A 42,556-nucleotide genomic window follows, 5' to 3' on the forward strand; every position below is an offset into this window, starting at 1 on the left:
TCGCGCCGCCTCCCGCGCCGCTGAAGGCATGCGCTCGAGCTTCAATGCCGGCGGCCGCGCGGTTCTTGGAGCCACGGGCGGCTCCACGACCGGTGGACCGAGCGCCGGCGGACCGGGGTCCGAAGATGCGGCTGCTACGGCAGGCGGCGGAGGCCCACCCGCCTGGGCGCAGCGCATGCGCCGCCGCCAGCAAATGTCCCATGCCGTCCAGGCGACGGCCCATGCCGTCCGCTCGGGTGATGCCCATGGCGGCGGCTCCTCCGTCAACCTGTCCGAAGGCGACCGCTGATGTTCAAACGACCCGCCACCCACTACGGCAAAACAGCCGAGCCCGAGACGCCCTACCAGCGCGCCGGCCAGATCTGGGACGACCGCATCGGCTCGGCCCGCGTCCAGGCGCGAAACTGGCGTCTTATGGCATTCGGCTCGCTCTTCCTCTCGGCCGGTTTCGCCGCGGCCCTGGTCTGGCAGTCCGCCCGGGGAACGGTCGTGCCCTGGGTGGTGCAGACCGATCGGCTCGGACAGGCGCAGGCGGTGGCGCCGGCCATGGCCGATTATCGCCCGACCGATCCGCAGATCGCTTTCCATCTGGCGCGCTTTATCGAGGAGGTCCGTTCAATCCCGGCCGACGCCATCATCGTCCGCCAGAACTGGCTGCGGGCCTACGACTTTACGACCGATCGAGGCGCTGCCGCCCTCAACGACTATGCACGCGCCAACGACCCGTTCACCAATGTCGGACGCCAGCAGGTCGCGGTCGAGGTCTCCAGCGTCATCCGCGCATCTCCCGACAGCTTTCGCGTCGCCTGGGTCGAGCGCCGCTACGAGAACGGCCAGCTCGCCACGACCGAACGATGGACCGCGATCCTGACGATCGTGATCCAGACACCACGCAATGCCGATGTCCTGCGGAAGAACCCGCTCGGCATCTACGTCAACGCCATCAACTGGTCACGGGAGCTTGGGCAATGAGGCCGTCGTTCCGTAAAGCCGGAATGCCGGCTTCACGCATCCAAGCATGTGCGCATCCACGGATCGGCACGCTGCCGGTCATTCTGCTCGCCACGACGGCGCTCGCTGGATGCGCGACCACGCACAAGCCGCCGGAGATCTCCTACGACAATGCCGCCCCCGCCGTGCAGACGGTCGATCCGCCGGCGCCCGTCACCGTCGTGGAGCTACCCCGGCCGCTTCCGCTTCCCGGCCAGATGAAGCCGGTCGAGCGCTCCCGGCAAGCGCCGGAACCCGCCGATCCGGCTGCACGGGTGAACCAGGCCAATGCCGCGGCGCGCGTGCAGCCCGTGCGCGACGGCTTCATCAATTCGATGCAGGTCTATCCGTTCACCCAGGGCGCGCTCTATCAGGTGTATACCGCGGTCGGGCAGATCACCGATATCGCGCTTCAGCCCGGTGAGCAGCTCGTCGGGTCCGGCCCGGTCGCCGCCGGAGACACCGTCCGCTGGATTATCGGCGACACGCTAAGCGGCTCGGGCGCGACGCAACAGGTCCATATCCTGGTCAAGCCGACGCGGCCGGAGCTGATGACGAACCTCATCATCAACACCACTCTGCGAACCTACCACATGGAGCTACGCTCGACCGAGCGCACCTACATGGCGTCGGTTTCCTGGCAATATCCCCAAGACCAGCTCATAGCGCTGCGTCGCCAGAATGCGCAGGCCGAGGCGACCCGTCCCGTCGCCACCGGCGTCGATCTGACCAACGTCAATTTCCGCTACGCGATCGAAGGCGATCGCGCGCCATGGCGGCCGCTTCGGGCCTTTGATGACGGACGGCAGGTGTTCATCGAATTCCCGCGCGGCATTGGCCAGGGTGAGATGCCGCCGCTGTTCGTCGTCGGTGCCGAAGGCAACACGTCCGAACTCGTCAACTACCGGGTCCGCTCGAACTACATGATCGTCGACCGCCTCTTCGCCGCCGCCGAGCTGCGCTTCGGTGCCGGCCGCGAGCAGAAGCGCGTCCGCATCGTCCGGACCGACGGGAGGCCGACCTCGTGAGCGACACCGATCCCCGCAGCGAGGAAAGTCCAGAGGAGGAGGCGCGGCCGCTGACCGGTGAGCCGCCGAGCCCGGCTGCGATGCGCCTGCGCGCCGAGCCGCCGCGCGTGACACGGCTCTCGCGCAAGGTTCTCGCCGGACTCGCTCTGGTCGCGAGCGTCGGCATCGGCGGCGCGCTCGTCTACGCGCTGCAAACCCGGGACGGCAGCCGACCGAATGAAGAACTCTACTCGACCGAGAACCGTCCGACCGCCGACGGGATTTCCGGCCTGCCGCGCGACTATAGCGGCGTGCCGCAGCTCGGCCCACCGCTGCCCGGCGACCTCGGCCGTCCGATGCTCGGCGCGCAGAACCGGGGTCAGCCCGTGCCTGCGCCCGGTGTCGCCGCGCCCAATCCTGGTCCAAACCCCGCGGAGCAGCGCCGTCTTCAGGAGCTGGAGGCCGCGAGGACCGCGCGCTTGTTTGCCTCGACAGAGACGAGATCCGCTGGTCCTGTAGCCGCTCCAGCGGCGCCGGACGCTGTTTCGCCGCCACCAACCCTGACAAATCTCGGCCTCGCCCCGCCGCCGGCGACGCCGACCGCCCAGGATCGGCAGAACGCCTTCCTCAACGCCGCCGCCGATCGCCGAACCGTGGCACCGGATCGCGTCGTGGCGCCGGCATCCCCCTATGTCCTCCAGGCCGGCGCCGTGATCTCGGCCGCTCTTCTCACCGGCATCCGCTCCGACCTTCCCGGGCAGATCACCGCCCAGGTGACGGAGAACATCTATGACAGCCCAACCGGCCGAGTCCTTCTCGTACCCCAGGGCACGCGCGTTGTCGGCCAGTACGACAACAACGTGCAGTTCGGGCAGAGCCGCGTGCTGCTGGTATGGAATCGGCTGATCTTTCCGAATGGTCGCTCGATCGTGCTCGAGCGACAGCCCGGCGCCGATTCCGAGGGATTTGCGGGTCTTCAGGACGGCGTTGATTACCACTGGTTTGAACTTGCCAAGGCCGCGGGACTGTCCACGCTGCTCAGCATCGGCTCCGAGCTCGCCATCGACGATGATGACCGCCTTCTGCGCGCTATCCGCAACGGCGGCCAGGACACCTTCAATCAGGCGGGCCAGGAGATCGTCCGCCGACAGCTCAACATCGCCCCGACGCTGACGATCCGGCCGGGCTTCCCGGTCCGCGTGATCGTCACGCGCGATCTCGTTCTCGAACCGTATGGAGGCTGAGCGTGGCCAAGCTGAAACTCGGAGCGATCACTGAAGACAAGCCGGTCAAGGTCTCCCTTGAACTGCCTGGAGCGCTGTTCCGCGACCTCCAGGAATATAGCGAGATCCTCGCGCAACAGGAGGGCGTGCCAGCGACGGAGCCGAGCAGGCTGATTGTCGCGATGGTGCAGCGCTTCATACAGACCGATAGGGGATTTGCCCGAGCCCGCAAGAACAAGATGCGCAATCCCTTGGAGGCTGATCGCGAGCGCTAGGCCCTCACGGCGCCATTCAAGCCGCGCCGCCCGGCCGCCACATCCCTGATGAGCCGCAGCATGCAACCCAGAGCGGGATTGGAGTTGGACGGCGACCAGACTGCGGAATATCGAAGCTGCTCGGGATCGCCGCCGATAGGGCGGAACGCGACACCCTCCGCCATGCCGTCCACGATGGAACCGCTCGTGAGCGTGATCCCGTATCCCATTGCGACGACGCTAAGGAGGCTTTGCCTGCTCACATCGTGAACATCGATCTTTGGGCTGAAGCCAGGCATTGAAAGCTTCCGGACCAGATAGTTGCGGATCTCCGGGCCGGCGCCACGTTGAGTGACGACAAAAACTTCGTCGCGAATATCCCGCCAGTGCAGCTCCTCGCGCTTCGCCAACCTATGGCTCGAGGGCAGTGCGACATAGATGCTCTCTGTCCAGAGCAACTGCACATCTTGCCCACTCGTTTTCGGCGTTCCGGCTAGGAATGAGATGTCGAGCTCGCCGGTCATCACGCGGGCGAGATCCTGCTCCGAAGATCCTTCGTGGAGGCAGACACGGATACGCGGGTAACGCCGGTGAAATTCCTTGAGCGCGAGGTGAAGGCGGCCTGCCGCCAAAGGGACGACCACTCCCACCTGCAACTCGCCCCGTTCCCCTTTGTGAACGGAAGCAGCGAGCAGGATGGCTTGACCGAGTTGATGCATGCCCGTGGACGCCTCTTCAAGGAAGAGCTGTCCAGCATTGGTGAGCTGAACCCCGCTCGGACTTCGATCGAAAATGCGAAAGCCGATGCGATGCTCCAAGAGCTGAACCCGCCGCGTCAGCGTTGATTGCGAGATATTCAGAGCGGCTGCGGCACGCCTGAAGCTTCGGTGCTGCGCGGCTGCGATCGCATATCGCAGATTCCGAAGGTCGAGCGACAGGTCCGGCATTTCCCCTCCTTAAGTTTGTTTATCGGCCGGACGCCGGAGAGGACATCAGTCGCGGCCTTCTCCTTTCAATGGTCTTTCTGCGGATCGCCTCGTTTCGGCCGAACGCCATAGCCGTTGAGGAACAGGTCGACTGCATCGACCACTTCTCTCTCAATCTCAACTTCAGAGGCGCCTGGCTGCCAGCTACACATGTGCCGCATGACCAAGCCGCATATACATAAGCTGTGAAGCTGCTCCGCCGCTCGCAGGCTATCCGACGCGCGAAGCCGGCCTGCGCGGATTTCGTCCTCAAGGAGACCGGCCAGCACGCTGTGCTGGCGGCGCGGGACGCACTTGTAGAACTCGCGGCCAAGCTCCGGAAAGCGCCGACCTTCGGCCGCCATGAGACGAAACAGCGTAGCCGCCGTTGGCGAAAGCATCGCCCGCATGAACTCGGCGCAATAGCAGATTAGTACGCTTCTCGGATCACCCGACCAGTCTGGCCTGCGAACCGGCGTGCTCTCTTCGATCCAAGCGGTGAGCGCTGCCGCGAACAAGTCCTTCTTCGAGGGGAAATAGGCCCAGAGCGTAGCCTTAGACCCACCCATCCGCGCGGCGATGGCCGACATTGACGTGCCGCCAAATCCCTGCTCGCTGAACGCCTGCTGTGCGATCGCCACAATCGCCGAGCGGCGCTCTCCGCGCTTGTCGTGACGCCGATTGACCCTTCCAGACCTCGGCGAACTTCCTTGGCGCACCATTACACTCGTCCGATGGCACTTGCCCGATCCGCAGGCCGGTCCGAGCCGGCCCGTCTGTCTCCAGCGATGATGCGCGACACGAGACCGCCTCAGTGGCTCACCTGCTTCAGCGGTCCTTTGGGCCGCTTCGCGAGCCAGACCACGGCAGCGAAGACCAGGATCAGGATCGTCGCCATCGCATAGAAGTCGTTGGTGGCGAGCATCACAGCCTGCATATCGACCATTCTCGAGAAGGCGGCGAGCCCTGAACCGGACTGCAACCCAGGCAGAGCCGCGGGAGCCGTCGAGGGGTCGATGATCGCAACCAGCTCGGCGCGGTTTCCTTTCGTCGCATTCTCCCAATAAGTCGAGGTCAACGACGCGCCGACGGCCATCGCCATGATGCGAATGAAGTTCTGCAACCCAGATCCGTTCGCAATCTTTTCGGGTGGAAGTTCCGACACCCCAAGCGACGTGAGCGTGACAAGGCAAGCCGGGACGCCGGCGCCGAGCACGAACATGGGAATTGCGACCGACATGAAATCGGCCTGCGCGTTCAGATGAGCGCGCATGAAGAAGGAGATGGCCAGAACCACCATGCCGTAGGTGACGATCAGGCGCGGGTCGATCTTCGACATCAACCGACCGACAATAGGCGCGGTCAAAACGGCCAGAATTCCCATCGGAGCGGTGGCAAAGCCCGCCCATGTCGCGGTGTAGCCCATCATCTGTTGGAGCCAAAGTGGGGTCAGCACGATATTTCCGAAGAACAGCCCGAACATTAGTCCCAGCGAAAGGGTCGAAACGAGCCAGGTGCGGTTTCGGAAAACCGATAGATCGATCACCGGGTCATCGTCGGTCAGCTCCCACAGGATCAGCGCGCCGAGCGCGATGCCAGCAACGATCGCCATCCAGACGATGAACGAAGACGAGAACCAGTCCAGTTCGCGCCCCTTGTCGATCATTGTCTGGAAGGCGCTGACGAACACGACGAGGAGGAGAAGGCCGACAATGTCAATCCGGCTGCGCGTGATGGCCGTCTCCCGATTGTGCATGAGCCACCAGGCAACACTGCCGACAGCGATCCCGAAGAAGATGTTGATATAAAAGATCCAACCCCAATGATAATTGTCGGAGATATAGCCGCCGAGGATCGGGCCGAAGATGGGCGCAACCACCGTCGTCATGCCCCAGATCGCCAAAGCTATGTTGGCCTTGTCCTTGGGAAATATAGAAATCAGTAGCGTGGAGGAAAGCGGGATAATCGGACCGCCCGCGAAGCCCTGGAGGATGCGGAACAGCACGAGGAAGCCCAGCGAACCCGACAGCCCGCACAGGATCGAGCAGATCACGAAGGCTACGACGCAGGCCGTGAACAGCCGCACTTCTCCGAACCTGCGCGAGAGCCAGCCCGTGATCGGAACCGTGATGGCCTCGGCGACCGCATAGGCCGTAATGATCCACGTCCCTTCGGTCGTCGAAACGCCCAGGTCGCCCGAAATCGTCGGCATCGCGACATTGGCGATCGTCGTGTCGAGCACGACCATGAAGTTGCCGAAGGACAAAGCGGCCGCCGCCATGACGAGCTTTGCGCCCGTCAACGGCGGATAACCGCTCCCTTCGTGCTCTCCACCCTTCGCGGACATCTCAATGCGCCCCCGACAAGTCGATCGTCGCGTGCATGGAGAGCCCCACGCGCAGCGGGTGTTCCTGCAACTCTCTCGGGTCGAGCCGAATGCGGACGGGGAGCCGCTGTACAACCTTGATCCAGTTGCCGGTCGCATTCTGTGCCGGGATCGCCGCGAAAGCCGACCCCGAGCCACCCGCGAACCCTTCCACGCGACCGTGATACACAACATCCGAGCCGTAGAGGTCCGACGTCAGCGTCACGGGGAGTCCCGGTCGAACCTGACTGAGTTGCCCCTCCTTAAAGTTGGCATCCACGTACATGTTCTGCACGGGAACAACGACCATGATCGGCACGCCCGGCTGGACGCGTTGCCCGACCGCGACATGGCGCTGATCCACTACCCCATCGACGGGCGCCCGGATCACCGCTCGCGAGAGGTCGACACGCGCCTGGTCAAGCCGCGCCGTAGCCGCAAGGACCTCCGGATTTGTCTCGACGGTCGTGTCCTCAAATAGGACCTGATTGGCGCGACGAGCGCCAGAGGCCGCATTCCGGGCCGCTTCCGCGGCTGCAATGCGCGCCCTTGCTTGCTCCACGGCCGCCTGCGCGACCCGGACCGCAGTCTGTGCATCGCTCAATTCCTGCTGCGAAATCGCGCCAGGGCCCGCGAGCCGGCGCCGCCGGCGTTCGTCAAGCTGGGCCTTGTCGAGATCGGCCTGTGCGCGAACCAAATCGGCGCGTGCAGTCGCTTCGTCGGCAGCTCGCACGGCTACCTGCCCAGCCAGATTGGCGTCGGTCTCCTGGACCTGCCGGACCTGCCGACGCGCCCGCCCTAAGGCTGCCTCAGCTTGTGCGACGGCAAGGCGCAAATCCGTATCATCCAGTTCAGCCAAGACGTCGCCAGCGCGAACAGCTTGCGTGTTGACGACCAGCACCCGCTTGACCGGGCCGCCGACGAGAGGCGTGACCTGCGCCACCTCGACATTCGTGTAGGCGTTCTCCGTCGACTCGGTGTCACCCGCGATGAAGGTCGCCCAGATCCACCAAGATAGGGCGATAAGAACGAGGCCCCCTCCGAAAAAGAGGAAAAGCCGCTTTCGCTTCTGGCTCTTGGGCGATGGGGGGTTTTCGGGAGTATTGTGATCTTGATCGAGGGTGACGTCCGTCATCGGCTTTTCCCAGTCATGAATTGGTGTCACGGGCTGGAACAGCCGCTCTGAAGCCGCCGCCCAGGGCTTTCGCCAAGGCAATGTCGAGGATGAAGCCCCGTAGACGCAGGGCGGCCGCTTGCTCACGAGCACTCAGAAGAGCGTCCTCGCTGATGAGCACTCTCTGGTAGTCGGACAGCCCGCCCTCGTAGCGCATTTTCGCGAGGCGATACGCCGCCTCCTGACGCGCGACGGAGGCGTTGGTCCGATCCACTCGTTCGCGCAGCGCGCGCAGGGACGTCGCGGCGTCAGCCGCATGATGCAAGGCTTGAAGAAGCGTCTCGTTATAGGTGGCGACGGCAGTATCGTACTCACCGCGAGCGCCGCGATATCGTGCGCTCAACCGGCCACCGTCAAAGATAGGCAGGCTGATCGCCGGCCCGACCGAACCGATCACCGATTCGGACCTGAACAAATTGTCGAGTCCGAACGACGCAAGGCCTATCAAGCCGCTGATGTTGACGTTCGGATAGAAACCCGCGCGTGCTACACCGATTCGCTCAGCCGCAGCCTCAACACGCCACCTTGCAGATACGACCTCGGGATTCCGGCCGACAAGTTCGATAGGAATGTTCGCGGGTAGAGCGTCGGGACGCCGCGTCGTCAGCGACGGCGGCTCAATCGCCAGTCCGCGATCCGGTCCTGCGCCAACCAAGGCCGCAAGGGCGTTTCGGCCGAGTCCGATCGCCTCGTTGATCGCCGCGAGCTGAGCTTCAGCAGCATCGACACCGCCTTCGGCCTGCTCCACAGATGTGCGCGGCTCGAGACCAGCATCGAACCGCCGCACGACTAAGTCCCGTGTCTCACGACGTATTCGGACCGCATCTGCGGCGACGTCGCGACGGACCAGCAGTTGAGCAAAGTCAACGTAAGCCGTGGACACCGCTGAAGCTAGGGCCAATCGCGCCGCCGCCTCATCCGCCTCGGCCGCCGTTCTCGCCGACACGGCTGCGCGTAATGCCGAACTGTTCTTTCCCCAAAGATCAAGCTCCCAACTCATGTTCACCAGGCCCGCTAGCAGCCAGTGCCAATCGCCATCAGTAGGGAGTCCGATACTTTGCGTGAGACGAGAGTCGCGCGCGGTCGCGGTGGCGCCGACGCTTGGCAAGAGCGCGGCTCGCGCAAGATCTGCTTGAGAAACAGCTATCCGGATGCGTGCGGCTGCTTGCGCGACTGTGGGTGAACCCTGCAAGGCCTCCCCCACCAGTGTATCAAGCTGCGTGTCTCCAAACGTCCGCCACCAATCGTCCTGGGGCCAGGCCTGGGACGTACCGGCAAGTGAGCGCGTCGCTGCAAAGGCGCCGGGCTGGGCTGGATCAGGCCGAGGTCCCAAGTCCGGGACAGTCGCGCATCCGCCTAACCCACCCACAAGCACAAGAATCGCTATTCGCCGCATCGTCCACCGCCGGTAATGCTCGTTACCGGCTTGACTGGTAAGGTAACGTACATTACCAGTCAAGAGGGAAAAGCGAACGGAGTTGCCAATGGTTGCCGATAGCCGCGCGAAGCGCCCGTCCCAGGATAGCCGGCGAACCGCCATCCTCGAAGCAGCCGCGCAGGTCTTCTTTGAGCAGGGCTATGCGGCGACGAGCATCGACGCGATCATCGAGCGCATCGGGGGCTCAAAGCGCAACATCTACAATGAGTTCGGGAACAAAGAGGGCCTCTTTACTGCGCTCGTTTCTGAAAGCGCCGACACCGCGCTTTCTGCGCTGTCCGTCGGCGGATTCGAGGGCCGCAGCCTGAACGAGGTTCTGCTCGAATTCGGCCGGCGTTTGCTTGAAATCTACATGTCACCGGGCCTGATCGGGGTCTATCGCTCGATCATGCCTGAGGCGTTGCGCTTCCCTGAACTCGCCAAGGATTTCTTCGACAAGGGACCTGGCCGAGCTTCAGACCGCCTTGCGGAAGTCTTGGCAGAGGCAAGGGATCGCGGCGAAATCGATCTCGATGATTGTCACGCAGCGGCGGACCATTTCGTCGGCATGTTCCGTGACAATCTCCACCTGCGCGTGGTGCTCGGTCTGCGGCCTCCGCCGTCGCCGGCAGAGGCCGAAGCAGCGGTGACATCCGCCGTCGGGATCTTCCTGCACGGCATCTATGGCATTGATCGCGCCGGCCGGCCCAAAGGACGGTGAGCAATGGCTGCGGACTCGGAACAGCCGCCGGGCGATCATGTCGGTGCTCCATCCGACTCGGCCTCCGACCGCCATCGGCGTTGCTACCTTTGGTGTCGCAGTCCGGTCGCGAACGACAATGAGATCGCCGCACGCAATTCCTCTGAGAGTTTCGCAGCAGGCGATGAAGAGGAAGTCGAACGGGAAGAGACGTCTGTAAGGTCCAGCGAGCTGTCATCACTCGAATGGACAGTCTTAAAGCTCGCCCTGACCGACAACTTGGCAAGCATATTGGACGAATCCAGGCTGCGCAGGTGTCTTCGAATCCTCTTTGGGACCCGACAAGCCAATCGTCTGGCGGATCCGCGTCTTGAGGCTCTTCGTCGCTTCGTCGTCCTAAGGCACCTGCGAACACCCGATGATGCTGATGAATATGACCTGATCAGACGAGCAGGATTTGAAGCCGCCCAGATCGGCGAGATAGCGCGGCACGTCACGCCGCGCGCCACAAGGCGACACGGCATCTTCTCAAGACTGTCGGCGGCGCGCCCCTCTCTATACCGGAAGGAGCATGGCATGAACGGCGAAAGGACCGAGGACTCCCCAGGCGGAAGCGGACAGCAGGATGACATGCTGCATACGCTCAGCGCGAAGCTCGACGACTCGAGCGAGACGCTCAACGGCATCGACCCCGTCCTCAAACGTGGAGGGTATTCCAAGCAGGAAATCCTCTCGGCCTTCGGTAGCATCGACGATCTCCTCGTCACGATCGCGGAGCGCAAGGCAGCCTTGCTCTCCGATCCTCTCGTCAACTGCGGGCAGATCATCGACGTGGAATTTGCGCGTCGTGTCCTGACGAACTTTGGCATTTTGGCATGGAAAGAATATTCCACATCCATCATCGCTCTCGTGCGCTTGATGGTCGCTGAAGGGGCGCACAGCCCCGACCTGAGAAAGCGCGTCTACGAGGCCGGTCCGTCCTCAGTCGCTTTCGAACTCTGCCAGTTCTTCGCCAAGGCGCATAGAGCAGGCGTCCTCAACGTTCCGCAGGCCGGTCTGGCCGCCGAGCAATTGCTCGGCATGCTCAGAGAGCCGCTTTATGAGGCGCTTGTGCTGAATCCCGCCGCCGCCTCTGCATGCGACGGTTCCGGAGCGGTCGCAGCGAGCGTGGACCTCATTCTAGACGGCTGCAAGCGGAGGCGGGCGCCGTGATCCCAAGCGACGAAACCGCGCAGGTACGAGCCGCCCGATTTCGGCGCCGGGACCATCCTACCCTCCATCAGAAGGCGGTACCAGGCGTCCCCCGCGACCTTGCCAACAGCATCGACGAGAACGGCTCCCTCGTTACCGTTCCGCCCGTAGACTGGATCGTCTGCTTCGTTCCCGGGCTTCAGTCGCAGTGGTGGCACCGCTTCGTGCTCAGCAAACACAAGCACGTCTATGCAATGCGACCAACAAGCACCGGAAGCTGGCTCCTCGTTGAGCCGTGGTGGACGCGCATGATGGTGACAATTCTGCCGCCCGCAGACGCCGTCAAGTTCCTGCGCTGGGGCGGCACCGGCGACATTCTCAGGGTTCGTGAAGCGGTGCCCGGACACGCCAGCCAACTCCGCGGCTGGTCGAATTGCGCCGTTCTCACTGCATTCGTCCTCGGCCGCCGGAGCTGGACCTGGACACCCCACGGGCTCTTCCGCCGCCTGCTTAGAGAGACGTCAACCCGTCGCGAGAATGTCGAAGATCTCCTCGTCGAGCAATTCACGAGAGTCATCAGCCAGCATTCCGCCGACGCGCTCGCCGTGAGCGCGGATCAGCTATCGCTTCCTTTAGAGGAGCTTCTGACGATCATCGGGCGCAACCTGCTCGAGGCGATGATGACTCCCTCGCTTATCGAGGTCTGCTACACTGCCATCCTTGAGGCGGAGCGTTATCCCGCCGCTACACGAGTCTACGCGGAACACGGCCCCAAACGCGCAATCGCTGTCGTATCCAGGATTTTGGACAGGGCCGTCTGCGACGGCCACATTGATCTCGTCGACTGCGAAGCCGGCGCCCGGCGGTTCCTCGCGATGCTCCGTGGAGACGTCCATTTGCAAGCTGTCCTTCAGATCGGCCGGATTCCGACGCCTGCTGAACTCGATCTGAGGGCGCGCACGACTGTAAAGAGATTCGTCCGCGGCGCGCGCGATGATCGCGCGACAAGTCGTGACACGGACGGCAGAGAGCGAGGTGCAATGTCATGCAGGTCGGAACAAGATCGAGCGTGACCAAACTCATGAAGAGGCGCACACCTAATCCAACGCATCCATCAGCGCGCGGACGACCTCAGAACCATTCTGAAGGCGCGATCTATCTCGAGCATGACCGCTCTCCCGGCGAAGGCGGCGCAATCGACGGCCGGTTAAATGGAAGAATGGAAGCGGGCTCGTATAGCGATTTAAGCCAGCAGGGTTGCTCTACAAATCCGGCGCACAAATTGTTCGATAGCGTCCGCATTCTCCGACTTCGTCGGATCGAGGCCGGTCATACGCTGCAGCATCTCAGGTGCCGTACGGAACATCCGCACCTGGCTGAGGATTGTAAAGGCCTTTAGGCGAATTTCGGTGCTGCTCCATAGCCCCCGGCCGAGCTGCGCCATTACGTCAATCAGCCGGTCGCCCACACGCTCCAATACGGCGGAGTAGAGAATATCGAACGCATCCGTCGGCTCCAGTTGTTCGCGCAAAATGAATCTCGCCCACGGCGCACTTTGGTCATCCAGCATCAGATGAAGGAGATCGACGACGAGTTCATCGATCTTCTCGATAGCTGCCTCTCCGTCCAGTTCGCCGTCCAGGCTTGCCCTCTCTAGGGTTGGAGCAAGCACACGCTCACAGCGCTCTGCAATGTGATAGGCCGCAGCGAGGTAGATGCCTTCCTTTCCGCCATAGTGATAGGTAATCGACGACATCGCAGTTCCGGCAGCCGCCGCGATCGCTCGCGTACTAGCACCGCAAATCCCGTGCCGTCCGAACTGATCAATTGCTGCATCCAGCACGCGATCACCACATGAAGGCGTCAACCCACGCTTCGGCATAGCCAGTCCAATAAACCTGGAAACCGATAAGCTCAATCTCGCGCGCGCCCCCGTCGCGCGGGAAATTTCGACGTGCGCCCGCCAGCACGGCAAGCTGGCACGAAACGAAATGTGCATCCCGCCGCTCGCTTCATATTGACCGAGTGTTCCGCTATGGAACCCACTACGCTGTCAACCGAACCGTTCGGTATGACACGAATCCCAGAGCCAGTGGCTTGGAGCGGAGCTATGTCGGGCAGAGAAAACGCAGGAATGACGATGGCGAGCCAGCAATCCAGCGATAAACGCACGCACATTCTCAATGTCGCGGGAAGATTGTTTCTCGAGAACGGTTTCGCTGGTACATCGATGGGCGATATCGCGAAAGCAGGGGCCGGCTCGAAAGGCACGCTCTACACCTACTTCGATAGCAAGGAGCAGATGTTCGACGAGTTCATGCACTCGGAAATCGAGGCGCGGGCGAACCTCGTCTTTGAGCTGCCAGAACATACCGAAAATCCGGCCGCGGCTCTACGCGAGCTAGGTGTCAGATATTTGAAGCTGACCACTCATCCGACCGTCTCGGCGATCCTGCGCCTAGTCATCGCAGAGGCAAGCCGGTTCCCGAAGATTGGAAAGCTATTCTACGATGGCGGCCCGAAGGCCGCACACGATAAGCTCACAGCTTTCCTGCATCGTTGCGTCGAGCAAGGTCACTTCGCGATTCCAGATGTCTCACTCGCAGCGTCTCAGTTCGTTCGCCTTTGCCAGGCGGATATCTGGCTCGAGTTTCTGCTCTGTGTCCGCGAGGCCCCGGATAGCGGCGAAATCAACTACTTGGTCGACTCAGCAGTTGAGGCGTTCGCGGCCGCTTACGGCCGGAGATCAGGAGCATCCGCGCCGCAGTCGCATCAATAGGCATCACCTAGCAGCGCGGTGACGAAGTCGGTTTTCAGCCGGGTCTGTCAGCGCCCTCAGGGGTAAAAACGATGAGGAGCATGGCCCTTTCTCCGTCGAACTCGGCGACGAGGGCGATGACGAGCGCAACATCGGTCTGAACTACGAACAAGAATGCCTTGGATGCGCCCCTGGCGCCCCTCGGAGTGCCGCAACCGAACAGGGCGCGCATGAGAATGCCAAGATTGAACCCGGCGACGTGGATCAAATAACGCTTGTGAACATTCTCGCGCCCGCGCAGCCACGCGCGGCGCATGCCGCCGCGATCCAGGACGTGGGCAAAGCTACGCTCGACCATCTCACCACGCTTGCGCATCGCCTTGCGTCCGACGGCGGATTTCAGGCGAGACCGATTGGCGTAGACGGCCTTCTGGGCAGCCTCGTCGCCGTGCCAGCGCAGATATCCATTCGGCGGTGCCGGCTCGGCGATGCGCGTCTTCCAGATGTCGCCGTCGAGACCCTTGAGGAGCTCGCGCGAATGATAGCCTTTATCGGTCACAAGATCGCAGGGATCCCCGGACGTCGGCGCCAGGCCAATGTCGGCGAGGTTGCGTGCTGCCGTCTCCAGCGTGGCGTCGAGCGTTGTCGTGTCGCCCTTGTCGGCCGGGTGGATCGGCGCTGCCACGATAACACCCGTGTCGAGATCGACCGCGTGTTCGGGCTTGTAGGCCAGACGCGTCGAGCCGTTCTTCATCCGCGCGACCTTCGCGTCGGGATCGGTCTTGCTCGCCCAGTCCGCATTCGACAGCTTCTTGCCCTTGCGTTTGCGATCGAGCCGGACAAGGTCGTCGATCGTCGGCGTGTCGATGCCGCTCTCTTGCGCCATGCGCACCAGCATCTCGCGGTAGGTCTCGCCATTGTCACGCCGCACGATGGTACGCAGCGCGGCGTTCGCCTCCATGGTCGAGCCATCGACGCCGATCCGCTCGCCTTTCACCAGATCGTGCCCGGCGACGAGGGCCAGTACCCAGCCGAAGATCTGGTCATGTACCTCGTGCGGCAGGCGGCTCCGCGTCTTCGACAACCAGCTATGATCAGGGACCTTGTCGCGGCTCGACAGTCGCAGGAACTCCCGCAGCGACAGCGAATCCGAACAGCGCCAGACAATCCCGCGTTCGCTGTCGATGCCCTCGAAATAGCCGATCAGCAGCATGCGGAAATAGCGGCCCGGCGGCAGCGACGGGGCTCCCATCCGCGGCGCATAATAGGGCTTGCACGTCTTCTCGACAAAGCCATCGAAGCCCGCCTCGGCCAGCAGCTTCTGGAGCTTGTCGTAGAAAACATGCCCCGGTGAACGCGGTATCTCCGCCCACGTCACGATCAAATCGGACTGGACCTCGCTATCACGCCCCATCGCCATCGCCGCTAACCCGCCAGACAATCCCACTGCCGCACTGAATCAGCCACCGCCGACTTCGTCAACGGCCTGTTAGCGGTGATCTCGGATACTGGAGATGGCAGCCGCAACGCTCCAGTTTCGCAGGTGGAAAATGCGTCTGGGAATGTGGCCTTGAGCTTGGCGACACTTCGGTCTGATAGCGAATAGCCGACGGTAGGATTAGGATAGATCCGGGTTAGGGTAGAGGGCGCCAGGCCAGAACGGCGTGCAATCTGGCTTGCTGAAAACCCGGTTTCCTTGACCAGGCAGCCAACCAGGTTGCGGGCTCTATCCTGATCCCATTCATCGACAAAAGACATGTGTTTGCGCCCGCATTTTTTTAGCGCGACATTCGACGGCGGCCGGTTGATCCGGGCGCCCTCCCGCCGCACCTGCATCATTATGCGCTTCCGACGCATCGGCGCAAATAATAATAGCGCAAATAAGCAAGCGCATATTTGCGCAAACTTTTACAAAATGGCGCACCTGCGCAGCGGATCAAGCTTGCATACGACCAGTTCTGTCATTTTATACGCCATTGCGCTGCAAAAAAGATTTGCGCGGTTTGCTTTCAGTGAATAGGTGTTTGCGAATGTTGCGCACATTTGCGCAACGGCAGGTGTTTGGGGGCGTTCCAAACAGTATCGATGCACGGCCGATTGCGTCCGTACAGCGCTGCTGCTCGTCGTTCACCACCCAATCCACCTGAGAAGCGCAGGCAATAGGGGTTTTGAATGAATAAGAATTCGAGGTTCAACCGGATGCTGCTGTTGTCAGCTTCCATACCGGCGGCGGCATTGCTCGCAAACGCCGGTGGCGCGTTGGCGGCTCCCGCCACCGTGAACGTACCGAGCGGCGCAGGGACCGGCGCGGCCGTGAACGCCGACATTGCCACGGCCATTACGACGCCGGCCAATCCTGATCTGACGGTAACGATCGCGAACGGCGCGGACATCAGCGGCGCGAATATCGGTTATGATTTCGTTGCGGGCGGCTTTGCTGCAGGCGAGGGCGATGGCGCGGTCATCGTCAACAATGATGGCAATGTGACCGGCCTGAGCTTCGGCGGTGTCGGCGCGGCCAGTGCGTCCAACAGCTTCACGGCGACCAACAACGGCGAAGTGGCAGGCAGCATCAGCGCCTCCAACTTCGGCGGCGCAGTTTCCGTCACCAACAACAATCTGGTTGGTGGCAGCATCAACGGCTCCGCGTTCGGCAGCGTCACGCTCGCCAACGGCGTCGCGGGCCAGGTCGACAGCCTGAACGGCCAGGGTCTCGGCGCGGGCACGGTGCAGATCACCAATGATGGTGCAGTCGACGATGATGTGTTCGGCTCGGCCTCGACCGGCACCGTCGGTATCGTCAACAACGGCGACATTGCGGGCGATGTTGATGCCGTCACGACAGAAGGCGCGATCTCCATCGCGAACGCGAGCACCGGTCGCATCAGCGGCGATGTCTTTGCCGGTTCGGATCAGGGCGCGATCACCATCGCCAACAACGGTCAGGTGCTCGGTCAAACCAACGCGGTGAGCCAGGACACGGTGTTCACTTCGACGGGCCCGACCACCACGGTTTCCGGCACGACCACGACGACACAGTCGAGCTTCTCTCAGCAGACGGTCGGCGGCGATATCGACGGGACCTATGCCGGCATCAACGGCTCACTGAACTTCGGCACGGGTAATGACGGCAGCGTCAGCCAGTTCACCGGGGGGAACAGCACGGCCACGGTGAGCGGAGCGGTCTATGGCGATCTCTCTTCGACCGCCCAGGGCTTCTCGACCACTGGCTAAAACGTCTCGGTTGTCACCGACTCGCGCGATGCCGCAGGCACCGGTTCCGTCATCAGCAGCAGCACCAACACGCAGCAGACGGTCGCCACCGGCGGCACGAGCACGGTGAACATCAGCGGCACGGTGGCTCCTGGCGATTCCAGCCGGAACGGTAATGTCACTTCCTTCGGCAATGCTGGCAGCAGCGTCGCTCTGAACGGTGGCAAGGTGTCGGGGAACGTCTCCTCGACCAGCCAGGGCCTGACCAGCGGTTTTGAGTTCAGCTCGGAAACGACCGACAATTATGATGCCGGCGTGTTCCAGGGCTCCAGCTCGACCAGCGGTTTCGAGTTCACGCAGAGCCAGGCTGGCGGCGACGCCTCGGTCACGCTCCAGGGAACGAGCCTGGTCGGCGGGAATGTCGACGTCAACGGTGTGACTTCCGCCACGGCGACGATTGGTTCGGCGGCGACCGTCGAACAGGATGTTTTCGTCAACAGCTTCGTGTCGGGCGACCAGTCATTCGCCTCTTCCAGCTCCAGCACCACAGACGCTGCGGGTGATGGCACGGCTGTCAGCTCCACTCTCTCCAGCTCGACAGCCGCTGCCAATGCAGGCAACGCGACGCTTGCCAATGCCGGACGAGTGGACGGCGATGCCACGGTTGGTGCGAGCTTCGGCAATGCCGCCGCCACCATCACGGGCACCGTAGGCGGTTCGGTAAGCGCTTTCGCCGGCACCACCATCGGTAGCACCGAAAATATTTCTGAGTTCACGCTTGATGGTGGCATCGGCACTCAGACCACTGCAACCTTCCGCGAGAATTCGGAAGATGTGGGCGGTACGGCTAGCGTTGTTGTCGACACGGCGGCCGCGCTGCAAGGCAAGGGCGTGCCGAGCGTCGCAGGCGATGTGAACGCTTCGGGCATCGGCGGCGCCTCGATCGCCATTGGTGCAGGCAGCGTTGTTGGCAATGCCGATCTCAGCAGCGGTGGCAATCTGTTCGCCAGCAGCCTTGGCGAAAGCATCTCGGAAGAGACCGTCACCACTTTCGCGGCTAACGGCTTCACGCCCGCCAGCCAGGTATCCACGACCAGCTTCGGTTCCGTGGGTGGCGCGGCTTCGGTCACCAACGATGGTACTGCCATTGGCGACGTGGAAGTTGAGGGCTTGACCTCTGCTTCGCTCGTCAACAACGGCGTGCTGGGCTCGGGCGGAAACCTGTTCAGTGTTTCGGCTCTGGACTCCGAAGCGAGCATCACGATCACCGACACGAATCCGACGGATGCCGGTTCGCGCACGATCGTTGCTACGGTCAATGCTTCGCCGGTCGGTGGCAATGCCAGCTTCACCAACAGCGGTGTGGCCCTGGGTAATGTCGAACTCGCCGGCCTCACTGGCGCGGTTACCAACAATGGCGTTCTCGCTGGTACGACCACCCTTGGTGAAGCGCAGTTCAGTGGCTCGGCAACGGTCAACGCGACGATCAACACCACCGACGTCAGCGTCGATCCGGTGCTGGCCTCCCAGACCTATACGATCGACCAGAATGGCGTGTCGCGCGGCTTCGTCGTGACAGGTGCCACCATCTCGCAGGATGAGGTCACCTCGGCCCTGGCCTCGCAGCTGTCTCCGTTGGTGCCGCTCGATGCCTCGCTGGTTGACCCGGCGACGTTCAACCTGACGGTGAACGGGCAGGCAGCGGTCAAGACGGCTGACATCAATGCGACGGTCAACCTCAACAACGGCTCGATCACGCTTGGCGACATTGACGCCCAGCGCGATGACAGCGGCGCTTACCTGACCAACACCACCGTCAACCTGAACGGCAGCGGCTTCCTAGGCGCGAGCGAGTTCAAGCCGACGGCTCCGGCAGTTACGAACTACAGCCCCGTGGCGCAATTGCCTGAAGAAGCTGAAGGTCTGTTCTCCCCGACTGGCGTCCGCGTGCTGGGCGTCAACGAGTTGAACAAAACCGGCACCGGCACTTTCGTCGTCACTGGCGCCGAATATGTCCCGGCGGAAGGCGCGACCCCGGCTGCCTGGACGCTCGACGTCAACAACTTCAACGTGAAGGCGGGTGAAGTTCAGCTGGATGTCGTGGGCTCGGACGACGCCGTGTTCGGCATCAAGGGCAACATCAATAATGATGCCACCCTTGTCCTTGGGCGTCGTGCACCGACCTTCGTTCAGACCGTCGGTAACAGCATCGTCACTCCGGGTCCGGAAGCGATCAAGGGCATCGAAATCCACCAGCAGGGCAACTACAACCAGAGCGCCAGCGGCACGACGGTAGTGGGTGTCAACCCCTCGCTGGTTCGTTTCGGCAACCTGTCGGTCGGCAATGCCGGTTCCTCGCCTGAGGTGTTGGGCCCGATCACCGGTGGTGTGAACGTCCCTTACTTCACCACTCCGACCAATGCCGGCGTCTTCTCGACCCCGTCTTCGGTCTCGGTGGATGGCAACCTGAACCTGGCCGGCAAGGTCGCGGTGACGGTGTCGAAGGACAGCCTCTATTCGACGGGTGACGGCTATACGCTCTTCACCTACACCGGCACCGGGGATGTCACGGCGACGGCCGCTTCATCGCTCGCTTCGCCCTTCGTCACCTTCGGCCTGAAGCATGACGCGACGGCCAAGACGGTATCGATCGAGGCGACCCGCAAGAGCTACGCCACCGGCGCGACCAATGCCAATGCGGCTTCGGCCGCAGTGGGCCTTGACAGCGCTCTGGCCGATGTCATCGCCCGGGTGAAGACCGACGCCGCTGGCGGCAACGGCTTTGCGACGGTGACGGAGATCGCCAATGCTCAGGACATCGCCAACATCGCTGCTGGGCTTGATTGGCGCCTGAACAGCGCACAGGCGGCGCAGGTTTTCAACGAGCTTTCCTCGGCTGAGATCTACGGTTCGCTTGCCGCTGTCGATCAGAACGCGGTCTTCAACACCACCGTCAACCGCCTGGCCGCTCGTCGCAGCTATGGTGAGGCGCTGGGCACCCAGCTCTGGTTCAACCCCTCGGCGAACTTCGCCAAGACGGGCGGCACCAAGTCGGGCGCGTCGAAGATCAAGACCAACAGCTATGGTGGTGCGTTCGGTATCGACGTCGCCTATCAGGACGATGGTGCCTTCGGCATCGGCTTTGGCTATGGCCAGCATGATGTGACCGCTCAGGGGTCGCCGGAAGAAGCGCAGGTTCGCACCTACACGATCGGTGCCTATGCGACCCAGGGCTTCGGCCCCTTCTACGGCAGCTTCCAGTTCGCATACGGCTTCTCGAAGTTCGAAGTCGAACGTGACCTGACCCTGCTGGCTCGCACGATCAAGGGCGACTTCAAGGGCAAGCAACTGGATGCGAGCATCGAGCTGGGCTATGACTTCGCTGCCGGCGGCAGCCTGGTTGTGACGCCCTACGGTAAGCTGGCGCTGCGTCGCTGGTCGATGAACGGCTTCACCGAAGAAGGCGGCGCGGGCATCGGCCTGCGTGTCGACGACGCATCGAAGACGGTCTTCTCGCCGGTGCTGGGTGTCAAGGCGGGAGCCCTGCTGGGTGATGCCGATGGCATCGCCTACCGTCCCTACGCCAAGGTGCAGTACAGCTTCCAGGGCAACATCGGCAGCGACCGCACGGTCCAGTATCTGGGCGGCGGCGATGCGTTCCGCCTGAAGGGTGTTGATCCGGACGGTAACGGCCTGATCGAACTGGGCGTCGATGCCTCGGTCAACAAGCGCGTCAACCTGTTCCTCTCCGGCGGTTATGGCTTCGGTGGCCACAACTCGATCGGCCAGGTTCGGGGTGGCATTAGCTTCGGCTTCTGACACAACGCACTAGCAAAGGAAGGGCGCGGCGGTTTCGGCGCGCCCTTTCGTTTGCATGCCCGCTTTGCTCTCGGGCGTGTGAGACAGGAATGTCGAGCACTGGACAGCGGCCTGGAAGAATTCTGCTGCGTCCAAATTTGTCGCGCGGCCTATTCAGATCCAGTGGAGAAGATATTGGTTCAGAATCAACGAGTAAACAGAACGTGAACAACTTTAGACAAAGCGCAGAAACGCATAAGACGCTTGCCCGTCTCCTTATGGAAAGGCTCGCACATTATGGTGTGCAGATTTTGACTAACGACAGCGGTGCGATATGTTTTTTCGTACCTTCTCCCGGCCACGTTGGTCGTCCTTGGGCAGACGGTGAATATGCGCATGGGCTAGAAGATGGTGCGATACGCGAACTGCAGCAGCTTGTCAGATCTTCGCCCCTGCTAACCGAGGCCATTTTGGAGGAAGTCGCGATTACCGGGCAGTGATCGGCTTCTGCATGAACAGCGACATTGAGGCACGTTGGACGAATGGAGGAGTGACGCAATGGCTGACGAAAAACGGAATTTGCTCGATGAGTTGATCGCCAACATCGGCCCAGAAAACTGCCGGACGAGATTGATTTCGGTCCTCCGGTTGGAAATGAAGTTGGCAGCCGACAGATCGTCGCGGAACGAATTTTGCGGGTTCTTGAATTTGCATCGTCCAATTGCGCCGATGCATCGAACTTGCATGAGTTCATGCGCCACCCCCATCCCATGCTAGGCGGCGAGTCGCCAATCGTTTGTGCGGTCTCCAGCAAGGCTGGTGCAGATCGCGTGATGAATATGTTAGGCCGCGCCGCGCACTCTGGAGGCGTTTAGGTGCCATTGGGGCAATGTCGCGGACCTTTTTGTCACTCGGCAATATCTGGACGATCAGCTATTGGTCTAAAAGGGCAAAGGAAATTATAAGAGTCTTCCCGATGGAAGGATGTTGTGATGAACGATGAAGACGTCCCTGGCGGCTAAGACCGTGATGCGTCCGGATATGTCGGAGGTGAAAGGTGCCGGCATTGAGGCAGTTTCCGGGTGAATCCCTTATTAAGCGCATTGCACGCCTTCTCTTATTGAGGTTTTTGTCATTAAAACTTACTATGGCTATGTTTTAAGGTCTTATGGTAAGGGTTAATGAACAGAAACAATCTCGCGCATGCAGTTCGCGAGCGGCTTGTCCGTTATCCTGAACCTCATGCCAGTCACTATGGTGTCGTGCCGCTTCCGCCTCCAGAATCAGCCCTGCCGCTGGGATCAGCGCAGCCCGCACATGAACGAGCGCTCGCTATGCTCGGACGTGCCGAAGCCCTCGCGGCGAGCCTGCCGGACCCCTATATTATCAGCCGTACGCTGAGCCGTCGCGAAGCAGTCGACAGCTCGGCCATTGAAGGCACGAACAGCACGCTCGACGAACTCCTGACAATCGAGGAAGAGGATGACGACGCGCGCGACGCCGCCCGTCAGGTACGGGACTATGCGCTGACCCTCGATCGCCTCCTGCCTCGTGCTGCAGCCGAGGGCATCGACATCTTTACAGTGCAGATGATCCAGGAACTCCACCACGAGGCGATGCAGCACGACCCGGAATATCCTGATTCGGCAGGGGCGCTGCGCAATATCGTGGTCTGGATCGGCGGTACGGGTCATATTTCGACATCGACCTATAATCCGGCGCCACCTGGGCAGGTGGGGGCCTGCCTTGAGGATACGGCCGCCTATATGCGCTGCGAAGGCATGCAGGCGATGACGCAGAGCCTGATCACCCGCATGGCGATTGCCCATGCGCATTTCGAAGCGGTACACCCCTTCCGAGACGGCAACGGTCGTGTTGGCCGCCTTTTGCTGCCGATGATGATGGCAGCGGAAGGGCAGGTGCCGCTCTATCTCGCACCCTATATCGCCGCAAACCGCGACGGCTATTATTCGGGCCTCAAAATCGCTCAACAACGGCTCGAATGGGGACCGCTCGTTGGCTATCTGTCCGATGCCATAACTGGAACGGTGGAAGAACTCTTCGCAACGCGGGATGGGTTGAATGCCTTGAAGGAACAGTGGCGCGGGCGAAGGAAGTTCCGATCGAACTCCGCTGCACTGCGGGCACTGGACCTCCTTAGCGACTATCCCGTCGTCACTATGAAGCGGCTGGCTCAGAAACTTGGAGTATCGCGACCGCAGGCCCTTTCCGCAATTAACCAACTGATGGAGGCAGGCATCTTGTCGGAGCGGACCGGCTACAGTCGCAACCGGATCTTTGCAGCCCAAGAAGTCCTGGCCATCGTCAACAGGCCTTTCGGCAGCAATCCTTCCGAGCGATCGTGACCCCTTGTTCGCCTTCTTTCTGCGGTAGCCAAACACCTCTGGGCGACCGGCTTTGGCCGATTCCCGAATGGCGGCTTAGCGGCAAGGGACTCAGGAAAGCTGCCATGCTCCGATGAATGTCGTGCTGCTAGCTCCAGGTTGCAGGCTGCGCGACAGATGGAATGGCAGGTCACGCTTTGTTGGATCGGATGCGAGATGATCCGGTCATCACAACTACACAGGGTTGCTGCTCATGCAGTGCACCGATGCCGAAAATGGATGAGCCGCCTCAACATGCTTCTATTCGCGGGGGGGGGCAAAAGACCGAAGCTTGTTGAGGCGGCGTCGCAATGCTGCTGAAAGCAGCGTCCGATATACTCCTGACTCTCTTTTCGGTTCCTTTTTCGGCTACTGCTTTCGGGCAATTGAATGCGTCGCTCACGATACACATCTGAGAAGTGCGACCCAAACTCGCCCCGTCTCCTTGCTGGAGAGGGGCCCTTGCGGCCGCGCTCGCGGTGCCTCGCTTCCCCCGCTGAGGCACCGCGAGGTCCATCCATCGGCGTCAAATTGAATCGACCGGAAATGCAAAAAGCCCCGCCTCAGAGAAGGCGGGGCCAGTTTGGGTCGCAATGCAGGCGAACCTGCAGAGCCACTAAACCATCGATCAGCTAGCTCGACCATATAACTAAAGTAATCATTTGGAGAAAAATTGAGTAACCTCAGTTAGTTAACATGTGGCCATCGATACAAGGATGACCTCGCCTAGGCTATCTAGGCGAGGTCATCAAGTCATGCAGCGGTATCTGCGACGAGGTAAATGCTTGATTTCACAATTAGTTCATTCGCCCAGAGAAGAAAGGTTGAGCGGATATGTTCAGAGTGCGCCCAGCTTCTTCTGCACGATGGCGCAATCGCGGCTATGTTCAACCGCGATGCTGTAAGCCTCAACGGCCTCGGTCTCTGTCTGGAATTCTTGCAATTCGCGCGTTCACAGCTAGCGTCGTGCAGCGATCGACACCCGGAGACCGGCTGAGGCATCGGAAGAACCTTATTGCATGAACCAACCGTGGCTGACGACGATGGACTGACCCGTCAGCGCGTTGCTCGGGAACCCCGCGAGGAACACCGCGGTGCGGGCGACGTCTTCGACGGTCGTGAACTCGCCATCCACAGTCTCCTTGAGCATCACCTTCTTGATCACGTCTTCCTCGCTGATCCCCAGCTCCCGTGCCTGCTCCGGGATCTGCTTTTCGACTAGGGGCGTGCGGACAAAGCCGGGGCATATCACGTTCGCGCGGACACCGTGCGCCGCGCCCTCCTTCGCAACGACCTTCGCCAGCCCGATGAGTCCATGCTTCGCCGTCACATAGGGCGCTTTCAGTACGGACGCTTCCTTGGAATGGACGGAGCCCATGTAAATGACACTGCCGCCGCCCTGGGCGTACATGTGCTTGAGGCACGCCCGCGTCGTCAGGAATGCGCCGTCGAGATGGATCGCGAGCAGCCGTTTCCAGTCCGAAAATTTGAACTCATCCAGCGGTGCGACGATCTGGATTCCTGCGTTCGAAACCAGAATGTCAACGCAGCCAAAGCGCTTTATGACGGCCTCGACGCCAGCTTCCACTTGGCGCTCGTCGGCGACATCCATCGCGACGGCCATCGCTGCCTCACCTTTGGGATCGAGCACCGCCGCCGCAGCTTCGGCCTTCTCGAGCTGGAGATCGGCGATCACGACCTTCGCCCCGTGGCGCACGAACTCGAGCGCGATGTCATTGCCGATTCCGCTTGCCGCACCTGTAATGACCGCGACCTTGCCTGACAGCATCATGGAGACTCCTTTTTGCTTTTCCGTTTCCGCGGGGTGCCAAGAACTGGCGCAGCCTGCGCAATCGTCTGGAGAACCGCGTCGGCGCCCGAGAGCGATCGGCCGGCTGCCGTGCCTGCTGCCGCTTCGGCGTGCTTGATTTCTTCGAGCGCGGAACTGGCTTTGGGCGTGGCTGACACGCCCGCCTTGCTGGTTTTGACCAGCGTCTGCTTTACTAAATCATAGCCTTCGGCTTGCAGCCGTCGGATCGATTCGTCCGAGAAGTCATAGTCGCGAGATGACGCTTCGCCCGGTCTGCGAGGGCGTTGGAACCGCGTGATCTCGTTGGTGAAGCCGTCGCCCATCAACTGAATGAAGCGGGGATGCCGCATAATCTTCGCGCGCTCGACCTGATCGATGCCCGACAGAATAATGTTGATCATGCTGCGGTACGCGTCGGTCATTTCGCGAATGCGGAGATCGCTGCGCACACGTTCGGAATAGACGACCTCGTCGCGCCGCGCGAGAACCTCGATCATGTTGGTCGGAAGCGGCGCGTCGCCCGCGAAGAGATCGACGATATAGATCCGCTTCCCGTCCGGGCCGCACCGATCGAGCACCAGATCCAGCGGCGAGTTGCTGACGATACCACCATCCCAATAGGCCGTGCCGTCCACCACCGTCCAGGAGAAGCCCGGCGGCAAGCTTCCGCTCGCCAGAACATGATCCGGCGTCAGATCGTCGATGTAGCTGTCGAAGACTTCCAACTGCGCGGTTGTCACGTTGACCGCGCCCACCAGCAGTCTGACCGGGCTGCTCTTGAGGCTCGAGAAATCGACATACTGCGCAATGAGCCTCCGCATAGGCGACGTGTCGTAATAGCCGGTCCACGGGGCCAGGAAATCGAAGGGCGGCATCCAGCGGGGCTTGAAAAACTTTGGCACGCCAAAGGCCAGGATCTGAGCCCCGACGGCGGCGCGACGCATTTCCGCAAATGGCAACGGCGGCGCGACGACTGTAAGGTCATTCCAGAATGATTGGAGCGCTTCGGTGGAGTGGCGGGGATTTCCGGCGATGATGGCGCCATTTAACGCGCCGATCGACACGCCCGCGACAATATCTGGGAAGATATGCTCTTCCTCCAGCGCGTGAACGACGCCGCACTCGAACGCACCAAGCGCGCCTCCGCCCTGCAAGACGAGCACCTTCTGCGCGGGAATGGTTTCGAGCAGGTATGCCGGATCGCCGAGTTGGTCCCGATATCGCTCAAGGTTGACCCGGTATCGGATCAGCCCCTCGGCTACCCGGATCTCGCTTGACGGGCGGCCCATGGAGAAGGCGGCCTGCGGAACGTCGTCGCGCAGATAAAAGAGCGCATAGGAACCATCCTTCAGGTCGCCTCGACTGATCCAATCCTCGGCGTTCTCCGGAATGCCAAGCATGTCGAAGCCCAACTCGCCCATTTCGCAATAGAAGTAGGAAACTTCATCGTACCGGAGCCGACGTCCGATCATATTCCGGGCGGCAAGGCGCCCCTGGCGAACAGCATTGTCCCAATGCTCAATATGGCGCCTACGCCGAAACACTGGATCGTAGAAGGACGTAACGTCGCCTGCCGCAAAGACATCCTCGGTGTTCGTGCGCAGTCTGTCGTCAACGGCGACGAAGCCATGCTCAAGCAGAATACCGCTACCATCGAGAAAACTGGTGGCCGGCATGACTCCGACGCTGACGATCACCATGTCGCACGGGATTTCGCGCCCTTTTTGCGTGCGGACCCCCGCCACGTGGCCGTCCCCGATCACCTCGACCGCCGTGTCGTCGAGCAGGATCGTCGCCCCTTTCCCTTCAGCATATCCCTGGAAGAAGGTCGAGATCGCCGGCGCTTCCAGATGCGGCAACACCCGCGTGGCGATGTCGAGCATCGTCACCTCCAGGCCCAACTCGATCAGCGAGAGCGCGATTTCCATGCCGAGGAAACTCGCACCGAGTACCACCACCTTACGGCCTGGCTGAGCCGCTTTCCGCACGACGTCGCAATCGACTTTGCGCCGAAGGTAGAAGACCCCCTCCTTATCCGCGCCCGACACGTCAAGGCGACGCGGGGCGGCGCCCGTGGCGATCAGCAGTTTGCCATACTCGAATGAGTCGCCGTCGTCTGTCCGAACCGTCCGTGACGCCGGATCGACGGCTGTCACCTCGGCGCCGAGGACGAGGCTTATGTTCTGCTGGCGATAGTAGTCGACAGGATGGACGAGGATATCGACGTCCGTCGACGTTCCGATAAGATATTGCTTCGACAGTCTGGGACGATGATATGGCGGGAATTCCTCAGCCGAGAGGATGCCGATCGTGCCAATGGCGCCCTCGCGCCGCAACGTCTCCGCCGCTGTCGCGCTGGCCAAACCGCCGCCCAGCAGCAGGAAATCGAATCTCTCACTTGCCACGGCGCGCGGCCTCGCCTCGAAAGCGCGGTCGCCGCTGGATGTCCGGGACTGAGGCGGCGTCTCGACGCTGCGTGCGCGATTGGCACCGGATCATACCCGCGGATCATCCTTCAGATAGTCATGGACGACCTCACCCAATCCCAGCGTGAGATCCGCGATGAAATGGGTTGCCGCGACAATCTCGCGCACTGGCAGCCTTGCGACGTCGGCGAGAGCGTGCGGGTAGAGATCGAGCGCGGCGGGGCCGCCCCACGCGCCCTTCAGGTCGATATCCTCAAGATGATAGCGCACCAGTTCACAGATGCGCGGCGTGCAATCGACGTGAGGGATCACCTTGAGCATGAAGTTGGGCTGCCGCATGGCCGCAAGGATCGGTTCATGATCGAGAATGACGTGCTTGTAGCCCATCGTGCCCAGGGCGCAGAGCGCGCTTCCATAGTGAAGCTTGCCAACGATCACGTCCGATTCATGGGCGATTGAAGGCGTGGCGAGCTTCTTCGGAAAGCCCCAGATTTCTCGCCCTCCGGCGATAGGCGCATCGTCGTCCAGATACATGGAGTGGACATAGCCCCCCGGCACGCCGTTGAAGCGCACCGGGATAACCTGCCCGGTCTCCGTATAGTCGCCGAACCCAGTCGAGTCCGGCATCCTGATGAACTCATAGTTCACAACCGGCTCGTCTATTTCGAGCGGTGCCGGAACCACTTCCCGCAACGCTTCTGGGTCGGTTCGGTATTTGATGACGATGTATTCGCGGTTGTAGAACCGATAGGGCGGGCGCGGGAACGCCGGGTTACATACAGGCATCGCAAACGCCCGCGACCTCACCTCATCAAAATCCATGGACAGTTCTCCTATTGAAACTGACCTGTGGCCCACATTCTGAGCTGCTTCTGCCGTCTACCGACTACTCCCCGAGATGCCCTAGAGTCAACCGAACGGTTCGGTTGACTCTAGTCGGTTGAAGGTCTACTGACATGGCCGAAACCGAAGCGACGTAGGACGAGTCATGACCGCGAACGACAGCCCTCCTGATAGCGACGTTGGCGCGCGGACGCTGGCCGCCGCGAACCTCGATCGGATGCACCAAGTCCTCGACGTGGCCATGAAGTCGGGACAGTCGTCCCTGAGTGCCGCGCGCGCAAACGGCGTGCGAGCGAGCAAGCTGGCGGTGGAAACGACTACGAAAACCATCGCCTACTCGCAGGCGACCGCCGCAGCGAGCACCGAGCATCTGACGCGCCTGATGCAGGTTCGAGATTTCAAAGAGGCGGCAGATCTTCAGGCGGAGTTCGTCCGCTCACGCCTTGCCGCGTTCCAGGACTATCTCAGGGACATCAGCAAGACGGCAGAGACCGCGCTGTTGGACCCAACCTCGGAATAGGACAGCCAGCTCGGACGCGGAGCCTTCGGGTCGCACCCTTTCCATCGCCTGAGCAGATATAAGATCGCTCGATACCAAACGGGGACCGGAGGGGCGCGAGAAGGGCCATACAATGCATGTGTGCGTCGGCCACACTCAGCGCCCGATCGCTGCGAAACGTGCTTTCCTCGTCAAAGCTATGCGCTGCTGGTGTTTAGCACGGCGGGAAACCCGGCTGGTCCAACCGCACCTCGCCCGATTACTCGCACCATGCGCCTGCGAAGTCCTCGCACCCGTCCTCGACGCGTTGTTTTCAAGCTTCGAGGCGTGCCTTGGACGTCCGGTTGTCGCAGGTCACCACCATCCTCTAGCTCGAGACGAGCTTGACCTTCTCGCGCTACTGACTCGGCCCGCCTCAGCGGACAGTCGGTTTCCGCAGTCGCCGCTCAAAACGGTCCTGCGCGTGGCACTGTGCTCCACTCGCATCATGGTTGCCTTGACCCTGCAAGAGATTGGACAACGGTAGCCGGCGCCGCCGGACATGCGCCCACGCCCGTCGTCGCGTGGCGTCCAGAGCTACGCAGCCCTTCTGCTAAAGCCGGTTCTGAGCGATGGTGCGGGCGGTCGGACTCGAACCGACATGGATTGCTCCGGCGGATTATGAAGTGAATCGTGCGTTCGACCAGGCTAAATTTCTACGGGCGGCGGCTTTTCAAACAGGGGCGAAGGCTTAGGGGTTGCTCTTAGGCGACACCTGCTCGCTGGGACTACCCGTCCGATGTGTACGCTATGCCCCGATATTACCGCACACGTTTACGCGCGGGCTTCAAAGTGGGCGATCTATCGTCTTCTATCTTCACAAAAGTAAAAACGTGGAGATAGAGTATGAGTGCTGCGCCCCATGTCGCCCGCAGGACAATTCGCCGGCAGCAGTTGCGAGAGATCGTGCCGCTTGCCGACAGCACGATCTACGACATGGAGCAGCGAGGAGAATTCCCGCAGCGCTTCTATCTTACCTCGCGCTGCGTCGTCTGGGACTTGGCAGAGGTCGAAGCCTGGCTCGACGCTCGACGCCATGCCTCTCGGGCTAGCACCGTTAAGCGCGCTCCCAGTCCCGATGTGAGATTGCGTCGTTCTCGGCCGGTCAAACACTAGGCTCGAGCTCAAGCAGCTCCATCGTGGCCGGGAGTAAGGTCGGCACATACTTCCGACCCACGACCCATGCGTCTACCAGATTGGACCACTCCTGCATCATGTGCCGGCGTTGATGCTCATACTCCGCCTTGTTGTAGACACCGCGCGAGGACCGTCCGTCCTCATGCGCCAGGCATTTCTCGATCCAGTCACTGTTGAAACCGAGCTCATTCAATAAGGTCGAGCCGGTGCGTCGAAGATCGTGAACAGTGAAGGGTTCGAGTGGCAGCCCCTCCTTCTTCGCCCTAACAACCACCGCAGTCGTAATCCGATTGAACGTCGCCCGCGACATCGGCGCGTCAGCGTCATATCTCGACGGGAGGACATAGCGCGAATTGCCCGCGCAGGTTTTCAGCGCGATGAAGATGTCGACGGCCTGCTGTGACAGGTAGACGTTGTGTGCCTTCGACCGCTTCATTCTTTCCTTGGGTATCGACCAGACGGCGTTCTCGAAATCGACCTCATCCCAAGTGGCATCCTGGAGCTCGCTCTTCCTGACCATCGTCAAGAGGAAGAGTTTCATTCCCAACCGTATGGTCGGCAGCGTCGGCACATGCTCAAGCTGACCGAGCATGACGCGGATCTCCGCCGGTGATAGCGACCGATCCTTTGGTACGAAGGTCGCGATGGACGCGGGCCCAACTTCATCCGCCGGGTTGGCGACCTTCTCACCATGCAAGACCGCGAATGCAAAGATCAGCTTCACGATATCGCGCACATGGACGGCCGTAGCCGGAGCGCCGCGATCCTTCACCTTCCCACACATCATACGGAGATCGTCGGGCGTGATCTCCGTCAGGAGCCTGTTTCGGAATATCGGCAGGATGTCGCGCTCGTAGATGGAGCGCCGCATAGCCCGCGTGCTATCGGCCATACGCGACTCTTGGAACCACTTTTCGCCGAACTCGCCGAACCGCTTCGCCTCTTTCAGTCGACGCTTGTCATGCTGCTTCTCTTGAGCAGGCGACCGTCCCTCTGAAATGGTCCGCTTCGCATCGATCAGCTTCTCGCGCGCCCTGGCAAGCGAGAGGCCGTCAGGGCCGTATCGACCGAGCGTCAGCGTCTCGCGCCGGCCGTTGAGTCGATAGTCGTACCGGAACACGATCGCACCTGATGGCTGGACCACGACGTACATACCGTCACGGTCGCTTACCTTGTACAATTTCTTCTGTGGTTTCAGTGCCTTAATTGCTGTGTCAGTAAGCATTGATGCCTCCAATTCTGTTCAAAAACAGCAGAGAGGCGCCAATTATACCGTCAGGCCGAAACAGGGGACGCTGAACGCGCTTTTCCCTCGTGTTTCTAGCTATTTACGGCCAAAAACTATACCGTCAGCAGCTCTCTTAGCTGTGACGGTATAGAGAAATCCGGCATCGAACAAGTTTCCCTATGCCGTCCGCTATACCGTCAAGCCGAGGCACTGCTGCTCGATAGATGATGATAGACGACGCAGTATTTATTGATATTATTCAGCGAGTTAGGTAGCGCCATGGCGTACAGACGGATACCACCGGATGGGTAAAAATCATTCCCACTCGATCGTCCCCGGCGGCTTCGACGTATAGTCATAGACCACCCGGTTGATGCCCTTCACCTCATTGATGATCCGCGTCGCCACCCGGCTCAGGAAGGCGGCGTCGAACGGGTAGATGTCCGCCGTCATCCCGTCGGTCGATGTCACCGCCCGCAGCGCGCAGACGCTGTCATAGGTGCGATAGTCGCCCATCACCCCCACCGTCCGCACTGGCAGCAGCACCGCGAAGGCCTGCCAGATCGCGTCATACAGCCCGGCGTTCCGGATTTCCTCCAGATAGACGGCGTCGGCCTTGCGCAATATGTCGCACCGCTCCTTGCTCACCTCGCCCGGAATGCGGATCGCCAGGCCCGGACCGGGGAAGGGATGTCGCCCGACGAAAATCTCCGGCAGGCCCAGTTCGCGGCCCAGCACGCGCACCTCGTCCTTGAACAGTTCGCGCAGCGGCTCGACCAGCTTCATGTTCATGCGTTCGGGCAGGCCGCCGACATTATGGTGCGACTTGATCGTCACCGAAGGCCCGCCGGTAAAGCTCACCGACTCGATCACGTCCGGATAGAGCGTCCCCTGCGCCAGGAAGTCCGCCCCGCCGATCTTCTTCGCTTCCTCCTCGAACACGGCAATGAACTCGCCGCCGATGAACTTGCGCTTCTTCTCCGGATCGGTCAGCCCCGCCAGCCCGCCCAGGAAGCGCTCCTCGGCATTCACATGGACCAGCTTGATGCCATAATGCTCGCGGAACAGGCTCACCACCTGCTCCGCCTCGCCCAGCCGCATCAGCCCATGATCCACGAACACGCAGGTCAACTGATCGCCAATGGCTTCATGGATCAGCACGGCGGCCACCGCGCTGTCGACCCCGCCCGACAGCCCGCAAATCACCCGGCCCTCGCCCACCTGCGCCCGGATGTCGGCGATCTTGGTGGCGCGGAACTCCGCCATGGTCCAGTCGCCCTTGAGGCCGCAGACATGCCGCACGAAATTGGCGAGCAGCTTCGCGCCGTCCGGCGTATGCACGACTTCGGGATGGAATTGCGTCGCGTAGAAACGCTTTTCCTCATTGGCGGTGATCGCATAGGGCGCGCCCTCGCTGACCGCCACCACCTCGAAACCAGGGGCAAGCCGCGTCACCTTGTCGCCATGGCTCATCCACACCTGATGCTTTTCGCCCTCGGCCCACAGGCCGTCGAACAGCGCGCAGCCCTTCTTCACCTCGATGAAGGCGCGGCCGAACTCGCCGCTCTCGCCCCCTTCGACATTGCCGCCCAACTGCTGCATCATCGTCTGCTGGCCATAGCATATGCCCAGCACGGGCACGCCCGCGTCGAAGAAATGCTGCGGGGCGCGGGGGCTGTCCTCCCACATGACGGAGGAGGGGCCGCCGGACAGGATGATGCCCTTGGGCTTCAGCCGCTCGAACGCTTCGGCGGCGTTGTTGAAGGGCGCGATCTCCGAATAGACGCCCGCCTCGCGCACGCGGCGGGCGATGAGCTGCGTCACCTGGCTGCCGAAATCCACGATGAGGATGGAATCCTGAAGGGGCAGCGTCATCGAATCGCCTTTATATGTCCAGAGGAAGGGATTCGCGCCCGGTTAGAGCGCTTGACGTCCCTTGTCCAGCGGTCCCAGGCGGCCGCTCCACAGCAGCAACAGCCCGGAAAAGGCGACGGCGACCCACAGCGCATGCAGGCCCATCAGCGCAAAGAGGCCGCCCCCCGCCACAGCGCCCGCCACCAGCCCCAGCCACAGCAGCAGATAGGGCAGCCAGTTCCATCGCGGCCCGCCGCTCAGCGCCACCGCCAGTTGCTGCCCCAGCTTCACCAGCGCGCCGGTCATGTAGGTGACGCCGATGCTGACCTCGCCATCGCGCTGGAAGACGTTGTTCACCGCGCCCATCGCCGCCGTCATCAGCAGCGTCAGCCCCATGCCCGGCCCGTCTGGCAGGGCCAGCAGCGCGGCGCAGACCAGCAGCGCGGTCGAAAGGCCCAGCACCGCCTGCTTGCGCCAGCGCCCCGCCCGGCGCGCGACCAGCGCGCCCGCCAGCACGCCGCCGACAAAGGCCCCGATCAATCCCGCCGCCATCCCCGCGACCGCCGCGCCGCTGGCCAGCCCTACGCCCAGCCGCGTCGAATTGCCACTCATGAAGGAAACGAAAAGCCCGCCGAGCTTCAGGAACCCCAGCGCGTCGATGAACCCCGCCTGCGCCGCCAGGCCGATGGCCAGCATGAGGCGGGAAGCATCATATCCGCGCATGGACCGGCCCTCGCCCCATCAGGCCTGGGACGGGGCCTTGCGCCCGTCCTCCACGGGTTCGACGACGATCGGGGCGACCGACGTCACGGCAGGTTCCACAGCGCCCTTCACCAGCGAATCCAGGCTGGCGCCGTCCAGCCCCAATTCCTTCATCAGGCCATCGATCACCGGCGCCTGCGCCCGGTAACGCAAGGCGGCCGACACGGCGGCATTGGCGAGGTTCTGCTCGCCGCCGCCGATCACCGCCGCGCCATCCGCATGCGATCCAGTGAGGCCGTCGACCTGCACGATCCTGATCGAATCAATCGCTTCCATCGGCTTGGCCGCCTCCCGCACGAGATCGGGCAGCACCTTAAGCAGCGCCATCTTCGTCTGGAGCGACATCTGGTCCGACGACAGGATATTCGCGGCTTCATTGACCGCGCGCTGACCCGCCGCCTCAACCTCGAATCGCACCCGGTCCGCCTCGGCGCGCAGCTTGGCGGCTTCCGCTTCGCCCTCGGCGGCCAGCCGCAGCGCTTCGGCGCGGTCGGCCGCCGCCTGCTTCTCGGCTTCGGCTTCGACCCGGACCTGGATCGCTGCGCGTTCCGCCTCCCTGGCCGCGTCGATCAGTTCGATCCGCTTGGTGCGCTCGGCAATCTCCGTCTGGCGGGACGTCTGGACCTGCTCCTCCGCCGCGACCGCCTTGGCGCGGGCTTCGTCGGCCTGCGCCTTGGCCTGGCTTTCCTCGCGGCTCTTGTTCTGCACCGCGATCTGCTGTTCCTGCCGCGCCAGTTCAAGCGCCTGTTCCTGCGCGATGCGCGCCTGCTGGACGGCGCGGTCAGCCTCGATCTGCTGGCTGTCGACCAGCTTCTTCGCTTCGATCCGCGCCTGATCCGCTTCCTGCTGGCGCAGCGACTGTTCGCGGGCGACTTCGGCGATCTGAGCGGCGCGGCGCATCTCGACCTCTCGCTCCTGCTCCAGCCGCGCGAATTCGGTGTCGCGCGAAATCAGCAGCGACTGGCGCTCCGCCTCCAGATTCTTGGTTTCGATCTGGACGCGGGTTTCCTGCTCGATGTCGTTGCGCGATTTCTTGCGCAGTTCGATCTGCTCGGTCAGCTTGGTCAAACCCTCGGCATCGAAGGCGTTGTTGGCGTTGAAATGCTCGATCGACGTCTGGTCGAGTCCGGTCAGCGACACGCTCTCCAGTTCCAGCCCGTTCATGGCGAGGTCGACCGAGGACACCTGCTGCACCTTCTGCACGAACTCGCTGCGCTGCTCATGCAACTGATTCATCGTCATCCCCGCCGCGACGGAACGCAGCGCGTCGACGAACTTGCCCTCGACCAGTTCCTTCAGCGCCTCCGGATTCATCGTCCGCGATCCCAAGGTCTGCGCGGCGGTGGCGATGGATTGGGCATCGGGCTTCACGCGAACGTAGAATTCCGCCTTCACATCGATGCGCAGGCGATCCAGCGTGATCAGCGCGTCGCTGTTCTTGCGCTCCACCGCCAGGCGCACCGTGTTCATGTTGACCGGCATGGTTTCATGAAAGATCGGCAGCACCAGCGCGCCGCCGTTCATCACCACCTTCTCCCCGCCGAAGCCGGTGCGCACGAAGCCGATTTCCTTCGACGCCCGCTTGTATAGCCGCGCCAGCACGACGCCGAGCACGATCAGGAGGAGAAGCCCGGTCCCGGAGATGATCAGATAGGGCATGAGCGAAAAGCTCTCCTGCACGGCAGGCAGATTCATGGGAAACTCCTAGAGACGGGGCAGATAATGGTCGCCATGCGAGATGGCGCGAAAGATATGATCCTCGCGACGGACCAGCAGGATGGTCTCGCCCTCTTCCAGCGTCTGGCCGGCATTGTCGGGTTCGACCATGATATAATGCGCCTGGCCAAAGCCATCCTCTACCCGGGCGCGCGCGGGGGAGCCGCTCCGCGCCACCCCGGTGACGATGCGGGCGAAGCTGCCGGTCAGCGCATCGAGGGGCACGGCGCTGCTCTGATCGCGGGGAAGCAGGGGAGCAAGCCGCCGCGCGGCAAAGCCGGTCGCAGGCAGGCTGGTCATCAGGGCGGCGGGGGCGGCGATCAGCGGCGGCAGCATGGCACCGGCGAAATCGAGCAGCAGATGCTGCCCGATCAGCCCGATCATGCCGAACAGCGCCAGAAATATCGCCAGCAGCATCAACAGCGGCAGGCGGCCGACGCCCAGCCAGCCCAGCAGGTCTGCATCGCCGTCAATGTCGAGATCGAAGTCTCCCGCAATGCCGATGGCCTGCACCGCCCCGATGAGCAGCATCAGCACGATCGCCGAGACGAAAACGATGTTCTCGGTCGCGAAAAGGAACGCGGCCACCCCTGACTCCCCCTGATTCGCGTCGATGCTAATATATTGACGTAAAACGGGATAGGGCAAAGCGTGGCCGCGCTGCGGTGAACCGGACTCGCCTATCGGGCGGCGCGGTCCCGCCGGAAATAAAGGTCCGCGATCCGGCCATTCTGCACCGAACAGGTGAAGTGGCGCGAACGGCCGTCCTGCGTCCGCCAGCCGGACCGGATCTCCACGTCGCCTTCCACGTCATAGCCGTTGCGGGTCTCGCGGGGTTCCTGCACCTGGCGCACCTCGGCATAGCCGCCGTCGCGCTCGGCCTCGTCGCGGGCGGCGAGCGCGCAGTAGGTGATCGCATCCTCGCTTTCCCGGTCGGCGGGGGCTGCGCCTGCAGGATCGTCCTGGGAGCCGTAGCGCTCGGAGGGCGCGGCCGCGCCGCCACGTTCCTGGTCCGCCGCCACCACGTCGGAGAAGTCGTCGTCCGCCTGCGGCGGGCCGGGGTCATCTGCGGGCGGCTGTGCCTCGTCCGACAGGTCGTCCTGCTCCTGCGGCGCGCCGTTCCGCGGCTGGAAGGCCTGCGCCGATGCGACGCCTCCCGTCAGCAGCGCCAGCGCGATCAGCGAACCCGTCATCCACCTCATCTCGTTCATGACCCTCGTCCCTCAGCAGAATTCTGCCGGTGGCTAGGCCCCTATGGCTGTCGGAGGCCTGAACGTCCCGCTATTTCGGCGCCGCGTCCAGTTTCAGCCCGGCATAATAAGCGGCAAAGGCGTAGCTGTCGGCATATTCGTCGATCAGCTTGTCCACGGGCTTGCCCGCGCCATGCCCGGCCTTGGTGTCGATGCGGATCAGGCGCGGCTTCGGCCCCAGTTCCGCCGCCTGCAATGCCGCCGCATATTTGAAGCTGTGCGCGGGCACCACCCGGTCGTCAGTATCGCCCGTGGTGACGAGGATCGCCGGATAATCCTTCCCGCCCATGATGTTGTGATAGGGCGAATAGGCGTGGAGCAGGCGGAAATCCTCCTCCCGGTCGGGCGACCCATAATCGTCGATCCAGTAACGCCCGGCGGTGAAGCGGTCGAAACGCAGCATGTCCATCACGCCAACCGCCGGCAGGGCGGCGGCAAACAGGTCCGGCCGCTGGTTCACCACCGCGCCCACCAGCAATCCGCCATTGGACCGCCCCTCGATGGCGAGGCCATCCTTCGCCGTATAGCCATTGGCCTTCAGATATTCGCCCGCCGCGATGAAATCGTCGAACACATTCTGCTTGTTGGCGAGCCGCCCCGCATCGTGCCACGCCTTGCCGAATTCCCCGCCGCCGCGCAGATTGGCGATGGCATAGACGCCCCCCTGCTCCAGCCACGCCATGCGCGTCGCCGAATAGCCGGGCGTCAGCGCGATGTTGAAGCCGCCATAGCCGTAGAGGATGGTCGGCGCGGCCGTCTTGCCCAGCGCCAGCGCCTTCTTGCGGATCACCGTCATCGGGATCATCGTGCCGTCTTTCGACGGATAGCTGACCTGCTCTATGCCGTAATCGTCGGGGTTGAAGGGCAGGTCGGGCCGGGCGAACAGTTCATAGCGCAGCGTCGCCGTGTCGAAGCGGTAGATGCTGGACGGGGTGGTGAAGCCGGAAAAGCTGAAGAAGGTTTCGGGATCGCCGTCGCGCCCGCCGAAGCCCGCCGCCGTGCCGATGCCGGGCAGCGGAACGTCGCTGACCTTCCGCCCGTCGAGGCCGACCAGTTCCGCCACCGTCTCCGCGTCGGACAGATAGGCCAGGATCAGCCGATCCCCCACCAGCGATCCGCCCGCCAGCGTGTCCCTGCGCTCCGCCACGACCTGCGTGCTGCCGCGGCGGGGATGGCGGGCGTCGATGCTGACGACGCGCAGGCGCGGGGCATATTGGTCGGTGATGAAATAGAGCGTCGGTCCCCGGCTGCCGATCAGCCGCCAGTCGTTGGTCATGCCCCTGACCAGCGACCGGACCTTCACCTTGCCGCCCGTCAGTTCGGCCAGATGCAGCTCCCGGCGCGGGTCGGTGCCCTGGAAGCTGCTGATGACCAGCCAGCGCCCGTCCTGCGTCACTTGCGCCGTGTGGCCGAGGCGCGGCTGGTCCGGCGTGGCGTAGATAAGCTGGTCCTGCGCCTGCGCCGTGCCCAGCCGATGATAGAAAAGCTGCTGCCCCACGGTGGAGGATCGCGGGTCAGCCCCGTCCTGCGGCGCGGCGAAGCGGGAATAGAAGAAGCCCTGACCCCGCCCGTCCCAGGCGAGCTGGGAAAATTTCACCCATTGCACCACGTCTTCCAGCGGCCTGGCCGTCGCGACGTCCAGTATCTTCAGCGTGCGCCAGTCGCTCCCGGCCTCCTGCACGGCATAGAGCAGGAAACGGCCGTCGGGGGAGGGCGCCCATTCCGCCAGCGCGTCCGACCCGTCTTCCGCCCAGTCATTGGGATCGATCAGCAGCCGCTGCCGCCCGGTCAGCCCTTCGCGCACATAGAGCGGCGTCTGGTTCTGAAGCCCCTTGTTATAGCCGTAGAAATAGCGCCCCCCGGCCTTGCGCGGGATGGTGTAGCGGCCATGGGCGAACAGCGCCTGCATGCGCCGCTTGAGGATGTCGCGCCCCGGCAGGCCGTCGATGAAGCGGCGGGTGAGGGCATTTTCCTGCGCCACCCAGTCGCGCACGGCGGGATCGCCGCGCAGGTCGTTTTCCAGCCAGCGATAGGGATCCGTCACCTTGACCCCGAAATGATCCTCGACCAGGTCGATCCGCCGGGCGGCGGGATAGCGCAGTCCGGAAGCGCCAGCGACCGCCGCATCCGGCTCCGCCTGCGCGGGGAGGGCCGCGAACAACAGCGCCGCCAAAGCAAAGCAGCCAAAGGCGCGCATCCGATCCCCCCGAAATCCCATTCCCATTCTCTGGCTTCTCATGGCGCGGAAAGGCAAGAAAACAAAGAATATTTCTTATCTCCCCTCCCCTTTAGGTTCAAACGAGGCACGTGACTCGTTTGAAGGGCCGGGGGTGGGGGCCAACCGAATGGCTCAACGCCCGGAGCATCACACGCCCCCAAAAAGAAAAAGGGCCGCGCCCCCTTCCGGAAGCCACGGCCCTCTTCATCTGCCCGCTTGCGCGAGCCGTCAGCGGATCATGCCGCTTCCAGCTCGTCGGCGTCGGCGTTCTGGACCGGACCGGAATCCTGACCCTTGGCGTCGACGTCGCGGTCGACCAGTTCGATGATCGCGATCGGCGCCGCGTCCGAAGCGCGGATGCCGGCCTTGATCACGCGGGTATAGCCGCCATTGCGATCCTTGTAGCGCTCGGCCAGAACGTCGAACAGCTTGGTGAGCTGCGCGTCGTCCTGCAGGCGCGCATGGGCCAGACGACGGTTCGACAGGCCACCCTTCTTGGCGAGGGTGATCAGCTTCTCCACATAGGGACGCAGTTCCTTCGCCTTGGGCGTGGTCGTCAGGATCTGCTCATGCTTGATGAGCGAAGCCGCGAGGTTGCGGAGCAGCGAGTTGCGATGCCCGGCGCTGCGCTGCAGCTTGCGATGACCAACCTTGTGACGCATGATGTTCTTCCTTCCGTTCGTTAAGGGGCCGTGCGAGGTACCCCAGACCAGGCACAGTTTAGGTCGTGCCCATCACCTGGCTCCGTTCGTGCTGAGTAGGGACTGAGCGAAGTCGAAGGCCCGTATCGAAGCACTTCGCGCTGCACTCAGTCCTTCGATACACCGCTTCGACTTCGCTCAGCGGCTACTCAGGACGAACGGCCTGTTCTTTTCAGCCCAGCAGCTCCTGTTCGAGCTTCTTGGCCATTTCCTCGATATTCTCCGGCGGCCAGCCGGGGATGTCCATGCCCAGGCGCAGGCCCATGGACGACAGCACTTCCTTGATTTCGTTCAGCGACTTGCGGCCGAAATTGGGGGTGCGCAGCATCTCGGCCTCGGTCTTCTGGACCAGGTCGCCGATATAGATGATGTTGTCGTTCTTGAGGCAGTTGGCGCTGCGGACCGACAGTTCCAGCTCGTCCACCTTCTTGAGCAGATAGCGGTTGATCTGGTTCGCGTCGCTCTCGCCCTCGCTGGCCGAACCGCCGGCGGCGGCGCCGGCAGCCGGAGCGGCGGCGGGCAGCGCGTCCTCGAAGTGGACGAACAACTGAAGCTGGTCCTGCAGGATGCGGGCGGCATAGGCCACCGCGTCTTCCGGCGTGACGGTGCCGTCGGTCTCGACGGTCAGCGACAGCTTGTCATAGTCCAGTTCCTGGCCGACGCGGGTATTGTCGACCTTGTAGGCGACCTGCCGCACCGGCGAGTAGAGCGCGTCGATCGGGATCAGGCCGATCGGGGCGTCGGCCGGACGGTTGGCGACGGCGGGGACATAGCCCTTGCCGACGTCGGCGGTCAGTTCCATGTTCAGCGTCGCGCCCTGGTCCAGGTGGCAGATCACCAGGTCGGGGTTCATCACTTCGATGTCGCCCACCGTGGTGATGTCGCCCGCGCGCACCTCTGCGGGGCCGGTGGCGGAAAGCTGGAGACGGCGAGGACCGTCGCCTTCCATCTTGAGCGCGACCTGCTTGATGTTGAGGACGATGTCCGTGACGTCCTCACGCACCCCCGCGAGCGAGGAGAATTCGTGGAGGACGTTCTCGATCTTGATCGAGGTGACCGCCGCGCCCTGGAGCGAGGACAGAAGAACCCGGCGCAGCGCATTGCCGAGCGTCAGGCCGAAGCCGCGCTCCAGAGGTTCGGCGACGAAGGTCGCCTTGCGCCTGCCGTCGCCCGCGACCTTGATTTCAAGGCTGTTGGGCTTCTTCAATTCCTGCCAGTTCTTCATGTTGACAGTCATGTATTTCCCCTGGGGATGAGGCCGAAACGTTCAAAATCCTGACCCGACAGGACGTTCCGACCGATGCAGATGGGTGAGCGGGCGACGCGTCCGCCGCCCGCCGACAAGCCGCGCGTCGTTATTAGACGCGGCGGCGCTTGGAAGGACGCACGCCATTGTGCGGGATCGGCGTCACGTCGCGGATGGAGGTGATGTGGAAGCCGACGGCCTGCAAGGCGCGCAGGGCCGATTCGCGGCCCGAACCCGGACCCTTCACTTCGACTTCCAGCGTGCGCACGCCATGTTCGGCGGCCTTGCGACCCGCGTCCTCGGCGCAGACCTGCGCGGCATAGGGGGTCGACTTGCGGCTGCCCTTGAAGCCCATCATGCCCGCCGAGGACCAGGAGATCGCGTTGCCCTGGGCGTCGGTGATGGTCACCATGGTGTTGTTGAAGCTGGCGTTGACGTGCGCGACGCCGGCCGAGATGTTCTTGCGTTCGCGGCGCTTGATGCGCTGGGGTTCGCGTGCCATTTTTTAGCTCTTCCTACAGAAATCTTATGTTGCTGGAGGCGTCTCGCTTGGGGAGAGCTGCCTCCGGCGGAGAAGAAGACGAAATAGTCCCCCGGACTATTTCTTACTTCTTCTTGCCAGCGATCGGCTTGGCCTTGCCCTTGCGGGTGCGCGCATTGGTGTGCGTGCGCTGGCCGCGGACCGGCAGGCCCTTGCGATGGCGCAGGCCGCGATAGCAGGCCAGGTCCATCAGCCGCTTGATGTTCATCGCGGTCTCGCGGCGCAGGTCGCCCTCGACCGTCAGGTCGGCGTCGATGGCTTCGCGGATCTGCAGCACTTCGGCGTCGGACAGGTCCTGGACGCGGCGGCTGTGGTCGATGCCCAGCTTGTCGGCGATGTCGACGGCGGTCTTGCGGCCGATGCCGTGGATGTAGGTGAGCGCGATGATCACGCGCTTGTTGGTCGGGATGTTGACACCCGCAATACGTGCCATGGTAATCTGTACTCCTGCTCCACGGGGCGGTTGGCGCCGCCCCATCTCAAAGCGTCCGGGCTGACGTCCTTAGGCGGACGACAACCGATTCGATAGGCCCCCAAGACGCAAAAAAGACGGCCAGTGCCACTGCACTGCCGCTCGTCAGCGTGTCGGGAAGGGGTGCCCTTAGCGATTCGGCCCTTGGCTGTCAATGACGGAAGGGGACGAAAGCGGCGAAATCCCGCGCTTCCGCAGCCGTTTATTTCGGCCCGCCCGACGCGTCGCTCCGCCCTTTTCGGGTTGATGCGATCCCGTCGCCTGAGGCATGGAGGCGGGATGCGCTTCACTCTGCCCTCCGCCATGCCGACGGCCGCCTTCGTCCTGCTGGCCTCCTGCGTCGGCGCGCCCCAGCCGCGCGCGCCTGCTCCCGCG

Annotated in this window: 37 protein-coding genes and 1 pseudogene; 15 read left to right on the forward strand and 23 right to left on the reverse strand. The window is 62.6% G+C overall.

All coding sequences use genetic code 11. The features are described 5' to 3' along the window. The 5 genes and pseudogenes from L286_RS0124290 to L286_RS29135 all read left to right on the forward strand — a co-directional run. A pseudogene (locus tag L286_RS0124290) lies at positions 1-289 on the forward strand (P-type conjugative transfer protein TrbL); the annotation flags it as partial. Beyond that, positions 289-972 carry a conjugal transfer protein TrbF gene (trbF, locus tag L286_RS29120; RefSeq protein ID WP_013041708.1) on the forward strand — a complete coding sequence of 228 codons (684 nt, stop codon included), beginning with the start codon at positions 289-291 and terminating at the stop codon, positions 970-972. The pseudogene L286_RS0124290 and the gene trbF, both read left to right, overlap by 1 nt. Continuing rightward, on the forward strand, positions 969-2,018 hold the full coding sequence (gene trbG, locus L286_RS29125) for a P-type conjugative transfer protein TrbG (protein ID WP_013041707.1): 1,050 nt from the start codon (positions 969-971) through the stop codon (positions 2,016-2,018). The genes trbF and trbG overlap by 4 nt, the downstream gene beginning before the upstream one ends. Positions 2,019-2,098: 80 nt before the next feature. Beyond that, positions 2,099-3,241 carry a TrbI/VirB10 family protein gene (locus tag L286_RS29130; RefSeq protein ID WP_217498151.1) on the forward strand — a complete coding sequence of 381 codons (1,143 nt, stop codon included), beginning with the start codon at positions 2,099-2,101 and terminating at the stop codon, positions 3,239-3,241. A gap of 2 nt (positions 3,242-3,243) precedes the next feature. Then, positions 3,244-3,495, forward strand: a complete 252-nt coding sequence (locus tag L286_RS29135; protein WP_013041705.1) for a DUF2274 domain-containing protein — start codon at positions 3,244-3,246, stop codon at positions 3,493-3,495. Here L286_RS29135 and L286_RS29140 read toward each other — a convergent pair. The 5 genes from L286_RS29140 to L286_RS0124295 all read right to left on the reverse strand — a co-directional run bounded on the left by L286_RS29140 (position 3,492) and on the right by L286_RS0124295 (position 9,518). Next, positions 3,492-4,421, reverse strand: coding sequence for a LysR family transcriptional regulator (locus tag L286_RS29140; protein ID WP_013041704.1), 930 nt, complete (start codon positions 4,419-4,421; stop codon positions 3,492-3,494). The genes L286_RS29135 and L286_RS29140 overlap by 4 nt on opposite strands. A 65-nt stretch (positions 4,422-4,486) precedes the next feature. Next, entirely contained in the window at positions 4,487-5,080 is a 594-nt protein-coding gene (locus L286_RS29145; protein ID WP_238559301.1) for a TetR/AcrR family transcriptional regulator, read from the reverse strand. A gap of 170 nt (positions 5,081-5,250) precedes the next feature. Next, positions 5,251-6,786 carry a DHA2 family efflux MFS transporter permease subunit gene (locus L286_RS29150; protein WP_013041702.1) on the reverse strand — a complete coding sequence of 512 codons (1,536 nt, stop codon included), beginning with the start codon at positions 6,784-6,786 and terminating at the stop codon, positions 5,251-5,253. A gap of 1 nt (position 6,787) precedes the next feature. Beyond that, positions 6,788-7,939 (reverse strand): HlyD family secretion protein, encoded by a 1,152-nt coding sequence (locus L286_RS29155; RefSeq protein WP_013041701.1) that lies wholly within the window; start codon positions 7,937-7,939, stop codon positions 6,788-6,790. 13 nt (positions 7,940-7,952) lie between these two features. Next, a complete protein-coding gene (locus L286_RS0124295; RefSeq protein ID WP_148225642.1) occupies positions 7,953-9,518 on the reverse strand; it encodes an efflux transporter outer membrane subunit in 1,566 nt (521 codons plus the stop codon). Between L286_RS0124295 and L286_RS29160 the strand changes: the two genes are divergently transcribed. From L286_RS29160 to L286_RS29170, 3 genes are read left to right on the forward strand one after another with little or no spacing between them, the layout of a single operon-like run. Next, entirely contained in the window at positions 9,463-10,116 is a 654-nt protein-coding gene (locus L286_RS29160) for a TetR/AcrR family transcriptional regulator (RefSeq protein WP_013041699.1), read from the forward strand. The genes L286_RS0124295 and L286_RS29160 overlap by 56 nt on opposite strands. Before the next feature lie 3 nt (positions 10,117-10,119). Next, positions 10,120-11,307, forward strand: a complete 1,188-nt coding sequence (locus tag L286_RS48365; RefSeq protein WP_148225641.1) for a TetR/AcrR family transcriptional regulator C-terminal domain-containing protein — start codon at positions 10,120-10,122, stop codon at positions 11,305-11,307. Beyond that, positions 11,304-12,359 carry a TetR/AcrR family transcriptional regulator C-terminal domain-containing protein gene (locus tag L286_RS29170; RefSeq protein ID WP_013041697.1) on the forward strand — a complete coding sequence of 352 codons (1,056 nt, stop codon included), beginning with the start codon at positions 11,304-11,306 and terminating at the stop codon, positions 12,357-12,359. Before L286_RS48365 ends, L286_RS29170 begins: the two co-directional genes overlap by 4 nt. Before the next feature lie 170 nt (positions 12,360-12,529). On the opposite strand, the gene L286_RS47445 is transcribed toward L286_RS29170, so the two are convergent. Next, the gene (locus tag L286_RS47445; RefSeq protein ID WP_013041696.1) at positions 12,530-13,168 is read right to left on the reverse strand and encodes a CerR family C-terminal domain-containing protein; all 639 of its coding nucleotides are present in this window, start codon (positions 13,166-13,168) and stop codon (positions 12,530-12,532) included. Between the two features lie 228 nt (positions 13,169-13,396). Here L286_RS47445 and L286_RS29180 point away from each other — a divergent pair, with 228 nt between their 5' ends. After that, complete coding sequence (locus L286_RS29180; RefSeq protein ID WP_193746229.1) at positions 13,397-14,065, forward strand: TetR/AcrR family transcriptional regulator C-terminal domain-containing protein; 669 nt, start codon at positions 13,397-13,399, stop codon at positions 14,063-14,065. Between the two features lie 34 nt (positions 14,066-14,099). Here L286_RS29180 and L286_RS29185 read toward each other — a convergent pair whose 3' ends face one another. Beyond that, a complete protein-coding gene (locus L286_RS29185; RefSeq protein WP_013039168.1) occupies positions 14,100-15,464 on the reverse strand; it encodes a transposase in 1,365 nt (454 codons plus the stop codon). A gap of 5 nt (positions 15,465-15,469) precedes the next feature. Continuing rightward, on the reverse strand, positions 15,470-15,883 hold the full coding sequence (locus L286_RS47795; RefSeq protein WP_148225638.1) for a hypothetical protein: 414 nt from the start codon (positions 15,881-15,883) through the stop codon (positions 15,470-15,472). Positions 15,884-16,216: 333 nt separating this feature from the next. On the opposite strand from L286_RS47795, the gene L286_RS49205 reads away from it, so the two are divergent. Then, positions 16,217-17,278 carry a hypothetical protein gene (locus L286_RS49205; protein ID WP_021223128.1) on the forward strand — a complete coding sequence of 354 codons (1,062 nt, stop codon included), beginning with the start codon at positions 16,217-16,219 and terminating at the stop codon, positions 17,276-17,278. Here the strand turns inward: L286_RS49205 and L286_RS49505 are convergent. Next, positions 17,275-17,400 carry a hypothetical protein gene (locus L286_RS49505; RefSeq protein WP_021223129.1) on the reverse strand — a complete coding sequence of 42 codons (126 nt, stop codon included), beginning with the start codon at positions 17,398-17,400 and terminating at the stop codon, positions 17,275-17,277. The genes L286_RS49205 and L286_RS49505 overlap by 4 nt on opposite strands. Between L286_RS49505 and L286_RS29195 the strand changes: the two genes are divergently transcribed. The 3 genes from L286_RS29195 (at position 17,384) to L286_RS47450 (ending at position 23,421) form a co-directional block, all read left to right on the forward strand. Beyond that, positions 17,384-21,076, forward strand: a complete 3,693-nt coding sequence (locus L286_RS29195; protein WP_193746230.1) for an autotransporter outer membrane beta-barrel domain-containing protein — start codon at positions 17,384-17,386, stop codon at positions 21,074-21,076. The genes L286_RS49505 and L286_RS29195 overlap by 17 nt on opposite strands. Positions 21,077-21,795: 719 nt before the next feature. Then, positions 21,796-21,930 carry an antitoxin Xre/MbcA/ParS toxin-binding domain-containing protein gene (locus L286_RS49750; RefSeq protein WP_081440621.1) on the forward strand — a complete coding sequence of 45 codons (135 nt, stop codon included), beginning with the start codon at positions 21,796-21,798 and terminating at the stop codon, positions 21,928-21,930. A 306-nt stretch (positions 21,931-22,236) separates the two neighbouring features. Next, positions 22,237-23,421, forward strand: a complete 1,185-nt coding sequence (locus tag L286_RS47450) for a Fic family protein (RefSeq protein WP_028055928.1) — start codon at positions 22,237-22,239, stop codon at positions 23,419-23,421. A 1,030-nt stretch (positions 23,422-24,451) separates the two neighbouring features. Here L286_RS47450 and L286_RS29205 read toward each other — a convergent pair. The 3 genes from L286_RS29205 to L286_RS29215 form a co-directional block, all read right to left on the reverse strand. Continuing rightward, complete coding sequence (locus tag L286_RS29205) at positions 24,452-25,231, reverse strand: 3-hydroxybutyrate dehydrogenase (protein ID WP_013039124.1); 780 nt, start codon at positions 25,229-25,231, stop codon at positions 24,452-24,454. Next, positions 25,228-27,654 (reverse strand): FAD-dependent oxidoreductase, encoded by a 2,427-nt coding sequence (locus L286_RS29210; protein ID WP_013039125.1) that lies wholly within the window; start codon positions 27,652-27,654, stop codon positions 25,228-25,230. The genes L286_RS29205 and L286_RS29210 overlap by 4 nt, the downstream gene beginning before the upstream one ends. Positions 27,655-27,744: 90 nt before the next feature. Next, positions 27,745-28,497, reverse strand: a complete 753-nt coding sequence (locus L286_RS29215) for an acetoacetate decarboxylase (protein ID WP_013039126.1) — start codon at positions 28,495-28,497, stop codon at positions 27,745-27,747. 166 nt (positions 28,498-28,663) lie between these two features. On the opposite strand from L286_RS29215, the gene L286_RS29220 reads away from it, so the two are divergent. Next, complete coding sequence (locus tag L286_RS29220; protein ID WP_013039127.1) at positions 28,664-29,038, forward strand: phasin family protein; 375 nt, start codon at positions 28,664-28,666, stop codon at positions 29,036-29,038. A gap of 864 nt (positions 29,039-29,902) precedes the next feature. Then, positions 29,903-30,172: a helix-turn-helix transcriptional regulator gene (locus tag L286_RS47810; RefSeq protein ID WP_013039129.1), complete on the forward strand. Its 270-nt coding sequence runs from the start codon at positions 29,903-29,905 to the stop codon at positions 30,170-30,172. Here L286_RS47810 and L286_RS29225 read toward each other — a convergent pair. From L286_RS29225 to rpsM, 11 genes are all read right to left on the reverse strand, one after another. Continuing rightward, a complete protein-coding gene (locus L286_RS29225) occupies positions 30,162-31,418 on the reverse strand; it encodes a tyrosine-type recombinase/integrase (RefSeq protein ID WP_021223132.1) in 1,257 nt (418 codons plus the stop codon). The genes L286_RS47810 and L286_RS29225 overlap by 11 nt on opposite strands. Positions 31,419-31,736: 318 nt before the next feature. Beyond that, the gene (guaA, locus tag L286_RS29230) at positions 31,737-33,296 is read right to left on the reverse strand and encodes a glutamine-hydrolyzing GMP synthase (protein WP_007686691.1); all 1,560 of its coding nucleotides are present in this window, start codon (positions 33,294-33,296) and stop codon (positions 31,737-31,739) included. Between the two features lie 42 nt (positions 33,297-33,338). After that, positions 33,339-33,998, reverse strand: a complete 660-nt coding sequence (locus tag L286_RS29235; protein WP_013039132.1) for a YoaK family protein — start codon at positions 33,996-33,998, stop codon at positions 33,339-33,341. A gap of 18 nt (positions 33,999-34,016) precedes the next feature. Beyond that, complete coding sequence (locus L286_RS29240; RefSeq protein WP_020818669.1) at positions 34,017-35,732, reverse strand: flotillin family protein; 1,716 nt, start codon at positions 35,730-35,732, stop codon at positions 34,017-34,019. A gap of 9 nt (positions 35,733-35,741) precedes the next feature. Then, positions 35,742-36,341, reverse strand: coding sequence for a YqiJ family protein (locus L286_RS29245; protein WP_020818668.1), 600 nt, complete (start codon positions 36,339-36,341; stop codon positions 35,742-35,744). Between the two features lie 92 nt (positions 36,342-36,433). Beyond that, complete coding sequence (locus L286_RS29250; protein WP_007686681.1) at positions 36,434-36,964, reverse strand: hypothetical protein; 531 nt, start codon at positions 36,962-36,964, stop codon at positions 36,434-36,436. Between the two features lie 70 nt (positions 36,965-37,034). Then, positions 37,035-39,200 (reverse strand): prolyl oligopeptidase family serine peptidase, encoded by a 2,166-nt coding sequence (locus L286_RS29255; protein WP_020818666.1) that lies wholly within the window; start codon positions 39,198-39,200, stop codon positions 37,035-37,037. Positions 39,201-39,457: 257 nt separating this feature from the next. Next, positions 39,458-39,883: a 50S ribosomal protein L17 gene (rplQ, locus tag L286_RS29260; protein WP_007686677.1), complete on the reverse strand. Its 426-nt coding sequence runs from the start codon at positions 39,881-39,883 to the stop codon at positions 39,458-39,460. A gap of 211 nt (positions 39,884-40,094) precedes the next feature. Continuing rightward, complete coding sequence (locus tag L286_RS29265; protein ID WP_007686674.1) at positions 40,095-41,159, reverse strand: DNA-directed RNA polymerase subunit alpha; 1,065 nt, start codon at positions 41,157-41,159, stop codon at positions 40,095-40,097. A gap of 121 nt (positions 41,160-41,280) precedes the next feature. Continuing rightward, positions 41,281-41,670 (reverse strand): 30S ribosomal protein S11, encoded by a 390-nt coding sequence (gene rpsK, locus L286_RS29270; protein WP_004208752.1) that lies wholly within the window; start codon positions 41,668-41,670, stop codon positions 41,281-41,283. A 103-nt stretch (positions 41,671-41,773) separates the two neighbouring features. After that, positions 41,774-42,142 (reverse strand): 30S ribosomal protein S13, encoded by a 369-nt coding sequence (rpsM, locus tag L286_RS29275; RefSeq protein ID WP_020818664.1) that lies wholly within the window; start codon positions 42,140-42,142, stop codon positions 41,774-41,776. Positions 42,143-42,556 lie beyond the last annotated feature (414 nt).

It is taken from the genome of Sphingobium sp. HDIP04 (assembly GCF_000445085.1).
Classification (GTDB): Bacteria; Pseudomonadota; Alphaproteobacteria; order Sphingomonadales; family Sphingomonadaceae; genus Sphingobium; species Sphingobium indicum.

What these genes read in the sequence shown, in the direction of transcription:
- trbF (WP_013041708.1), top strand. Translation starts at nt 289, where the DNA reads ATGTTCAAACGACCCGCCACCCACTACGGCAAAACAGCCGAGCCCGAG.
- trbG (WP_013041707.1), top strand. Translation starts at nt 969, where the DNA reads ATGAGGCCGTCGTTCCGTAAAGCCGGAATGCCGGCTTCACGCATCCAA.
- L286_RS29130 (WP_217498151.1), top strand. Translation starts at nt 2,099, where the DNA reads ATGCGCCTGCGCGCCGAGCCGCCGCGCGTGACACGGCTCTCGCGCAAG.
- L286_RS29140 (WP_013041704.1), bottom strand. Translation starts at nt 4,421, where the DNA reads ATGCCGGACCTGTCGCTCGACCTTCGGAATCTGCGATATGCGATCGCA.
- L286_RS29150 (WP_013041702.1), bottom strand. Translation starts at nt 6,786, where the DNA reads ATGTCCGCGAAGGGTGGAGAGCACGAAGGGAGCGGTTATCCGCCGTTG.
- L286_RS29155 (WP_013041701.1), bottom strand. Translation starts at nt 7,939, where the DNA reads ATGACGGACGTCACCCTCGATCAAGATCACAATACTCCCGAAAACCCC.
- L286_RS29160 (WP_013041699.1), top strand. Translation starts at nt 9,463, where the DNA reads ATGGTTGCCGATAGCCGCGCGAAGCGCCCGTCCCAGGATAGCCGGCGA.
- L286_RS0124295 (WP_148225642.1), bottom strand. Translation starts at nt 9,518, where the DNA reads ATGGCGGTTCGCCGGCTATCCTGGGACGGGCGCTTCGCGCGGCTATCG.
- L286_RS48365 (WP_148225641.1), top strand. Translation starts at nt 10,120, where the DNA reads ATGGCTGCGGACTCGGAACAGCCGCCGGGCGATCATGTCGGTGCTCCA.
- L286_RS47445 (WP_013041696.1), bottom strand. Translation starts at nt 13,168, where the DNA reads ATGCCGAAGCGTGGGTTGACGCCTTCATGTGGTGATCGCGTGCTGGAT.
- L286_RS29180 (WP_193746229.1), top strand. Translation starts at nt 13,397, where the DNA reads ATGTCGGGCAGAGAAAACGCAGGAATGACGATGGCGAGCCAGCAATCC.
- L286_RS29185 (WP_013039168.1), bottom strand. Translation starts at nt 15,464, where the DNA reads ATGGCGATGGGGCGTGATAGCGAGGTCCAGTCCGATTTGATCGTGACG.
- L286_RS47795 (WP_148225638.1), bottom strand. Translation starts at nt 15,883, where the DNA reads ATGATGCAGGTGCGGCGGGAGGGCGCCCGGATCAACCGGCCGCCGTCG.
- L286_RS49205 (WP_021223128.1), top strand. Translation starts at nt 16,217, where the DNA reads ATGAATAAGAATTCGAGGTTCAACCGGATGCTGCTGTTGTCAGCTTCC.
- L286_RS47450 (WP_028055928.1), top strand. Translation starts at nt 22,237, where the DNA reads ATGAACAGAAACAATCTCGCGCATGCAGTTCGCGAGCGGCTTGTCCGT.
- L286_RS29205 (WP_013039124.1), bottom strand. Translation starts at nt 25,231, where the DNA reads ATGATGCTGTCAGGCAAGGTCGCGGTCATTACAGGTGCGGCAAGCGGA.
- L286_RS29215 (WP_013039126.1), bottom strand. Translation starts at nt 28,497, where the DNA reads ATGGATTTTGATGAGGTGAGGTCGCGGGCGTTTGCGATGCCTGTATGT.
- L286_RS29220 (WP_013039127.1), top strand. Translation starts at nt 28,664, where the DNA reads ATGACCGCGAACGACAGCCCTCCTGATAGCGACGTTGGCGCGCGGACG.
- L286_RS47810 (WP_013039129.1), top strand. Translation starts at nt 29,903, where the DNA reads ATGAGTGCTGCGCCCCATGTCGCCCGCAGGACAATTCGCCGGCAGCAG.
- L286_RS29225 (WP_021223132.1), bottom strand. Translation starts at nt 31,418, where the DNA reads ATGCTTACTGACACAGCAATTAAGGCACTGAAACCACAGAAGAAATTG.
- guaA (WP_007686691.1), bottom strand. Translation starts at nt 33,296, where the DNA reads ATGACGCTGCCCCTTCAGGATTCCATCCTCATCGTGGATTTCGGCAGC.
- L286_RS29235 (WP_013039132.1), bottom strand. Translation starts at nt 33,998, where the DNA reads ATGCGCGGATATGATGCTTCCCGCCTCATGCTGGCCATCGGCCTGGCG.
- L286_RS29240 (WP_020818669.1), bottom strand. Translation starts at nt 35,732, where the DNA reads ATGAATCTGCCTGCCGTGCAGGAGAGCTTTTCGCTCATGCCCTATCTG.
- L286_RS29250 (WP_007686681.1), bottom strand. Translation starts at nt 36,964, where the DNA reads ATGAACGAGATGAGGTGGATGACGGGTTCGCTGATCGCGCTGGCGCTG.
- L286_RS29255 (WP_020818666.1), bottom strand. Translation starts at nt 39,200, where the DNA reads ATGCGCGCCTTTGGCTGCTTTGCTTTGGCGGCGCTGTTGTTCGCGGCC.
- rplQ (WP_007686677.1), bottom strand. Translation starts at nt 39,883, where the DNA reads ATGCGTCACAAGGTTGGTCATCGCAAGCTGCAGCGCAGCGCCGGGCAT.
- L286_RS29265 (WP_007686674.1), bottom strand. Translation starts at nt 41,159, where the DNA reads ATGACTGTCAACATGAAGAACTGGCAGGAATTGAAGAAGCCCAACAGC.
- rpsK (WP_004208752.1), bottom strand. Translation starts at nt 41,670, where the DNA reads ATGGCACGCGAACCCCAGCGCATCAAGCGCCGCGAACGCAAGAACATC.
- rpsM (WP_020818664.1), bottom strand. Translation starts at nt 42,142, where the DNA reads ATGGCACGTATTGCGGGTGTCAACATCCCGACCAACAAGCGCGTGATC.